Origin of the sequence: Anabaena lutea FACHB-196, assembly GCF_014698305.1 — a bacterium.
GTDB lineage: Bacteria > Cyanobacteriota > Cyanobacteriia > Cyanobacteriales > Nostocaceae > Anabaena > Anabaena lutea.
In genome coordinates, this window is the sequence record NZ_JACJST010000006.1 from 173,015 (window position 1) to 230,685 (window position 57,671).

Below are 57,671 nucleotides of genomic sequence, written 5' to 3' on the forward strand. Positions count from 1 at the left end.
TAGGGCAGATTTTTAACTGGTTAAAAATGGCTGGTTAGTTAGCGAAGCAAAGAGCGAATTAATATCGACTTAATATTAAAAATCCGACTTGAAATAAGCCGACAACAAAACCCAAAACTCCACCTAAAGTCACAATTGCTTGCAATTCATTCTTAACTATTCCCTCAATTGCGGCTTCTAAATCAGCGGGTGAAGTTGACTTGACTCGATCAACAATCACTTGGTCTATAGATAAAATGGGAATTATTTGGGCGACAATTGCTTCTAAATCTCTTTCTAAATACTTTTCCAAAATCAAAGCCAATTCTTGAGAAACAACTTCCAAGGAAGTATTGACAACCGGGGAATTACTTAATCGCTTCAGTAACACGACAGCAATATTTTCCCAATCGGCTGATTCTGTCAATTCTTGTAATAAACTGCTACCACTATTTTGCAAGTAATGACGAACACTATCCCTGGTAGTTTTTCTTAATTGACGGACTGTACCAATTGGTAAATTTTGGAAAGATAAATCTTGTAATAATTTTCTGAAGCGATCGCGCATTTGCAAATCTTGAATTAATTCTTGCAAGCGTTTATTACTAGCTTCTTTTTCATCTAAGCAAAATGTTCGTAACCTGGTGAGAGTATTGCGTAAACCAAATAGATTAGCGACTACCCAGTAAGTACCGCTGGTTTTTTCTCGAAAGCTGTCATCAATAGTTTGAATTGTCCGATCTGTTAAAAAATCAACTATTGCTTGTCGCAACACATCCGGTGGTAAAACCACTTCTAACAGCCAATCGGCTAACCTTGTGGATTGTTCTTCACTCAGTTGAAATTCCAGTAATACCTGATCAAAAATTTGGTTGATCTGGGTTTCTAAAAAATTCTCTTGTCGCGCCAAAGTTTTGAGGAGGCGCGGTAATGACTCCCCTAATAAATCTCGTAAAATTCCGGCTACAATTTTAGCACTTTTTTGGTTTTTATCACCTTGGAGTTGTTCCGTAGCCAGCCGCAATAACCAAAGAATTGCGCTTTGTACTCGTTCAGTTTGTAGCAGCCGTTTAGCCAGTTTTTGTAATTCATCTGGCGTTAACAGCGATCCCATAATGGTATCAGAAATGTTTTTTGCCAAACGCTCCTGATTGCTGGGAATCAATCCAGGAGTAAACGGTATTCTTCGTCCCAGAACATAAACTGCTCGGTAGGGGCGAAATAACATTTTGATGGCTATATCGTTAGTGAAGTAGCCAATAACTCCACCCAGAATTGGGGGTGATACATAAAGCCAAAGATGAGACCAATCCACAGGATTTTGGATTAGGGAACAGGGAAATATAGATTAGGGATTGGGGATTGGGGAGATGGAAAGATGGGGAGACGCTCTGACGCGGAGAATATTTCTAGTGAATATCTCTTTTTCTGCCTTTTACCTTCTGCCTTCAGTTACCAATCACCTAATTACTACTAATACTCCCATCATACCGTTAGATATGGGGTAGTGTGTGGCGTTAGTAAAACCGACTTGATAAGCTAACTCTATTTGCTCGCTACCAATGGGGAAGCGATCCAAGCTAGGACTGATATAAGCATATTCTTCCTTGACCCCTAAATTAGTGGCAATAGGAACGACGAGATTGTCTAAATACCATTGCTGAAAGGTGCGAAATGGTAGATCGCTCGGTCGATGAAAGTCTAAAATTGCGGCTTTGCTACCAGGTTTGAGGACGCGATATATTTCTTGGAGACTACGAGGAATATCTTTGACATTTCTCAAACCATAGCCCATTGTGACTGCATCAAATTGATTGTCGTCAAAGGGTAAATTGAGGACATCGGCTTCTAACCAAGCGATCGCTCTTTGGGAGTAACTTTTTTGGCAGCGTTCTTTGGCAGTTTCTAGCAGTTTGGGGGAGAAGTCTACGCCATAAACCTTTCCTGTCGCTCCTACTCTCCGTGCTAACCTAAAGGTTAAATCACCACTACCACAACACAAATCCAAGCCAGTATCACCGGGTTTAGCTGCGCTCCATTTAACTGTCATTTCTTTCCAGATCCGGTGTTGTCCCAGACTTAACCAATCATTGAGTTGGTCATACACTGGAGCAATCCGGTCAAAAATGTCACGAATTTCATTACTCATCTCATGTTCGCTTAATTACTTATCAAAAAAAACTCTTCACATCAGAGCCTAAGAGCGTCCTCATTTTTCCGAGTCAGCCCTAATTATAAGTTTTTAACTGAACACGATATCATTAGTCGTTAATCAATTCTGGGTTGATAGACAGCTACTAGCAAGAGCGATCGCTACTAGTTCCACTGATAAATGAATCAGTTTGAGTTCATCGGCTCTTAAAGTGCAAGGTTCTTGCCACTGTAGTGATAATACCCCCAACATTTGCTGCCTATAAATAATCGGGATGATTAAATGTGCTTTCACTCCAGCATCTTGGTAGTAACTAAGACTATTGAGACGAGGATCTTTAGATATATTTAGGGATGATTGTATTTGACGAGTAGCGATCGCTTCCCTTGTCAATGGATCTTGGGAGAGCCAATTTTCGACAATACCAGTTTCACTGTAAATACCTTGCTCTGCTGCCAGAACATTTCCTTGAATGAGTTGTATAATACAACCATCAGCTGAAAATGCCTCACTAAAAGCCTTGGCAATTGGTGCAAGAGTTTCCTCCAAGCCTGAGGCCGCTTGTGTTACCTCCACCAAAACAGTCAAAAGATCCATTTGGGAATTGGCACGGCGCAGTTCTTCTGTTCTTTGTTTAAGCAAATCGTAGGTTGCTGCTGCTCTTTGTACAACCTCCTTTAATTCTCCAGAGTCCCAAGGTTTGGTAATGTATTTAAAGACTTGTCCGCTATTAATCGCCTCTACCAAATCTTCAATGTCAGTAAATCCTGTGAGAATTATTCTGACGGTATCAGGAAATTGTGGCAAAGTCCTACTCAGAAATTCAGTTCCTTTCATTTCTGGCATTCGCTGATCAGATATAATAACAGCGACTTCCCCCTCTTCTTCCAACAATTGCAAAGCGCTCATGCCACTATCAGCTTTGAGGACATTAAAATCTCGGCGAAAAGTGCGATAAAGCAGATCCAGATTATCTGGTTCATCATCAACCACCAAAATTTTTAGCTTTTTTGGACGTTCACGGGTACTCAATGGAGGGGGAGCTTGATCAACTTCGAGATCTAGATTATTCATAAATTAATTTAATATCTTCACGTTTTTGTTATATTCCATACTAAGCTGAGTTGAGAAGACTCTATTAGTTATGAGTATTGAGAAATCAGTATTTTTCTGCGGACTAATTAGAATACATAGAACAGCAGCAAAGATGCTGGCAAGCTTAATATTTATTCATAGGAAAATCTCCCGATTATGACTGAACTATCACCCAACGCCCCCAATCCTGAGAATGCTACGAACGATACAGCACAAGAATTACTAGTTAAGCTGAGACAAAAGCAAGGTAACTGGGTGGAATGGGGAGTAGCCATTGCCTACCTACAAAAATCCGGTTACAATCCCCAAGACATCTTTGAAGCCACTGGATTTGAGCCAATCCAACAAAATCAGTTAATTGTTGGCTCTCAAGTATATAGTTCTTTAGAAAAGTTTGGCGCATCAGAGGCAACAAGAGCATATTACGGTATGAGGGCTAGTGATATTTTGTATGAACTACGCCTACTTGCACAAGAAGACAGGGCTGCTGCTGCTGATTTGATTTTTCTCCATAAACTCGATGTAGACGAAGTGAGAGATATTGCCAAAGCCATTAAAGATTTCTCCCGTTTTGCTACCCCACCAGTGGATTTTACAGCCCATCCAGGGGATGCGGTAGCTTATCAAGTTTGGAAATTGGCTAGGCAAAATTCAGACTTACAACAGCGATCGCGTTTAATTGCTAAAGGGTTACGTTTTGCTCACTCACCAACAGCCAGAAAACAAATAGAACAATTACTAATTGATTTTACCAATATTGCCAGCAAACCAGCACCAATTTTACCATTTTTCCGATTAGAGTCGGACGAAGATTTACCCCGGCTTGTACCTGTGGTGGGTGAGTTGCCATTAACACCAAAAGATGTGAAAGCTGTACCCATAATCACAGAAATTGGTTCATTTCGCATTGTCAAATTTACCGGAGAACAAGCTTGGGTATCCTTACCAGGTTGGCAAGTGTTACGCTCTGCTGAAGACCCAGTAGTAATTATTGCCAGTAGTGATATCTTCCCCAACCCCACCCACGCTAAAATAGAACCAGTGCTAGTTGTCATAGATCGCGCCCAAAGAGAATGGGATGCGTCTAGTTACTTTGCGGTTGATAATGCTGGTGAAATTGATTTTCAGTGGTTTGAAACTGCACCAGAACATCTGCTATTAGGGAAAATAATTGTGATTTTACGTCCTAAGAGAGTTCTCGATGAAGAATTTAACAAGGATGCTTGGCAGATTGACGAATAAGGGTAATTGTTCAGGAGTACCGAGTACTGAGTACTGAGTAACCCCATAACTAAAGTTAGGGGATTGAAACAAGGAAGCATTATTTCTCGTGCAATAATCTCGTACCCTGCTCTAAGCAAGCTACGCGCAGCGTGTCGTAGGCATAATAAATATTTTTCCTTCTTCAATGAATGAATTCAGGGACTTTAGACCTATTTGTGCTGAGTTCTAAGTAGGGATTTCATATCATGTCCGGTTGAATACTTATCATTTGGACTGACGCGGGGACGCGGAGACAGAGAGACGCGGAGAATTTTTTTTGATAAGTGATTAGGCGGACATGATATCACTCATTACTCGTTACTCGGTACGGGCTAAACGCCCCAAAGAAAGCTAACAGCACTATTTCGGTAATTGGTAAGAAGAGTTTTCCCATTGCTAAATTACGAATTACCACAGCGATAAAGCTGATAGGGAAATTGGCCGATACGATAGTGCTGGGTAAGTTCTATATTACAAGTAACTTGCCCAGCAAGCGTCAACTTTGATGGGTAATCTTGTTTTCTCATCCCTGAGCCTACAAACCATAAATTCAATTCAGATACCTCACCTATAGAAAGTTGAGCCAGCTTGTTACTAAAGTCAGAAAAATCAGGAGATTTATGTACAAAAGCCAAATTATCCAGATGTAATTTGCTTTTCACTTCATGACTTCTCTGTTGTTCCAATGCCAAAGCAAAACTTAATCCTGCTGCTACATCTTGATAATTTTCATATCCTACCACTAACATCAATGGTATAGCCGGATCTAGATTCATATTTTGAGCGATTTGTTCAGGTTGAAAAGGTTTTTGGAATGCTAAATTAGAAACAACAAAAATACAACTGACGATACCAACCAGTAAAAAAATAAATTTTTTATTTTTCATTTTCACCAAGCTGGCGGCTAAGAGAGAGCAAAAACTAGGATAATAGACAAAGCTATAGCGGGGAATAACAGTAATATCTTTACCTAATAAATAAGCAATCAGGAAAAATTGTAATAATACAAAAAAAGTAAAACTTAAAAGTGTAAATGTAGATAAATGAGTTGTACTATTAGACCATAGTAATTTTAAATTAGGAAAGATTTGGAACCCAACCCAAATTGTAAACATCACCATTAAAAAACCACAAATAACTGCAATTAGTAAAGGTTGGTTTTCCACTGGGAGAGTAATTATCATTAATACCCAATGCATGAGAGTTTGATAGATGGGTTCAATGTGATGAGGAGATGGTAGCCAATTAGTTTCTGATTTGTGAAAATGGCTATATATTACTAGTAACCAGGGAATGAAGCCAATAATAACACCGCCTGTAGAGAGAATGAAAGATAGGCAGATTTGAGGTAAATTAAAGATTTTGGATCTTCCCTGATAAATCAGCAGTAATAGGGTGGCAATTTGGGAGATGAAAGCAAGAACAAAAAAGTAGTGAACATAAAGACCAATAATATTATTAATTACCCATAATAGCCAAACCCAAAATCGTACTTTTTTCCTCTGAAAGATATCTTGTTGAATTTGGATGAGAAAGAATAATGATAAAATAATAAAAAGCATAGGTAAAGTGTAGTGCCTTGCTTCTTGAGAGAGGTAAACAGCAAAGGGAGATAACGCCATGAGCAATGCTGCCATAACTCCAGATGTGGGGGAAAAAGCAACACTATTAAGACCATAAATGGCGATGATTGCAGCTACACCAAATAAAGCTGGTAGCGATCGCAATTTTGCCACCCATTCTATACCCAAAGGGCTCATCCACTCTAACCAACGGTACATTAGGCAAAAAAACAGCGGTGGATGGGTAGAATAATTAGCTAGATTTTCTGCAATTTGAGCGCAACTAACCCCAGGCTGAAAAGTAAAAATTTCCTGAACCTGGTTGAGAGAAAAGACTACATCCAAAGGCAAATCACGGTAATTTTTACCTAAACTGAAAATAGCAGTAATGATTTCATCCATCCACAGAGGTTTTGAGTCTAAATGCCAAAATCGCAAGACAGTGCCAATGGCGATGGCTACGCTCAAAGCAGGTAGCGCTCCTGCTAAACTTAGATAATGTAGAAAAGGTCTGCGATTTATCATTACTGGCTTGAAGAGTTGTAACTAAAAATGCACATAAATAATAAATCAATATTGTTCATATCTGCGCTGTAATAATCAAAATCAGAATCTCAATTTTATATGTCAGAAGATAATTTTACAGTTACAGTTCCTCAAGAACCTCAAATTGAAGGGATGTTTCCACCATCACCTGTTGCTAAATTGCAAGATAATATTGTCGCAATTCGCACCAGTCTGCGAACTGGACAAAAGCAGATGGCTGACTGGGAATCTGGATCATTGGCTGTATCTGCTGTTCCTGGTGCTGGTAAATCTACAGGGATGGCTGCGGCTGCGGCAATTGCCATTGCGCGTCAGTATCAGCGTTCTCGTTCCACAAACAGCAATTACCGTCGTCAATTGGTAGTCGTTACCTTTACCCGTTCCGCTGCTGCTAATCTTAAGTTAAAAATCCGCAAATACTTACGAGATGATTTATCTTTACCGCAAACAGGCTTTGCTGTTCATACCTTACATGGTTTAGCTTTAGATATTGCTATTCGTTATCCTGACTTATCAGGTTTGCAGTTAGAAAATGTCACCTTAATTACACCTAACCAAACTCACCGCTTTATTCGCACCGCTGTAGAACAATGGATTGCTAACCATCCTGAAAGTTATGGGCGTTTACTCAGAGGTAAGCAATTTGATGGAGAAGAAACAGAAAAATTACGTCGTCAGTCAGTACTGAGAACAGAAGTATTACCAGATTTAGCTTATACCGTTATTCATGAAGCTAAAAGTTCAGGAATATTACCAGAAAAGCTGCATAAGTGGAGTCAAAAAACCACAGATACATATGGAATTTTGCAAGTAGCAGCAGGTTTATATAAAGAATATGAAAAATTGATGCGTAGCGGAAAAATGTCGGAGATATCGTCAGAGTTTATTGATTACGATGATATGATTTTAGCCGCCTTGCGAGTTCTCGAAAATGATAGCGCCCGACGCATTGAACAGAATAAAGTTTTCGCTGTATTTGAAGACGAAGCCCAAGACTCTAGCCCATTGCAAACTCAGTTGTTAGAAATATTAGCGAGTGAAGCAGATAGGGAGAATTTAAATAAATCAGCACTGAACTTAATCAGAGTTGGTGATCCTAATCAGGCGATTAACTCAACTTTTACACCTGCTGATCCCATTTATTTTCGAGAATTTTGCGAAGATTGCCAAAAGAAAGAACGACTAGCAACAATGGATCAAGCCGGTCGAAGTACGCAAATTATTATTGATGCAGCTAACTTTGCTTTGGAATGGGTAAATCATCAAGGTTTAGCAACAACTAAAAATGGACAAACACCATTTCTCTACCAGAAAATTCAACCAGTTAATCAAACAAATGGAAATCCTGAACCAGTAGGAAGGGGATTAGAAATTTATACCCCCCGTGATATTCATCAAACAGTTGAATTACTTTCCCAAAGAGTAATTGAGTTATTTACAGAAAAATCTGATTGCTGTGCGGCGGTGTTAGTGCGAGAAAATCGCCAAGGAAGATGGTTAGCGGCGGCTTTAGAACCGATATGCAAAGAGCATAAAATTAAACTTTATGATGTGGGAGAAAGGGAACGGCGTTCTCATGTACCCCAAGAAATTTTATCATTATTGCAATTTTGCGATCGCCCTCACTCCCCCGGAAAACTAAAAGCCGCCCTGGATGTACTCGTTCAACGTCAATTAATTCCTACCCAAGACATCAACACTCTCGCTAGTCTCCCAGAAGAATTTTTATATCCAAGTCCCTTAGCCGCACCCCAAACAGATATAGTCCAAAAAGCGGCTCATCTTTGTCGCAGTTTACTCCGCGCCCGTTTAGAACTTCCGTTGTATCAGATAATTTCCTTTTTAGCCTTAACCTTAAATTATGACCAAGCTGAATTAGCAACCGCTGACAAACTTGCAGAACGGGTAAACCAGCAACTATTTGGTAACACCTCAATGGCAGCAATGTTATCAGCTTTAAGTGAAATTGTCAGTTCCGAAAGATTTGAACCAGTAGACACAGAAAATGTGGAAGAACAATATACCCAAAAAGGTCAACTGACGATTATCACCATGCACAAAGCCAAAGGGCTAGATTGGGATTATGTATTTTTGCCTTTTCTGCACGAAAATCTCATTCCTGGTAAATTTTGGGTTCCTCCCCAAAGCCAATTTTTAGGTGATTTTACTTTATCAGAAGTCGCACGCGCTCAAATTCGTGCCGCACTCCATGAAAAAACAGAAGGTATACCCGATGTTAGCCAAGCTTGGGAACAAGCCAAGGACTTAAAAACCGCAGAAGAATACCGTTTACTCTATGTTGCCATGACCAGAGCCAAGCAGTTGTTATGGATGTCTGCGGCTCAACAAGCGCCATTTACTTGGAGTAAACCCCATAATTTACAAGCTTCAGCCCCTTGTCCTGTATTTGCAGCATTAAAGCGCCAGTTTCCCAAAAATGTAGTTAATTGGAAAAATCCCTAATTATTAAAAATAATAGAAACTTTGGATTGTAGATTGGGAATATTAAAACTGAGGGTGTTGGATCTACTGGAAAAAATACAACTTTTCCCAGATAGATATCACACATCCTGCTGATTTTTTATAAAATTCACAATCTTCACATAAAAGTTATGCAGCATTATCAAAAACTTTATCTATATTCATCCTTAGATCGGTTTAGATTGGTAAAAAAAAGCTATACTGCCAAAATTATGTTGGTGGCATTTTTAGGTACGCACATCCCACTTTTGGCATTACTCTTTAGTTTCGTCATCTCCAATTCCTTTTCTATAGAGATGGTGGTGCGAGTTCTGTTAATTGCTCTGTTTGCAACTTTAGTAGGTACAGGAGTTACCCTCTATATCCTCAACTACTTGCTTGCTCCAGTTATTTTGACATCTAAAGCTTTACAAGACTATATGAGTCATCAAGTTTTACCCAAATTGCCAACAAAATTCGCCGACGAAGCTGGAACTTTGATGGCAGATACTGCACACACTCTTCACAAGTTAGATGAATTAATTCACTACATTACTAACTACAACAGCATCACTGGACTACCTAACCGGGATTTGTTTAGCGATCGCGTCTACCACACCATATTACAATCCCATAGTCATGAGTGGATCATAGCTTTACTTTTATTTAGTATTGATGATTTTGCCAGCATAAATCATGGTTTAGGGAATGAAAAATCAAATGTGTTGTTAAGAGAAGTTGCCCAACGTTTAAATACCTGCATAGGGAAAACAGATATTCTTGGACATATCAACAGAGATGAATTTGTGATTGCTAGGACAGAAATACCTTCTTTTGAGAATTTGATCAAATTATCCCAATTGCTACAGACTAGCATTGCCAAACCTTTCTTAATAGAAGGAAGCCAGATTCATATCACAGTCAGTTTTGGAATTACAATCAATAGCATAGATGAGCCTGAAAGTGTAGAAAAACTGTTGCAAGAAGCTAACATAGCACTTTACCAAGCTACCCAACAAGGACGTAGCCAATACCAATTTTATTCATCAGAGATTAATGATCAATTACATGAGCGGCTGGTATTAGAAAATGAATTGCATGGAGCCTTAGAACGCGGAGAAATAAGGGTTTATTACCAACCCATGATTGATTTGAACAGCGGACAAATAACCGGAATGGAGGCGTTAGTTCGCTGGCAACATAGCACCAAAGGTTTGATTTCTCCAGTCAAGTTTATTCCCATTGCGGAAGCAAATGGTTTAATCATCCCCATTGGTGAATGGGTATTGCGAAGTGCCTGCACTCAAATCAGAAATTGGCAACTTGCTGGACTTCCGCCAATTCGCATATCAGTAAATCTCTCGGCTCGGCAATTTGAAGAACCAAATCTAGTGAATGTTGTCAGTCAAATTCTTGAAGAGACGGAACTAGACGCGTCTTATTTAGAATTGGAAGTAACAGAAAGCTTCTTAATTGCTGATATTCAGAACTCTATAACTACCCTCAAGCAATTACGAGAACTTGGTATATTGCTGGCTTTAGATGACTTTGGCACTGGGTATTCTTCCCTCAATTACTTAAAACGTTTACCTGTCCATATTCTGAAGATTGATAAATCATTTGTACAAGATGTAACATCTAATCCTGATAGTGCAGCGGTGACAAATGCCATCATTGCTTTAGCTAAAAGCCTGCGATTAAACATCACAGCCGAAGGGATAGAAACGGAAGAACAGCTTAACTACTTACAGAAACGGGGATGCGATGAAGGTCAGGGTTACTACATTAGTCGTCCTGCACCGGCTGAGACAATTGTGCAAATGCTCAAGAGTATTTCTCAAAATTAGAACTTACCAAATGAAGTGCGGAAAATGGGTATAGGGCTGGATGTAGAAACCAGCCCTACTGCTACGCCAACGCAGAAGCAAGCTACAACGAAGTTATTAGTTCATCCAAGATTAGTCAATGAGTTGTGGACTAGGAATTTGTGTATCGATATCTACTTGAGATAAGGTGGGTATCAACCAGTTGCCTTCACCTGCTTTGAAGATTTTGGCAGGTTCAACATTCAATTCAATCGCATCGGTGGCAGGATTGATTTTAGCGACTGACTGTGTACCATCAACAAACTTAAGAGCGAGAGCTTCAGTTAGTTGTTGTGGTTCAGTATTGGGACTGAGAACTACCTGAGTACCTGCGGGTAAGTAGATACCATCGCAATCCCAATCATCATCTGTGATTTGTCCTGCCGCTAAGAAGTAAAGTTGAGTGGGATATTTTTTCCCTTTATTGGCATAGACAGCCAATGTCTTTCCTGTTTGATTACGGCACTGCGATCGCTTGTTGGCAGTTTCAATGATATTCTTCTGAGACTGTAATTGTGTCAGCCGTTGCTGAAATTGTTCAGGTGTATAGCCAGCTTGTTCAGGGGTATCCTTAACTTGGAGTAATTCATTGATTGCTTGAGTAACCTCAGCATAGTCAGCCCCTTTGGTAAAATCCTTGGCTGCCCAAGAAGGTTGAGCAATCACCAGGTTGACGATAAATACAAGAGCAACAAGAACTATTTTGAAAAACTGCATATTTTTTTTCAGCATTACAAACTTTGAGTTTTGAACTTGGAATTTTGAACCATTTTGATTAGTCCCGTTAAACACAGGCAGCTAGTCGCTAAAGCAATGGGAGTCAGGGAGGCGCTGTCTAGTATAATAAACACACCTAATCCTATTAAGACAAAGGGAACAAGATTGTTGCCGTAGCGAGTTAGCAAATCAGCGATGGCACTTTGGCAGGTAATTTTGTATGTTACATAGCACCAAACCCCAACTAATAATAAGAAGACTGCAACGATTACCAGCAAACTAGAAAGGGCAGTATGAGCAAACAATGGCATATAAATACCCACATTATCGCTGCCATTGGCGATGGTAATAGCCGCCACACTATAGGCTTGGGGAGATACAAAACTAGCAAAAGCAGAAGAATGATTCGACTCGAATTCCGATTCCGTCTCGGATGATGAATCACTTTCTGGATTCAGTAGTCGATTTAGTCCGATAGTGACAGGTACTAAACCCAGAAGTCCAACCCAATGGGATGGTAATACTAAACCTCCCAAAAAACCAACCATGCTGGCAATGATTAGAGTACAGAAGCCCAGATATTGACCGATCACAATGTGCCGACGACGGAAAGTTGCATTCACCTGAGAGAATAACAGTGTGAGGATGACCAAATCATCAAGGTTTGTAGCGATAAAAGCTGTAATTCCCGTGGGAATGGCAGTCAACAATTCTTCCATTTCTATTTCTCCTCAATCTTCTTGCTGGACTTGTTTCAGCTAGTATTAGGTTATGTCTGCAAATGCTTATAAAACTGCAATACATAAAGTGTAAAAATTATAAATTCAACCTATGAACTAGCGGGAATTAAAGTAAATATTCTTTTTTATCAAAATGCTGAAATGACAGTTTAAATTGCGAGTGTAGAGATTCTAATCTAGAAATGCATCGATTCCAGTAATATTCAAACTGTCATGGTCTGGGGTGATGAGAAAGCATTTACAACTTACTTTTAGCGATGAGTCAATTTATCAACAATTTTGTGATTGTCTCCAATTGTTTGGTCAACGCTAAAAAGTTTATTACTAGAAGTTTCTTTGAGGTACTTGCTATTAGTTTGCACATGGAGTCCGGGTAATATAGCTACTTTCAGTTCTTTATTTTCTTTAGTAGCAGGAACTAAAATTACTCTCAATTCATTAAGAACTTGTTGTTGCTCTTTGACAATTTGAGTTAATTCGTTTAGCTGTCTAGTGTGTAATTCATCCAATTTTTCATGGAGAAGTTCAATATTTTGTCCTGCTCTCAGATTCACTTGGTGGTCAATATCAGCATTTATGCGATCTGTATCAGACTGACGATTCTGACTCATTAAGACGATGGGAGCGGTGTAGGCTGAAGCAAATGAAAAGACTAGATTAAGCATCATGAACGGTGACTCATCCCAGTGGGGAACCCCAGGCATTAAGTTGATTCCCACCCACCCTGCTAACACAGTGCTTTGACAAATGAGAAACTTCCAAGAACCTACTTGTTCTGCGAATTTATCGGCAAGGCGTTGTCCGGGAGTTAATTCTTCTGTAGCGTTGTTTTGGACTACTTTTGTGTTAGCGAGTTTCATTTTGCACCTGTTTGTATTATTTCAGTCTCTGTTTGACCTCATGACATTCAATGTACGCTGATCAAACGATAGAAGCAAATACTCTTTCTTTTTAAAACGATAAATAAAAGTGATGCTATAAGCTTTGATATCAAACAAACTGATGAAAAATCCCCCGTTTTTAGCGGAGGATTTGTTATAGAAAGTTAGCTTTGTCCCTTTTCTAGTCTCCAGTAGTAGTAATTATCTGGGTTGTTGTCAGGAACAATAAACCCAGTAGCTCCTCCACCCTGAGAGGATGATGCCGGAGGACGAGGAGGACGTGTTTGTTGTCCTCCAACTAAAAACTCTTGCGCCTCTGTGGATAGCTCTTCAAGTAAATCAAACATGAACATTTGATTTGACATAATTATTTACCTCACTGACTCCACGGATTTAATTAAGAAGTTGTCCCTATTAACTAACGGTAAGTATCTTTTATCAGTAATTCATGTGCCAGATGGAATAATCTTTATTCCACCTTTTGATTGGCCAATAAGTCGTTTGGCGTAAATATTTGTTGTGGGGATAAGATAGGGAGAAAGAGAGTTTTAGATGATCGGCTCAATATCTATAAAATCTGTTCAAAGGCTTTGGAAATACCTGTTTGAAATTTCTGCCGATGTTTCAGTTTAAAAACTGACTAATTTTACTTGGTAACCAGTAATTAGCAATTGTCAGACTTGAACCTAATTTTAATTCACCCCTTTGCAGATTGTTCAATTCTCGTAATCCCCTTTCTGTTAAGGTGACTTGCTAGGGTTTACTCCATAAACTACAGTATCTTAGTTGAAAATACCGTAATTTTAACATTACAGAGCAATTACGAATAATATGTATCATCTAGCTTTAATTTTTTACTGGTTTAGGAATTTTATATCTTTTTTAATACTTATTTTATGCCTGACATCATGTCCGCCTAATCACTTAACAAAAAAATTCTCGGCGTAATATCATGTCCGGTTGTTCGCGCGGCGCAACCCACCCTACAATTTGGGGATTATTTGCAAGTCCCTAAGTCTCATTAAGGCAATTTAGCTTTAAACAGCCGCATCCCATTCGCCGTTACCAACAAGGAACTACCGGTATCAGCTAAAACTGCAACTGCTAAACCGACAAACCCGAATGTAGTTAAAAGTAAAAATAGTGCTTTTGTTACCAACGAAAAAACAATATTTTGTTGAATTATCTTGACGGTACGGCGGCTCAAATCAACAGCTGTAGCGAGTTTTCTTAAATCACCACTAACTAGTACAACATCAGCTGTTTCCAACGCCATATCTATTCCACCTACCGCAAAGCTGATATCCGCAGCCGCCAATGCAGGAGTATCATTTATACCATCACCTACCATGCCAACAATGCCAGAACGGCGCAGTTGTTGAATTATTTGCAGTTTATCTTCTGGTAATAGTTCTGCTTTATACTCTTTAATATCAAGCTGTTGGGCAATTTGCTGGGCAACCTGAGTGCGATCGCCTGTTAACATGACTAGATGTTGCAATCCTTGCTTTTTCAACAGTCGCATAGCTTCTGTAGCCTCCAAGCGCAAGCCATCAGCCAGAGAAATTACTCCTAATAAACCCTGGTTATTACCGACTAAAACTGGAGTTTGTCCCCAATTTTCCATCTCCCCCAAAAGAGATTTCGCAGCTAATGATAAGGTGATACCTTTATCCACAAATAACCGCCGATTTCCCACAAAATACTGCTTTTCGCCAAAATTCGCGGCAATGCCTTTACCAGGATAAGCTGTAAAATTCTGGGGATTCTCTAACTCTATTCCTTGCTCTCTGGCTTTTGCAACTATCGCCCTAGCTAAAGGATGTTCAGATTGTTGTTCCAAAGCAGCGGCGATGAATAATATCTGCGTTGCACTCGCTTCCCCCAAATCCTTAACCTCAAGTACTACGGGTTCTCCTTGGGTCAGCGTTCCCGTTTTATCAAAAGCAAGACTGGTGAGTTTTCCAGCAGTTTCTAAGCTATTACCACCCTTGAATAGTATACCTTGATGGGTGGCTGCACCAATAGCACTGACAATGGAAACAGGGGTAGAAATCACCAATGCACAGGGACAAGCAATTACTAATAACACTAGCGCTCGATAAAGCCAAACATTAAAAGCTTGAGCAAATACCAAGGGCGGAATTAAGGCCAGAGCGATCGCACTCACAATTACAATGGGTGTGTAAACTTCGGCAAACTTATCTACCCATTGCTGAGAAGGTGCGCGGCTTGATTGAGCAACTTCGACTAAGTGAACAATTTTCGCCACTGTTGTGTCAGCAGCAGTATGTGTGACTTTTACTTCTAAAAAGCCAGTTTGATTTAATGTTCCCGCAAAAACGCGATCGCCTATTTCTTTATCTTCAGGAATAGATTCTCCTGTAATTGGCGATTGGTCAATCGCTGAATTTCCCGATACTATCACTCCATCTAAAGCAACTCGCTGTCCTGGACGAATTGTGAGAATTTCCCCAACTTGAATTTCTTCAACGCGCACACTTACTTCCTGAGAACCCCGCTTCAGGGTTGCAGTCGGTGGAGTCAAATTCATCAAGTTACTAATAGCATTGCGGGTACGACTGAAGGTAAAAATTTGCAGCGTTGTTCCCAAGGAAAATAGAAAAATCACCAACGCCGCCTCAAACCAATCTCCTAAAATCACCGCGCCAATTACCGAAATCGCCATCAGCAAGTTCATATCGGCACGACGCAGGCGTAACTCCATCAAACCTGCTCGTGCAATAGGAAATCCAGCTACGATAATGCCAATGCCATAAAAAGCCCGTACAATCCAAATGGGTAGCGCCAAATACTGAGTTATCAAACCCAGAACTAAACCCACTCCTGCTAAAATTACACTCGACCCCCGGCGGTTGTTAATCCAGAACTTCCAATTTGTCAGGTCTGTATTCTGAGTTTGCTGGCGAACTGGATGATAATGTTGGTGTTCGTGAGAATGGGAAGGACTGTGATTTGTGGAAGCCTCATCACTCTCCTCAACTGTATAACCCAAAGCTTTGATCCGGTTATAAATTGCCGTTTCATTAACTTGCTGAGGGTCATAAGATATTTCCGCTCTTTGGGTGGCAAAGCTGACAGATACCTCCAAAACGCCCGCTATCTGCTGCAAACCAACCTCAACAGTTTTAGCACAACTACCACAATCCATGCCGCCAATTATAGTTTGTAAGCTTTGATTAGAAGCCATATCGACGTGATGATCGTGGTCGTGAGAGCATGAATGGCTGTGATGGGTAACTGCTTCATGACTCTGCTCAACTGTATAACCTAAAGCTTTGATCCGGTCAAAAATTGTTTTCTCACTGACTATCTGTAGGTCGTAGGATATTTTGACTTTTTCTGTCGCAAAGCTAACCGATACTTCTGCCACACCAGGTAACTGCTGCAAGCTGACTTCAATTGTTTTAGCGCAGCTTCCGCAGTCCATGCCACCAACCTGCAAAGCTTGAGTTCTAATGGAGGGAGTTTTAGTCATAGCAGCTTTAAAAAAAAGGCTACAAAGTTAACTGTCAATAATTATATTACGATAATTGAACAACTGTTCAACTGTTTAATAAGTACATTTTTAGTTAATATAAATATTGATATTGATTACCATTGCTGCTAAACAAAAAAGTGATGAATAAGCGAAGTTCAAAGTCAGAAAACGAGTTACTACAAAGTGGTGATGTCACGCCCACTTGTGACAATCATTTAATACATCTAGATAATGTCCGCTTAACTCAGTCACAAATTCTACCTACAGATAAAGCGCAGCAGATGGCAGAAATCTTTGGTGTATTAGCAGATCCGAACCGTCTGCGTCTACTATCTGCTTTAGCAAACCAAGAACTATGTGTTTGCGATTTAGCAGCGTTGATGAAAATGAGCGAATCAGCGGTTTGTCATCAACTAAGATTATTAAAAGCCAAACGTTTAGTCAGCTATCGTCGAGAAGGGCGAAATGTTTATTACAGTTTGGCTGACAGTCACATCATTAATTTATACAGTTCTTTAGCAGAACACCTGGATGAAGTTTAGATTTTAGATTTTAGATTTTAGATTTTAAATTTTGAATTTTGAATTTTTAATTGCTTAACACAATTCAATGTGAATTGCACCATCTAAGGTGAAAGAATCATGTCTCCCTTTTTTCTTAAATTTGGGAAAGCCAAAACTTTTATTGAAGAAGGATTTAAAGGCATCTGACAGATATCTTAATGCGTATTGAGGGGCGCACTTTGATACTTGATAATACCAAGGATGGGTAGATTTAATGGCTGCTACTAACCATTTGTGTAAATCTATGGCTGTGGGAAATTTGATTTTATCTTGAGGATTAAGTTTGTTATGTATGAGAACCTGTTGACATAATGCTAAACCTTGATTCCAAGCGTGTCTGGCTACTCCTGCGTGTTGTGCCAGTAGTAGACGTTGTTGCTTGCTTACCTTCAGTTCGGTCTTGAATCCTAGTAGCATGATTGTATTTTACAGCCAAATCCGCACTGAGCCACAAGACAAGAGCAGATGACTTTAACTGGGAGAATAAGTGAATAATTGGTAGTAATTGTTAGCTTTTGGGCTACTGTTAATTAACCCTTGGCGTTTCCTTAGGGAACACCAAAAAATAAATTATCCAATTTCACAGAATCAAAACGACTTTTTTGAGCCTTCTCCTTGACCTAAAAGCAATGGGGTATTTTTTTATTTGTAAGTCTCTTAGGCTATAGGTAATTGATATTTTCAATTACCTATTACCTATTACCGAGAATTACTCTGCTTGTTCAGTGATAATTGCACTTGCTTGAGTACTGGCAATTTTTTCAGCTTGCAATATGGGAGTATTAGCAACTGAATTATTCGCTAAAGTAAACAACGGATTTGACAAAATACCCGCCACGGTAGTAGCGATTAAAGTTGTGATCAAACCCACTTGTAAAGGTCTAAATCCAGGTAAATTCCAACTGATTTGGGGATAATTTTTGACCACGTCGGACATTTCTTGGGGTTCTTTGACTACCATCATCTTAACTACACGAATGTAGTAGTAGATGGAAACAACGCTGGTCACTAAGCCCAGCAAGACTAACCAGTAAAGACCAGCTTGCCAACCTGCCCAGAATAGGTAAATCTTCCCAAAAAACCCTGCTAGTGGGGGAATACCACCCAAGGATAAGAGAGAGATGCTTAATGCTAGAGTGAGAAGTGGATCTTTTTGATACAAACCTGAGTATTCGGCTATTTGGTCAGTTCCTGTCCGCAGAGAGAACAGAATCACGCAAGTAAAGCCGCACAGGTTCATGAATAGGTAGACCAGTAGGTAAAATATCATACTGGAATATCCGGCATCAGTCCCAGCAATTAAGCCAATCATCACAAAACCTGCTTGGGCAATGGATGAATAAGCTAACATCCGTTTCATGCTGGTTTGGGCTAGAGCAACGACGTTACCCAAAACCATACTCAGCACTGCAAGGGCGGTGAAAACAAACCTCCATTCGTCAGCGACGAGGGGGAAAACTACCGTCAATAAGCGGATAGCGAGAGCAAAACCTGCTGCTTTGGAACCAACGGATAAAAAAGCGATGACTGGGGTGGGAGCGCCTTCATAAACGTCTGGTGTCCACTGGTGGAAGGGTGCAGCGGAGATTTTGAAACCAATCCCGGCAATGACGAAAACGAGGGCAATTACTAAACCTAAAGATTGACTGACGTTAGCGGCAGCAATACCATGAGCGATCGCACTCAGTTCTGTTTGTCCACCGGATAAACCATACAGCAATGATACACCGTACAGAAATACTGCTGTACTGGAAGCTCCAATTAACAGATATTTCAGCGCCGCTTCATTAGAGCGAGGGTCACGCTTGGTATAACCTGTCAACAAATAAGAGGAAATACTCAAGGTTTCTAGGGAGATGAAAATCATCACCAACTCACTAGCACCTGATAAAAACATTCCTCCCAAAGTCGCAGTCATCAAAATGGCGATGAATTCGGCTAATGCAGTCCCACTCTGCTCAATGTAGCCAATTGACATCAATATTGTCACAGCGGCAGACAGAGCAATGATACCGCGAAAGATAATACTGAGGTCGTCTCCATTAAAGCTGCCGGTAAAGCCGATAGGATTGGTAGCATCCCATTGGAAGTATAGGGCGACAATTGCAGTCAGTAAACCTGCGATCGCTAGATATCCAATCCAGCGTGAAGATGTACGCCCCAAAATCAAATCCACAATCAAAACCCCCAAGAGGGTGATAATTACAATCCCCTCTGGTAAAATCGTTCCCGCATTTAACTGGGATGCAATATTAGCAAAATCCATGAGTTGTATAGGTTCTGGAGATTAGATATTAAGGCTAACTCTGTTCATTCTATCTATAGTTCTTGACCAAAATTGCATTTATCCGTATGTTTTAAACTCCCAGATGCTGGTTAGAGAGTGAACATTAATAATTTTACTTATAAACATAGGGGGCAGAGAGACGCAAAGACGCGGAGAGGGGGTGACGCAAAGAGGTGGTGACGCGGGGAAAATTAAGAATTCCCTGTTGTAACATCTGATCGTTCTACCTCGACGGTTGAGTGCATTTACAACCATTTCTTGAAATCGTTCTTTGTGAGAGAGCATCAAGAATGGGAGAGCGTAATTTCCCAATTGGTAAACCAATATCGAGGTCAAACAAAGAATTACCCAATACTTCATCGGTTCGCAACCCCCACATATCTTCGAGAAAATGATTCCAATCTCAATTCTAGAGGGCGGTAAGATATTTCCAAATCTTGAAAGGGGCAATTTAAATCGTATGTGCAGTGAAATTTCCGCAGCTTGTGGTGAATTTTAAAATACCGCCTTTGAACTGAGCTATGTTATCACCCAGCTGAAAGAAGCATTTCTCTGAGAAGTTGGATATCTTGTGGTACGCTATCTGCTTTAGAAGTATTGAGGGACAGAAGATGACTAAGCTGCGGGTGGGCTTGCTGTTTGGTGGACGTTCTGGAGAACATGAAGTTTCAATAATTTCAGCAAGAGCGATCGCTAAAGCCTTAAGTGCAGAAGAAAATAGCAATAAGTACGAAATTCTGCCTTTCTACATCCAAAAAGATGGCTTTTGGCAAGCTGGGGAAACTGCACAACAGGTTTTAGAATCAGGTGTGGCTATGGAAAATCCCGCCGTTACACCTAATTTATGGCAATTTCCACCCCTAACCGCAGAAATTGAGCTTTGGTTTCCGATTCTCCACGGACCAAACGGAGAAGATGGTACAATTCAAGGCTTACTCACTTTAATGCAAAAGCCTTTTGTGGGTTCTGGGGTGTTAGGTTCAGCTACAGGAATGGATAAAATCGGCATGAAAACCGCTTTTGCCCAAGCGGGACTACCACAAGTAAAATATAAAGCCATAACTAGGGAGCAAGTTTGGTCAAATTCTTGTGTGTTTCCCAAATTATGTGATGAAATTGAAGCAACATTAGGCTATCCCTGTTTTGTCAAACCTGCTAACCTAGGATCATCGGTGGGAATTACCAAAGTGCGATCGCGCCGAGAATTAGAAGCAGCCTTAGATAATGCCGCCACTTATGACAGAAGGATTATAGTAGAAGCAGGAGTTGTGGCCAGAGAAGTAGAATGCGCCGTCTTAGGGAACGATAACCCCAAAGCTTCTGTAATTGGCGAAATTACTTTTGATAGCGATTTTTACGATTACGAAACTAAATATACCGAAGGTAAAGCCGATCTATTCATTCCCGCAAATCTCCCAGAAGCAATTGTCCAGAAAATCCAGGAAATGGCATTACAAGCCTTTGCAGCCGTTGACGCTGCTGGTTTGGCGAGGGTTGACTTTTTCTATGTCGAAGCTACCGGGGAAATTTTGATTAACGAAATTAATACTTTACCAGGTTTCACCGCAACAAGTATGTATCCTCAACTTTGGGCAAATACTGGTGTTCCCTTTCCCCAACTCGTAGATCAATTGATTCAACTAGCGATGGAAAGACATTCTGCTGCCAAAATATAGCAATTGCCAATTTTCTGTGAAGCTGCATAGAATCATGAAATTCATTGATTTATCTGCATTTATCTGCGTATTTTTGGAGAAGCCACCCTACGGGTGTTATATCTGCGGTCAATTATTATTGATCTCAGAATTCTATGCAGCTTCATCTTAATTGGGTACAGCAACTACCAAGGTTGTTAGGAAATAAACTGACGATAAAACTTAGACACCAACAGACTTTTAACTCTTTGAAGAAGACACTCTTACGCTCTTATACCCCATGTCTAAAGCCAGGGGATTCCAGCAAGGAATGTCTTTTTTCTTCTCCACGACTGTAGTCGGGGGCTTGAAACCATTTGCGTCGAACGTCGGACACAGGAGACTCTCCGCGTCACCGCGTCTCCCACTCTCCGCGTCCTCTTCTGTCACCTTCTATACAGCCTCGGTTAAAATTAACTCTGGCTCTTCTTCTGGCAAGCCGTAGATAGATCTGTACAGTTTATCGTATTGCTTGGCAGAACGATACCAACTGAAGTCCTGGTTCATACCGCGTTTTTGTAATTCTTGCCATTGCGGTTTGAACCGGAAACCTTCCCAAGCGCGAATCATGCAGGTAAAAAGGTCTAAGGGTTCATAACGGTCAAAGCAATAACCAGTACCTGCCTCATTTACTGGGTCGTAATGTGATACAGTGTCCACTAATCCACCTGTACGACGGACAATTGGTACAGAACCATAACGCAAAGCCATCATTTGACTGATACCGCAAGGTTCAAAACGGCTAGGCATTAAGAAGGCATCAGTACCAGCGTAAATACGACGAGAAAGGGCATCGTTATACAGCAGATAAGTTGCCATGCGTCCAGGGTAGCGGGATGCGAGTTGCCACATTTGGGTTTCATAATAGCGATCGCCTGTTCCCAACAAGACAAATTGAGCATCTGTATAAGCCATAAAGCGGTCTAAAATTTGTAAAACCAAATCCAGACCTTTTTGTTCTACCAACCTACTTACCATGCCAATCAAAAAGGCACCAGAATTAACTTCTAAGCCCATTTCTTCTTGCAAAGCAATTTTGTTAGCTTTGCGTTTGTCTAGGGTCTCGGTGGTGAAAGTTTGGGTGATGTATTTATCATTGCCGGGGTTATAAACTTCAGTATCTATACCGTTGATAATCCCTGATAACTTACCGCTGATAAAAGACAACAAACCTTCGATTTGTTCTCCGTAAGCAGGGGTTTTAATTTGCTCTGCATAAGTCGGAGAAACTGTATTCACCTTGTTGGCAAACTGAACTGCGGCCGCCATTGTATTGTGTCCTTGCATATACCAGGGACACCAAGTAATTTTCTCCAAATACCAACGCCAAGGCCCTTGATATGCCAAGTTATGAATGGTAAAGACGGTGGTGATATCTGGAGATTGGTTCAACCATACTGGCAACATTCCTGTGTGCCAATCGTGACAATGGACAATTTCCGGTTTCCAGTAATTCCAGCAAAATTCCGCTGCACCATTAGAAAATAAGGTAAATCTCCAATCTTCATCTTCTCCACCATAAATCCGGCGGGGTAGAAAGACTGGATGTCCAAATAAATACAAGGGAACATCAGTACCAGGTAGAACAGTTTCGTAAACGGCAAACTCCTGGAACATTGCATATCCGCGCCATATCGGTTCTTTAGGAACCTCCATTTTGTCTGGGAGAAAGCCATAGTAAGGCAAAAATACCCGTACATCATGTCCCATTTCTCTTAAGACTTTGGGTAATGCACCTACAACATCACCCATTCCGCCAACTTTGGCAATGGGAGCAGCTTCCGCTGCAACAAATAAAATTTTCATGGTAATTGGTAATTCGATTTTGGATTTTGGATTTTGGATTTTGGATTTTGGATTGATTAACTCAAATCGCAAATCGCAAATCGCAAATTTTTGTTTTGCCTGTTACCTATTGTGTGTAACCTATCACCTTATGAGCCGCGTTGGATATCGGTAAAGATTTCCTCCAAAATTTCTGTAGCGCCTTGTTGGCGTAGAATACTGGCTAGTTCTGCTCCTAATTTTTCGGCATCGGCAGCTGCACCTGTAACAGTATCTTTAACGAGTCGTTGACCATCAACGCTGGCAACTAGACCTTTTAGTGTTAATTCATCACCCTTGATTTCTGTATTTACACCAATGGGAACTTGGCAACCGCCTTCTAAAACTCGTAAAAATGATCTTTCAGCTAAACAGCGATCGCGTGTTTGTGGGTGTTCAATGGCTTTCAGTAAAGAAATTACTTCAGTGTCATCAGCACGACATTCAATCCCTAAAGCACCTTGTCCGACTGCATGGAGAGAGATTTCTGGGGGGAGAATTTGGTGAATGCGATCGCTCATTTCCAATCTTTCTAAACCAGCTACCGCTAAAATTAAAGCATCATATTCACCTTTATCCAGTTTTTCCATGCGTGTAATTAAGTTGCCCCGAACATCTTTAAATGTAAAATGAGGGAACTTATGGCGTAACTGTGCCAGTCTTCGTAGGGAAGAAGTACCAATCACCGCACCTGCTGGTAAAGTCTCGATTATTTGCTGACCTTTATACTTTTCATGCAGCACCACCGCGTCTGCGGGGTTTTCCCGTTCTGTAATAGCTGCTAGTGTTAATCCTTCTGGTAAGTTCGTGGGTAGATCCTTGAGAGAATGTACAGCAAAATCAATCTCTTTATTGATCATTCCCAGTTCCAATTCCTTGGTAAATAGTCCTTTATCGCCAATTTTGGCCAATGCTACATCCAAGATTTTGTCCCCTTGGGTAGACATGGTATGGACTTCAAAAGTAATGTCGGGAAAGCTTTTCTGGAGTTGCTCCTGTACCCAGTATGTTTGAACTAGAGCAAGTTGGCTTTTACGTGAACCAATACGAATAGTGCGTGCAGGACTAGAAACTGAAGTCATAAAACTATATGTCAAACCAGGCAATAAATTAGCATTTATCTAGACTACCGCAGGGAGTGACTTACTTGATTGAACTAACGTCTTTACATTTGTTTACATTTTTGCTAAGACAACAACAGCCTCAAGGCTGGTAAAACTTTAAGTATATTTTGAAATATCAGATTTTCAATCATTTACTTGTATGCTTATATGCAGAATTTTTCAGCTACTATAATAACGATTGATATTAGCACCATGTCGATCATGGTTAGTGTGGCATCTATTTTGCAATCAATCACACTGGTATTTTTATTTTTCTTAGCTAATGAATACCGGGGAATTAGTATTTATACTATGGGTGCAGGATTGTCTGCTCTGGGATTTCTCATTTTCCCTATTCGCTTCTTAGTGTCAGATAAATTATTACCATTAAATCTACGGTTTTTGGGTAACTTATTTATTACCTGCGCTCAATTGCATTTGATACTTATGCAGATGCTGCTTCAATAATATTAATCGAGTGACATCATCAATTTCAGATAAATTGAAAACTTATTAAATTTAAAATTCAATTTGGATTTTACAAACATCATTATATTTTCTTTGTTATAATTAATTTAGCAATAATTCAGGTTTTAAACCCGTCATGGTATTACTTCAAGAATTATCTGAACTATTACAAGCTGAAGATCCAGAAGAACGGCAAACTATAGGACTCCTATTTGAATTTTGAACAAAACTCCGTATACCTTGATTCCTTCTTCTCTGTTAAGAGTTCCCTGTTCCCTACCTCTACAAGTAAATTCAGAAACTAAACCGGATTCCTATATCACTGGCGTTAAGTGGGAAAATTATGAAGCTTTACTCAATGATTTAGGTGACAGTCTGCAATATAGAGTTACATATTTAGATGGAGTCATAGAAAGCGCAATATGTAATAGCCGATGATCCTTTAGATGCGGCCATAGCCTTTCGGAAGAAAATTAGAGAAATGGCAGATTAGATATATCATCACTATGTTTTTTAACTCATTTTCAGCGATACTAAGATAGTACAATTTTTCTAGTATTTTCCCATGTTTCAAATATTTCACACCCTGCGTATCTGGGCAATTTGTAGCTTATTATGTTTGAGTCTTAGCTGGTCACTTCCTGCTCAAGCTGATACCAAAATTGATCCCCAATTAGAACAGCAAGTACTAAAAATTATCCGCCAACACCCAGAAATAATTATCGAATCTGTGCAAGCATATCAACAAGAACAGCAGCAGCAAGTACAGCAAGCAAGACAGGCTTTTTTACAGGATTTCCAAACTAATACTCCAGCCGTAATAGGTGATTCTCCCACCACAGGTTCGACACAATCAAAAACTATCCTAATCGAGTTTTCTGACTTTGAATGTCCCTATTGTGCCGAAGCAAATAAAACTTTGAAAGACTTGTTAGCAAAGTATCCAAATAAATTTACTTTAGTTTATAAACATTTGCCACTAGCTCAAATTCATGACCAAGCTTTACCAGCAGCAAAAGCAGCTTGGGCAGCATTACAACAAGGTAAATTTTGGCAATATCAAGATGCTTTATTTACTAACCAAAAGCAGCTAGGTGAAACTTTATATTTAGATATTGCTAACAATCTAAAATTGGATTTAGCAAAATTTAAAGCTGATCTAAATGTGGCTGAGGAAGCAATTAAAAAAGACCTGCAAATGGCTTATAAATTGGGACTTGCTGGCACACCTTCCTTCATACTCAATAGTAATAATTTGGCAAGACCAATTCAACTATCGGAAATCGAGAAGATATTGACAACTGAGAAGTAATCCCAATTGAATCTGAGGTTGCACAAAATCAGATAATCCATGAATTCATCTGGTATTTATTTGCGTACTCTCGTAGAAAACACTCTACAGATATCTATATCTATAGATAGTTGTCGTCCTGGAAATCTGATTTTATGCAACTTCATCAGAAAAAAGGTATAACACTTTATCCTTTATATATAATAGTCACAATGCCCTTACTTTAGAAAAGTGGGGCTTTTCAGAACTTGGTGCAGGTGTTGGTTAATCTCTTAACATAGAAATTGATCGAAATTAAATTGTGAGGTTATTAAATGCGGAAGTTGGGATTTTGGATATTTTTGCCGATTACTCTAGGAGCTAGTTTTTATCATCAACTACTGCAATCTAGACAATCAACAGCACAATTAACTCCAGATATAGTTGAGCATAATAATTCAACTTTGTTAGCACAGAAAAGTTACTTGTCACCGTTAGAACAACAAGTGATTGATGAAACTAACAAAGTCAGAACTAATCCTCAGTCATACTTACCCATCTTAGAAAACTATAAAAAACGCTTTGAGGGTAATAAAGTCAAAATTTCTAACAATACCTATTTAATTACCCAAGAAGGAGTAAAACCAGTTAACGAAGCGATCGCATTTCTCAAATCAGTCCGTCCTGTCGGTGCATTAAAAGCCTCTAAGGGAATGTCTTTAGGTGCTAAAGATCACGTCAAAGATCAAGGGGCAAAAGGTTATACAGGACATAATGGTAGTGATGGTAGTACTTCTGCCAGTCGCATTAATCGTTATGGTAAATGGCAAACCACCGCTGGGGAAAACATTAGCTATGGTATCAACAATGGACAAGATATCGTCATGCAATTAATTATTGATGATGGTGTACCCGGACGTGGTCATCGAAAAAACATTTTTAACCCGGCTTTTAAGGTGACAGGTGTCGCTTACGGTTCCCATAAATCCTATAGAAATATGTGTGTAATTACTTATGCAGGCGGCTACATCGAAAAATAAACAGGAGTAATGGCAAGTAATGAGCGGCTATAATTCTGAATCTGTAGTACCTCTTAACGTTTACATCCAAGGTCAAGGATTTCCGATTCTGGGTTTACATGGTCATCCGGGAACTGGTCGCAATCTTTCTCTGTTTACAAATCATTTATCAAAACGCTTTCAAACATTTGCCCCAGATTTGCGAGGATACGGCAAAAGTCGCTGTCATAGCAAATTTGAAATGCAAGACCATTTAGATGACTTAGAAGCTCTCCTAGACCGCTTTCAAATTGAAAAATGTTTAGTATTGGGATGGTCGCTAGGTGGTATTTTGGCGATGGAATTGGCACTCCGCCTACCACAGCGTGTAACCGGGCTAATTTTAGTAGCAACTTCAGCTAGACCTTGGGGCAATCATCCCCCTATTTATTGGCAGGATAATGTCTATACCGCTATTGCGGGGCTATTAAACTATATCAAACCTGGTTGGCAGTGGAATATTGAAACTTTTGGCAAGCGATCGCTCTTTCGTTATCTAATCCAACAACACACAACCGCCGCTTACGGTTACATTGCCAAAGAAGCCATACACGCCTATTTACAAACCTCTCCTCATGCCACCCGCGCCCTCTATAGCGCCATTAAAGCTGGCTATAACCGACTTCCAGACCTACTACAGATCGAATGCCCTAGTTTAGTACTTGCTGGTTCCCAAGATCGCCACATCACAGCTGATTCCAGCTTAGAAACTGCACGACATCTCAAAAACTCTCAGTGGCAATGTTACCCAAACACAGCCCATCTTTTCCCCTGGGAAATTCCCCAACAGTTGCTATCTGATATTGACAATTGGCTAGAAGCACACCCGCAGGTAATTAAATAATTCGTAATTCGTAATTCGTAATTCGTAATAGTGCCTACGGTCCCGCTAGGGATACGTAATTAAGTTTTGTAATGGGGATTTAACCCCAACACAAAGCTTACCGGCTATAGAACCGGGGGACTTAAACCCACGGTATTTGGTTAAAGTTTAGACTTTGAATTTTGATTTGGATTTTGAATTGTTATTGTCATCATTCCCAGAACCAGTCTGAGAAAGATGACCGCCTAATGATTACTTTTAAACTTGACCGCTAAAGGCAGGCTTTACTTTACGGTCAATCCTTTCCCCCAAGTCTTCAGCAATAGTCAAAACATAAGGTTTGCACCGCTTGACATTGACCATAATGCCTTGCGCTTCTTCAATTTCCAAATCTTCTACGTAGCCTTTACTGGCGGTTATTGCCTCTACTGAGCTGAGAAATGGACCGAAATAGTATGTGCAACGAGGATTCTGGGTAACAATCTCTACCCACCAAGCTAATCCTAAACCGTTGGCTATACTAATCAGCCCTTCTTTAAGGTTATGCCAAATTGTTTTCATGGTTTTCACCAGTTTATAAACGTATTACAGGGTGTTCAACAATATGTTGGATTTATTCTCTGTTACATTTCTTTATACTCTTTTCGGCCTATTTTTTCAAAGAAATTGTACGTAGTTTATCAAGATAGTGAGTATTTAACGAACGTTGCCGATAAATTTCATAAAGCGCCATACCCGCTGCCACTGATGCATTCAGGCTGGGAGTCTTACCCTGTAAAGGTATTGATACTAAAACATCGCAACCACGTTGTGTCAACATACTAAGACCTTCGCCTTCAGCACCAATTACCAAAACACTAGGGCCACTGAAAGTTACTGTATGCAAAGGTTCGCTACCTGCCGCCGCAGTTCCATAAATCCAGAAGCCAGCTTCTTTGAGTTGTTCTAAAGCACGGCTGAGGTTGACGACTCTAGATACAGAAAAGTTTTCTAAAGCACCTGCTGCCACTTTAACCACCGTAGAAGTGATCCCGGAAGCCCTTCTTTGGGGAATAACTAATCCTTGAGCGCCTATGGCTTCGGCTGTGCGAATAATTGCACCCAAGTTATGGGGGTCAGTGATCCCATCAGCGACAACAATTACAGGATCTGAGACAGATTTTGTCTGTTCAATTAAATCTTCTATTTCTACGTAGGCATAAGGAGCAATTTGGGCTGCTATTCCTTGGTGATTAGCCCCTTCAGTGATTTGGTCTAACCGCTTGGGATCAACTTCATCAATAACTGAGCCATTTTCTTTAGCTTGGAGGATCAAATGATGAAAACGATGGTCATAGCGAAGGCGAGTAGTAATCCAGATGCGGTTGAGATTACGTTGACTTTCCAACGCACTTAATACTGGATGACGACCGTAGATGAGATCATGATCTTTATCTTGATCTTCTGCGGGTTTGATGACTGGGGAGGGCAGGGAAATGTGATGAGGTATACGTGGTTTACTAGAGATGGGTTTGCTTTCTCCCTGGGCTTGATGGCGAATCGGGTTAGCAATCACGCGTTTACCCTTAATTTTCACGGGTTGTCCACGTTTGGGTTCACTAGCACTATTGATTTTTCTTGGTTGATTTGTCATGGAAGTATTTGATGTGAACAAAAGGGTGAGCATCACGATGATCTCAATTTAATGAACCATTACGACAGATTTTCCTATCAGCAGATGTAGCTTCTGACTATCTCTCTAGATGGAGTTTTTGTAATAGTTCCGTTAAACGTGGATGATCTGTGAGGTATAGATAGCCAACTAAAGTTTCTAGACTAGTTGCTTGTTGATAAATTTCAGGATTAAGTCGCTTAGGACGGCTTGTAACAGCGTTGCGACCTCTACGGACAATTTCTAACTCGTTACTCCTCAAGTGAGGAATCAGCGATCGCAAATGTAGCGCTTGTGTTTCCGCTCTGACCTGCGCCACTACCGAACGATGGTAAATTTCTGACCGCTGTTGTGGCCACAGGTAATATATTCTAACATAAAGTTCGTAAATTGCATCGCCCAAATAAGCCAAAGCCGAAGGAGAAATCTGTTTAATTTGTGCCGGGGATATTTGCTGGGCTAATTCTGCTGTCTTTACTAACAATTCTGTTATGTCTGATGAATCTTCTATGGTAGATTCACCTTCTTCTTGATTTAATCGCTGTTCCTCCTGTGAATTCACAAGTTAATCATTCCTTGACTGACTTTGGGTAGATTATTTTCGCCCACATTTTTCTGTGATAATTATCAGTTGCTGATGTACTGAGAATATATAGCACTAGTAATAATTACTAAATATTTGTTTATTTTTGGCGATTGGAAGTTGATATCTAGAGATATCTGGACACAAAAACCTTTCAACGTACTTCGCGGGGTTTACGCGTAACTCGTCATTATTCAAACTGAGTATGCCAATTCTATAATTTTCCTGGGATAATTAGTATAAATCGTAATTGAACTTTCAAACATATAACTTTTAGCAGATGGAATTCCTATTTAATTTTTGTTGCATAGCGCTTCATTGCCACGCCAGCAGTCAGTAATCCAACCGGATTCCCCTAATACACAACGACGTGAGTCAACTAAACCGGTTCAAGGAGACAGGAGTTGAAAGGCAGGAGGCAGGAGGCTTTCTTAGAGGGGGATTCAAACCCACCTCTAATTGTTCGCCCTTGGCGTTCCCGAAGGGTAGACTGCCAAATCACAAGATTGTGGCGGAGGGACTTAAACCCAAATGGTCGAGGCAAAAAGGTATTGTTCTTAGGGAAAAATTTTCCTTTCTGCCTCCTGCTCTCTGCCTTCTGCCTCGCCCGAAGGGCTGTTAAAAATTAAGCTATCCGATGTTGAATCTGTATAGCCAAATTGATTCTCTTTAGTCAAGCAATCAAGATGACTTGATGTTTTCTAGAGCCGCATCAACCGTGGGTTGAAGAGCGAGAAACTTCTCTAAGCGAACAAGCTTGACTGTTTGAGTGACACGAGCATTGGTGACAATTTGCAAAGTGCCTGTGGCGGTCTGAGCTTGCTTGGCTAACTGTACCAGCGCACCTAAACCAGAGCTATCAACAAAGTCAATTTGTGAGAGATCCAGAATGATGTGCTTTGGACCTTCGTCAATTTTACTGCCCAGTACCTTGCGAAAGGTCGGCTCAGAAAAAGCGTCTAACAAACCTGTGAGGCGGAATAGCTGACAGTTATCCCGGATTTCGCGAGTGCCTCTCAGGCTCACGGTTAGATTTAGTGGTTCAGCAATAATTCCCTCCTCGTCCTTTTGACTGAAAGTAAACGCTCAAGTATAGATGGTTTTGGCGTAAATTGTCTAGTTTGGGGATTGGGGATTAGATTTTGGATTTTGGATTTTGGATTTTGGATGTTAATTAACTCCAATCTCAAATCTAAACTCTAAAATTTATCTCCTCAGTGACCCATCGAGACATTTTTTTATTTTTACTTAACCTAAGCGATCGCTGCTTGGCGTGCTGTTTGCATTTCTAGCACAAATTGCTCAAATAAGTAATCAGCATCGTGAGGTCCCGGACTAGCCTCTGGGTGATATTGTACCGAAAATACAGGTAGAGACTTGTGACGTACCCCAGCAACGGTGCGATCGTTTAAGTTCAGGTGACTAACCTCTACAACTGCTGACGGTAAGGAATCCGGATCAATAGCAAAACTGTGGTTTTGGCTAGTAATTTCTACTCGTTGTTGTAAACCCGCTGGCTGATTCAAACCACGATGCCCAAATTTAAGTTTAAAGGTTTCTGCCCCTAGAGCATGACCCAAAATTTGGTGTCCCATACAAATACCAAACATGGGTTTTTCGCTTGCCAGCAGCGCTTTAGCAGTGCTAATACCTTCTGTGACTGCGGCTGGATCGCCAGGACCGTTGGAGAGAAAAATACCATCTGGATTGTACTTAAGGATTTCTTCAGAAGATGTATCGGCAGGAACAACTATCACCCGACATCCATAACTGGCTAAACGGCGCAAGATATTACGTTTTACACCAAAATCTAAGGCCACAACGGTGAAAGTTTCCCCAATTTTAGCCGCAGACTCTGAGTTGAATTCCCAAGCGGCATTTGTGGTTTCTGACCATTCATAAACCTTGGGTGTAGTGACTTCCCGCACCAAATTTAATCCTGCCATGTTGGGAGCGGCTTGCACCAGTTCCAACAATTCTGATTCATCTAAAATGGATGTAGAAATGCCACCATTCATAGCGCCAAACATCCGAATTTTGCGAGTCAGGGCGCGGGTATCGATGCCGTAAATAGCGGGGACTTGGTGTTTTTTGAGGTAGTCTGGTAGGGATTGTGTGGAGCGCCAATTACTTGGTTTATGACAGATATTGCGAGCGATCGCACCCTGCACTTGAGGTTTAGCTGATTCCTCATCTTCAAGGTTGACCCCAGTGTTGCCTAATTCAGGATAGGTAAAAATAACAATTTGACCTGTGTAACTCGGATCAGTTAACACTTCTTGATATCCGGTCATGCCGGTGTTAAACACCACTTCACCGATAGCGGTTCCCGTAGCACCGAAAGACCAACCGTGATAAGCAGTGCCATCTGCTAAGACAAGTAGAGCAGGTATTGCATCAGACATAGGTAATAAGTGATTAGTAATTGGAGCCAGAAGAGGGTTTTCTCTCTTCTATAATTTAAATTTAGTTCTTTATAAGACTACAAAATTATATTTTCTCATGGTTTATTCTGGTGGATACTCTACATCTACAATATTCATTTCTAGAATTGCAAGTTGCTCTTTCAACTCTTGATCACTAGGTCTTTTAGGGTATTCTTCGTGCGTATAAACCCATATAGGATAGACAGAGCAAGAAGCTTGATGAACAACATACATAAATCTGCCTTTACGAGAAGCACCTTGAAGTTCCGGCATCAAAAACCGAATTTTTCTAAATTCAAAATCTGGTTTGTAAGCACCTTTAGGAAAGTTCTCGCTATCTGAATCATCAAAAAGGGGATCTTGGGCAAGGGTATCTATATAGGTCTTTATCAAAACCTCAAATGAATCTCTAGCTCTTTTGTTTTTTGTAGTGAGTTTTAACAAGCCTAACAAGACTAAGCTTAAACTTCGGCAATGGCCTCATCTATTATGTTTCGCAACCAGGCACTACTATCCTCCGGCTTTACTTCTGGAATACGTTCGTAATTTAAACGCAATTCCTCTAAAGTATCAGATAAAACAGCCTGATATTCGGGATCATTCTGCTCAATACAATCAAGAATTGTATCAACTAAGAAATCAATAGCATCAATACAAGCATCATAAGATTCTCTTTGGGAAGTAAGATTCAAAAAAAGCAAATAAATTTTTGCTTTGAGGATATCCAAAAACCCTGTAGCTCCCTGCGTTGGTTCAATGAAAGAGTAGGCAAAATCTCTTAATGCATCACGTTGTTCGGAAGAAAAATTGTTCCACTCAGTCTTGATCTCTCTAGATGCTTTTTTTAAACGTGAAGCAAGCTCATCAAATTTGGCAGCAGAACTCACCTTATTACCCCGAACTTGATAAATTTGCTCAAAATCAATTAAAACTGCACTAGACACAGGTAATACCTCTACTTGTATATACAGCAGAATTCAGGAGTCAGGAGACGCTTCGCAGACCTCCGGTTCAGGAGTCAGGAGTAAAACTGGCTTGGTGTCTAGGTTTCAATTTTGATTCTGTACCTCATTGATCTGCAATCTGCTGTAAATGACAACCTTAAATACCTTTCTAGAGAATATGACTCTCCACGGGTAATATCTGGTAATGCCAGACATAACTAGAAATAAATATTTATATATTCATCAGAAAGTAAGAAACTTCCTGTAATTAGTATACAATCCTTTACAAAAAAATAATATATGTGTATACAAAAATACAAAAAATTCTTATTGAAAATCTTGGTTTGAAAATGATTAAACTTAAACCATATTTAATTCGGTGGGGGCGCTACACTTGGATAGAGCCAGGGCGGTTAAACCTAAAAGTCATTATGCTTCAGCCTTTCTTATCCCGCACAGCCCTAATTATCCTCTCCAGTAGTCTAGCGGTTTTCACTGTTGCCTGTGGTGAAGACAAACAGACAACGACGACTGGTAGTCAACAGCAATCTGTGCCTCTTGGTAATCTGGCAGCAATACAGCCGCCTGCAAAAAAGCCAGCATCACTACAAGCTAACCCAAAACCACAGCCATTAGAACGGTCGCTAATTGACCCAAATGTTTTGGAATCGGCGCTGGATAAAGCTACCAGTGGTTTGACTATCAGTCAATCTGCTCAATCACCGGATGATTGGAATTTAGTAGCCAGTCAGTTTCATGATGCGATCGCACTCATGAGACAGGTACGCCGAGACAGTCCTAATTTTCCCTTTGCTCAAAGAAAAATCGCCGAATACAAGCGTCAAATTCAGTTAGCACAACAGAACGCTAACCCCAGGCGTTTCGCATCTTCAGTTACTCAACCCCAAAGGGTGGTTGTTGTTGTTCCCCAAATAAAACCGAAAACACCAAGTAACTCAAGTCTTTCTTCTACTAGAAAAAAACCACAATTACCACCACCACAGCCTGTTTTCCCCTCATCAGAAATCTCCGCCCAGAATCATGAGGTATTCGTAGCACCAATTAAGCGGCGAATTGGTGGCACACCGATTGTGGAAGTTACTTTTAATGGTAGACAGCGATTTGAGATGATTGTGGATACAGGGGCTAGTGGCACTGTGATCACTCAAGAGATAGCGAATGCTTTGGGTGTAGTTCCCGTGGGGACAGCTAAAGCCAACACTGTTAGTTCCAAAGCTGTGGAATTCTCGGTTGGCTATCTGGATTCGATGGAAGTAGGCGGGGTAATGGTAAATAAAGTCCCAGTTGCGATCGCTGGTACAGAATTAGAAACTGGATTGTTAGGACATGATTTTTTTGGCAACTACGACGTTACTATCAAACGCAATGTTGTCGAATTTCGACCCCAAACCCACTCAGAAATTAATCGCCCAGGAATTCAATTAACTGTTCCAACTTTGTCCAGGGGCTACCGCTTTGTAGAATTTCCCTAGCCAATGTTACACCTTGAGCATGGTTCAGCAGGGGAACTATACCCGCCACTTGCAATGCCAATGACGCATTCAGCGCTACTGCATCCTGTTGCGCCTGAGTCCCTTTTCCTTGCAGCACGTCCTTGAGAATTTGGGCATTTTCTTGGACATCCCCACCTTTTAAGGCTGTAATGGGTGCAGGTGTGATTCCCACCTCTTGAGGATTTACAGTTGTTAGCTGCACTTCACCATCAGCTAATACGGCTAAGTCTGTGATATCACCTAACCCCGCTTCGTCTAATTTTTCTCGCCCATGCAGTACAATTGCCTTTTGCGTTCCTAACTGGTTTAAGGTTTGTGCGATCGTTTCTATCAATTTGGGATCAAATACTCCAATTACTTGCCCCGTTGGACGCAAGGGATTTACCAAGGGACCAAGTAAATTAAACACTGTCCGTACTTTTAGATTTCTCCGTAATGGTGCAACTGCCTTCAGCGCTGGATGCCAACCAGGGGCAAACAAAAAGGTAATTCCGATTTCTTGGACTGCTGCTTGCACTTTCTCGCTAGAAGCACTTAAGTTTACTCCCAAAGCTTCTAAAACATCAGCACTTCCAGTTAAACTAGAGGCGGAACGACTACCATGTTTAGCAACAGGTACACCAGCCGCAGCCGCAACAAAAGCAACTGCGGTGGAAATATTAAACGTTGATGCCCCATCCCCACCTGTCCCACAAGTATCAATCAACCGTAGGGGCGGGGTATCCCCGCCCATTGGGGTATCCCCGCCCATTGGGGTATCCCCGCCCATTGGAGTATCCCCGCCCTTGTTTATCGGTACAGAAGATAGGGATTTCAATACTTCAGCCATTCCTGTCAACTCTTCCACAGTTACACCTTTAAAGTGCAGCGCTGTTAAAATTGCTCCCGATAACTCTGGGGGAATTGCTTCATTTATCCATCCTTGCATCAATACTGCGGCTTGAGTACGGGATAATGATTGGCGATCTAATAATTGTTGCAGCAGAATCGGCCAATTAATAGGAATTGGGGGAGTAGTCATAGCTTCTGGTTTCACTTGATCGGACTGGGAATTATCCTACCGAAAAAATGGCAAAGTATCAAAATTTAGCCCTAGACATCAAGACTTAACTGCAAAGCTAAATTAGGCAGATTCTTATTTTTTACTGTTTTCTCTACAATTGGTTTCACTTTATAGTTGCTAATGAATAACTCTTGACCTTTTTCAGCTTTTTTTTGCTTATAGTTATTCATTCCATACTGCAATTGCCACTCAAAAATATTTACACCTTGAAAATTTTCGCGGATTTGTGGTGAGTCGTCATAGGTAATTAAATAACGGTGATCACATAGTTTTAAATCTTCAGCAAATTTTTGATCATCAAATCCAGTATGTAAATCACCATCTTTACCATATAATCTTGATTTTTTAGCAATTAAATAGGGCGGATCTAAAAAAATAAATACATTTTCCCCTGCGGCATTTATCACTTGACTGTAATCTAAATTAGTAATTATGACATCTTCTGTTAATATAGTTTCCAATTTTTCTAACCGATCTATAGATGAATCAGTAAATCTTTTATGAAAAGATTCCAGAGAAAAACCACCTGATTCTATAGTTCCCGAAAAGGTAATTCTGTTAAGAACGAAAAAACGCACTGCTCTGTCTAAATCTGATAAACTGCTGACATCAACAGTTGTTAATTCTGAAAATAGCAATCTACCATCTTGATAAGTTTTTTTAACATAGCGAATTTCCGAAACTAACTTAGATAAATCAGATTGAGCAAAATGCCAAAATAAAAACAACTCACGATTTAAATCATTAATCCAAATCTTTAAATCAGGGAATTTTTGTTTTAAATAAATAAATACGGAACCACCACCCACAAAAGGTTCTCTAAACTCTGAAAAGCTTTCTGGTAAATATTCTGATATTTGCTTGATTGCTCTTGATTTACCACCAGGATAACGGAGAGGGCTTTTAATCATAACAAAATTATACTGTATAATTTCCGGACACTTGTATTTTTAATTTTTGATTATTTTCTGCTTCTAAAGACAATCTTCTGATAAGTTCTTTTTGCTTTTTAGTGAAAACTGTCATATTAGCTTGTAAAAAATAATCTAGATCTTGCACTGTCGCATCTGGGAAAATGATGTGACCAACTACATTTTTTCCAGTAAGCTTTAATTTAGTAACAAAATCAACAGGTTTACCGTCCAGTGTTAAAGAATCTAAGTTGGAAAATAAAATCAGCTTGAATAAACCATCTTGAATATCAGAAAGTTTAGGTAAAGATTCTTTTGAAGAGTTTTTGGATTCTTGAATGATATACATATCATTATCAAAAACTATTTCATCAGGAGTTAAATAGTAAATTCCTCCTAAATAATTCTCAATACTGAAAGTTGCTTTTAATCCATCTGCTAAATATTCCAGTTTGTGAGAAGTCATCGCTTCCCGCTTACTAGCGTTCTGGGAACCTTTAAGAGAAATATTTTTAAAGTGTTCAAATTCCTCTGTAATTTTCCGTAAATAATTGTCCATCCCTACTCGCGCATGAATTATGACTCCAGTTCGATTAGAAATCTCATCATAAGAATTAAGAGCTTTTTCAAAGATTTGCAAAAACTTTTTTTCAAATAAATTTTTATTCCAGTGCAAAGCACTTTGACGATAGGCTAATATTTCATGAATTTGATTGTTTACGAATTCATGGTTAAACTTTTGATTAGTAAGTTTATCCCTGGTTGCTTGTCCTTTTTTATTACTTTTTTGTGCTGTTTCATAATAGGCAAGTACAATATAAATATTCAGTAGATTCATCCAAGAAATTGTAGAGTATTGAATTATATCTCTATCTCCATCTTTACCCTCATCTTTAATTACTGGAATTATAGTTATAATTTTAGATGCATTATATGTAGCATAAATCCTTGCAAATGGATAACTTCTGGTTCTTTTCGGTGAAACCCATTTAGAATAAGCAAGTTCAGTTATAGGTGACTTTATTAATCCAGAACCACTTGCTTGATTGATATCAAAACTATCGATATTAATTTTATTTAACTTTTCACCTAAGTAAGTTGTATAAGTTACTCCTTTGATAAATCCTGTAAAATGTATAATCTCAGCCATCAATGCACCATTTTTTTTTAGTTATGAACAGCAAAAAAAAATATCTTTTGTCTCTTATTTTATTAGCCTTTTGCACCAGCATTAGTAGTTGCGCTACCAACGATACGGCTAATAATAGTCAAAGTCAAACCTCAACACCCATAACAACACCAAACAATGCAGTGTCCCCAATTCCCCAACTCACTCCAAGCACTTCTCCACCTAGCAAAGTTGTTCCATATTCAACTACAGAATCTCCTAGCGAAGAGCTACCCTCTCCAAATTCTAAAGCTGTCTCTGGCAAAACTACTAATGTTACCCTATACACAAGTGATGAACAATGTCAAGAATTAATTCCTAAAACAGCTTCAGTGTCAGCGAATGAATCCATGACAGAAGCCATAGGTAAAATCATAGAGCAACGGGACACAACGGACTTTAGCTTATCTGGGTATCGAGTAAATGTAAAAAATGGTGTTGCTACAGTTGATTTACGAATCTCTCCTGATTCAAAGCGGCAAATAGCTTCTCTTTCTAGTTGTGAACAGTTTGCGCTGTTTGGTAGTCTCCGCAAAACCTTAACCAGTAATTCCCAATGGAAAATTAAAGATGTGCGTTTCACAGAGCGAGATAAGGAAATTGTTCTTTAATCAGGGAACAAGGGGAAAAACGGTTTTATTGGCATTCCAGAATATATAGCAATCCAATTTCACAGAATTAAAACAACTTTTCCCTGCTCCCTGCTCTGAAAACAATGGGATATGGGGAAGTCGCTGAGTTGGACAGATTAGCTGAAAGGGTTTAGAATCTAAATTATTAGAGTAATTTTACCTATTGCCCAATGTACCTAAGCATAGTAAAGATTTTCTAGTGATTATGCCCAGATAGAGAATTACACTATTAAGATAAAAAAGTCTTTAGTCAAGGAGGGCAAACACATGGATGTTAAGCTGATTTTAGTAGGATTAACCGTTATATTTACTATTTCGTGCTTATTTTTCGGCACGAAGAACGGATTTTATGATTCAGATAACTATCATGGCAATGGTTCTGCACATTGATAGAATTAATTAATCTTTTGTTGGGTTAAGGCTCTTCCTATGGGCATCAACAAAAATGCCGTTATTCAGATAGGGTGTTATATCAATTCACTTAATTAAAGCTACAAATGATCACCGTGTCACCGCGTCTGTTCATTTTTATCAATCTTTAAGTGAAACGATATTAGTCTAGATCAAGACTTGAACGCTGTGATTAATCTATCAAAGGCGGCTTTTGCTTAGTCGTGTCTGCCTGTGGACGGGGAGAAAAACCGACAGTCCCGGAGGAAGCAGGAAGTAAATCTCAATGTCTAGATAATTCTGACGTTGTATTAGTTTTATGGAGCAGGAGAGCATGAGGGATGATCTGTCGGTATCCTCTCACCCTGATACTGGGGAAGCACCTAGTGAATTAGATTGTTTTCCCTACAGTGTCCAACATCAGGATGAAGGCTTGTGTTTATTAGTGCGGATGGGTCCACACCGCATTTTGTTAGATTGTGGTTTGGCTGATATTTCATCTCTGACGAGAGATTTGACTAAATCGACAGCGCGGGATAGTTCGGAGCTACCAGCAGATGTGGTATTGGTTAGTCATGCTCACCCAGATCATGCTAGAGGTTTGCTGGGGCTAAATCAAGCTTTTCCGCATTTACCCATTTATGCCAGTGAAGTAACTAGTAAGTTATTGCCCCTAAATTGGCCAGAACAAGAGCCTGAAGGAATTCCGGCATTTTGTCAGGCGCTGCCGTTGCGATCGCCTATAGAAATTCAAGAGAATCTGGTGGTAGAATTATTCCCCGCAGGTCATATGCCAGGGGCGGTGGCTATTCTGCTCACTTATCATACCCAGCACCGAGATTACAAATTACTTTACACAGGGGATTTTTTCCTATCCAATTCCCGGCTAGTAGATGGATTACGCTTGGAGGAATTGCGCGGATTAGATTTAGATGTGCTGCTAATTGAAGGTAGCTATGGAACATCTCGCCATCCCCACCGCCGCAATCAAGAAAATCAACTAGCTGAAAGAATTCATCGCGCCATCACCGCCAGTGCGCCAGATGCGATCGCAGATCATTATTCTGTGATTCTCCCTACACCTGCTTTAGGGTTAGGTCAAGAACTGCTGATGCTGTTACGATCTCATCACCATTTTACCGGACGAGACTTAGATATTTGGGTTGATGGTGCTGTTGCTGCTGGCTGCGATGCCTATTTAGAACTTTTATCCCATCTGCCGGCATCAGTCCAGAACTTTGCCCGTCATCAACCTTTATTTTGGGATGAACGAGTACGTCCCCGTGTGCGGCGGTTGAAGGCAGAAAATCTGGCAACTCTGGGCAATTCACCTTGTATTCTCCTCACTGACTCTACAGCGGATTTGGCTAAATACTGCCAGCCCAACACCGGCCCTTGGCTAATTCTGCTGCCAGAAAAAATTGATATAAAAGTTAATCAAGAATATTTAGCAAAGACTACTGTTGAAAGCTATCTCATGGCTCAACATAGTGATGGCCCTGGGACAACACAGCTAATTCATAATTTACGCCCCCAGCACGTTGTTTTTGTTCACGGTTCCCCTGCCTACCTAGCCGACTTGACTAGCTTAGAAGAGCTACAAAATCGTTATCATGTGCATTCTCCGGCGGCTGGTATTTTAGTAGAACTGCCCATTGGGGAAACATTTTTACAACCAGCTGCTCCAGAAACTAATTATGAAGGCGAGTTGACAGAGTTGGGAACGGTGATTACAATCACACTCCCCGATGCGATTACAGCTGATCAACGTTGGCAACAATTTGCGGATACAGGTTTAATTGAAGCCCGTTGGCAAGGGGAAGAATTAGTATTGCGGGGGTTATCCCAACGAGAACTGCTCAACCAAAATAAAGATCGCCATACATGGTCTGAACTAGAATGTTGTGGTACGTGCCGATACCAAAGAGGGCAACGGTGTTGGAATCCCGCTGCCCCGTTGTATAACTTCAAAGTTACCCTTGAAGGTTACTGTCCAGCCTTTGAGAGGCTATCTCATCATGAGTCTTGAATCAGGATTTGCGACTCAAAACTCAGTATTCAGGTCTAAATTAGTCTGGATTTGAGTCTGTGTATGGGTTGCGGATACGCTCCGCCTCAGGACAATCTTCAGTCATGAGAGGTTCCACATTACCCCGTGGTACGGAAGCTAATTTTTGCGTTACAGCGCCAATGCTTTCTAGGCGAACCATCTCTTCCCAAGAACAAACTTCGTCTTCTTCGTCTGTTTCATAGCGTAGAGTCACTAAATCACCCTCTATATCTATGATGCGGGCCCGCTCTATCCAGCGTTGCTGATCCCGCAAAAAAACACATACCTCCCGCCCGTCGCAACACAGTTGATAAATCTTGCGGTGTAGCATGTACTGCTTCTGCCTTTTTAAACAACGTAGTTAAACCTGTCAAAATTTGGGTTTTACCCCTCTAAAATACACCCTTAAGAGATCAATTCCACAGTTCAGAACTAGTACAATGTGGCAAAAATCAATCTACCATTCAAAATCGATTAAAAGCTTACTTGATAAGATTTTGGAATTTTGAATTTTGTAGACACCCGTAGACGCAAAGCGGCTTGGCAGGTATTTTGAATTCAGCGTAGGCATAGCCTCTCCCACAGAAGCGGTACTAGTGAGTCTATTGACCCAATCTAACAATAACTCGGTTGTAGTAGTTAGATATAGGGAAAGCTTGGGTCATAAACATATGGTTACTGCATCAGTTGAATTCAGTCTCTTTCGGGTCAATGCTAGAGAATGTCTACTTCATAGAAGTCAAACAATTCTGGAGTTGTCCTAACCAGGTTAATATGTGGTGGTGATTCCTTACTACCGTTATGTAATAAATAGTACTGCAAAACAAGCGATGATTGCGGTTGTTTGAGTTGCCTACTTGTAGTCATTGGCATTTCTAGGAAGTCTGGGGACTCGGCTATACTTTTAACCCTTAATGTATTTGATCTTAACTCATTCTCTGGCTTACCTTCATTGTTTTCAACAACAATACCTGAAGAGTTTTGAGTTTTGAGTTGTAACCTATGATAATACAATTGTGTTTTTTGAATAAGGAGCGTTAAAGAAATGTGACTGAATCACTACTCCAGGGTAACAGAAATAGTTAACCAGCAAACAGTTTCACTGATCACACGCTGTCTTCACCCGCCCTCCGTGCATTTCTTTCAGCATTTCCATCACGATTGAATAGAAACTTATGCCGTTGTGTACTAGCGAATCGGAAACATCCTGGTTTTAAGATAAAGATTTATTGCAAGTGTATTTATGCCATTTACCTAGCTTATGGCAGCAGATAGCGGTATTGTAGTAGTTTGAATTAATGTGATCCTGCGATGATTCCCCAAAAAGCAGGCAATAAATTTCTATATTCGAGCAATTTCGGCTGTATGTTAAGTTTTGTGGAGCAATGGTTAGTGAGATTGGTAGAGGCTAGGGAATTTCATTAGGTTTTTGGAAGAAGCTTCTCTTTTAATTTTACCTGTGCGAATTGCTTCGTATAGAGATGCAAGCTCTTCTAAATCTTCTGCCTGATAGCACTTAGTCGCTAATACCTGGCGCAGTAAACCCTCAGATTCAACACTAAGATATCCAGTTTGGAAAGCAGATGCAATGAGTGTACGAATCATGATAAATAGGGCATAATAAAAAGTTTATTAGTTCTAGTGTGAAGCATTTGCTGCCAAAATACATTGATATAGAACAGTAAATTCCAGTGATTGTCATTACATTTTTATTGTGATTTGAATCACGAAAATAATATAAGAATACTATGATTGGCAAGGGTCTCACTGAATTACTGAGAAGTAAATAGTACAAAAAAAGCGGTTATTTAATTGATGAGGTTAACAACATATTCGTATTTAAATATACTGTTAGCCTGAAGCTATAAGTAATAAAAATTACTGGACAGCACAAATTGCCAAAATATTTAATCAGGGTAAAAACTGGCGAAAATCCTCATCGGTTTGACTTAATTGCACCCAATCTAAGTTGAGAGTTTGGAATTTTTGTACCAAGCGATCGCACGCTGGGCGTTCAGTGGCATAATGTCCAGCATCTATAAGAATGAGTTCCCTGTCTCTACTTTCTTGGAATTGATGGAACTTACAATCAGAGGTAAGATAAGCTTGAGCTTTGGTTTTGACGACTTCGGAAATAAAACCTGCACCCGAACCACCCAAAACAGCAACTCGTGAAATCTTTTGCTGCAAATCAGCCGTAGGGGAAAAAATCAACTTTGGGGGATGAAGTCGAGTTTGAATGGTGGTCAGTAATTCCTGTAAAGTCAGAGATGGTTCCAGCATTCCTACACGTCCATAACCTAAACCTGATTGGGTAGGTACTATGGGAGATACTGCTTGCAAATGTAGCATTTGTGCTAAAACATCCGCTGTGCCATCCTTTACCTGATCAAAATTTGTATGCGCGCTATATATACCAATTTTCTGAGTAAAAGAGAACCGCACCATTTCTGTGAGTGCTTCCCCAGTGCATAAAGATTTGAGGGGATGAAAAATCAGAGGATGATGGGCAAAAATCAGATTAGCATTGAGAGATATCGCTTCTTGCATTACCGCTAAAGTTGGAGTTAAACACACCAACACCCTTGCTTCTTCCTGCAATACACCTGGTTCAATCTGCCAACCACAATTATCCCAGCTTTCACACCAAGCGGGATTTGCCCATTCTTCAAACCAGTGAATTAAATCAGCAATTTTCATAGATGTTTTAGGCACAATTATCCGTAATTATATCAAGCGCTTTGTTGTCAATTGTTAAGAGACATCGTATTTTATCTAAAGCTAAGATGAACTTTTTACACCAGGAGTGAGGAGTCTGGTTAAAGATTTATAGTTAGGGCTGACGGGTCGAGTTTTTTTGACAAGTTATTAAGCGAACATGAAATCAGACCGGCTTGATATCTGCTGTACTGATAGCCTATCCAGAAATGTGAACTACCAACTCTCTTGTCTGACTGCGCTGACGATGTTCCCAAAGATAGATTCCTTGCCATGTTCCCAACACCAAATAACCATTATTAATAGGGATGTGTTCGGAAGTATGAGTTAATACTGTGCGGATATGGCCTGGCATATCATCTGCACCTTCGGCATCATGGATATAATGGTTGCCTTCTGGGACTAATTTAGCCATGAAATTTGCCAAATCTATTAATACATCAGGATCTGCGTTTTCTTGAATGACTAAACTGGCTGAAGTGTGACGCAAAAATAAAGTACAAAGTCCAGTTTTCACACCTGATTCGGCAACTATGGCTGCAATTTTGGCGGTAATGTTTTGAAATGATTTGCCTGTAGTAGAAACTTTCAATAATTTTTGGTAGTGTGTCATACCAATTTTAGATTTCAGATTTTAGATTTTGGATTTTGGATTTTAGATTTTGGAAATATTACAGCAGATTGCAGATCAATGAGGTACAGAATCAAAATTGAAACCTAGACACCAAGCCAGTTTTATTCCTGACTCCTGAACCGGAGGTCTGCGAAGCGTCTCCTGACTCCTGATAGCGTAGCGTGGCGTAAGCCATATTCTGCTGTATTATCTACATTGATTGAAAATAATTTATCACAGATTTAGCTATAGTTTCATTTCCATCTTTGGCTAAGGGTTGATTTTGTTTTGATGGTTGGGGTGAGTCATGAAGAAAATCCCAATTTCCTTGAAAGAAATCTTTTGGGTTGATGATTTGATGTTGGTTGTAATTTTTTATTCCTTCTAAGAGTAAAACAGCTTCGGCAAAGTCATCACGAGGTATAGTAATGATAGGTAATTCTAAACGCGTAGCTTCTGCAAAAGTACTATAACCTGGTTTAGAAATTACTCGTCCACAAATTTGCATAAAATCAACTGGACGATATTGACGATTTGTCACTTTCACTAAGTTGGGTAAATCAGGTGCTGAAGAATCAAAAGTGATAAATTGCCAATCGGAAAACTTATCAATATTATTATAAGGAATTTCCTGTAAACCTAAACCACCAAAGGTAAGTAAAATAGTTTTTTCTTGCGGTGCTGTTATTCCCCAATTAGCGCGTAATTCCTCAGCAGTGTAACTGGGAGAACTCCCGGTTAAACCCACATCTGTGATATTAGTAAAAGCTGGCATGGGTTCGTGAAAGGGAAAACGAAACAAGCGATCGCTTTTTGCATACCAATCATTAATCCAATCAGCAATTTCTATAAATTCCCCACCCCAATCTCGATAAATAAAGTCCCAACCAAAGTTACTCATCATCCAGCAGGGAATATTTGCTGCTTTTGCAAATCCAGCAGCGAGAAAGGGAATATCTGCCAATATAAGATTAACACGATTTTGACGAATAAAATTAACTTCAGATGCAATTAAAGAATTTTGATTTTTTCTAATTTCTTTTAACTTGGCTAAGGTTTCTGATTTATCCATCGTTAAACTATCAGTTTGGATGACTCCTAAATCAAATGCCCTTTGACGTAGGATAAAATCACCTTTTATATAAGATTCTAACAACCAGCGGGGAGCAGTAGTGACTAAAATTAATAATATTTCTGGACACAGCTTTTGAATTGTTGCAGCTATTGATGCGGTGCGGGTAGCATGACCAAAGCCGTGATTGGTGATTGTTATATATAGGATAGGGCGTTCCATTTTAGGTTTTAGGTTTTGGGGTTTTTACCGCAGATAAAAAAGACGCGGAGATAGGGAGACGCGGTGACGCGGAGAAACTTTTTAAGTTGGAATTTGGAATTGTTTAATTGCTGCTATTAATTGATCAATTTCTGATTCTAAAGTTAGATAGTGAACGCTGACGCGGATACAATTTGGATTAGCAATTGTTCGAGTTAAGATTTTTTGCGCTTCTAAAAATTGTACTAACTTCAAACTAGGCTGATTATTGGCAAGTTGAAAAGATACTAAACCGCTTTCGGGTGGGGAATTCTTTAAACATTTTACTTCTGGTAAATTTGTCAATTTTTCCCAAAGATATTCACTATTATGGCAAATTTGCTCATACCGTTCTGCGGCTGTTCCCCATTTTTGATGGATAGCGATCGCTTCCCTTAATCCCACATACAATGGAGTTGCTAGGGTAGACACTTCATATCTTCGCCCATCTGGTTGCCAATTAACTGGTTGCGCTTGATTATTGGTAATTACTCCGTCTAAACCGATAAAAGTCGGTTGCAAGCTTTCCCGCGCTTCTGGACGCACATACAAACCACCTACACCAGCAGGGCCGCATAACCACTTGTGACCGGTGAAAGCATAGAAATCTACACCCAAATCCGTTAAATTTAAAGGTAGAACACCCACAGATTGTGCAGCATCTACCAACAGCAAAGAATTGTTATTTCTGCATATTTCTACAATTTTGTCAAGAGGCAAAACTTGACCCGTATTCCACAAGACATGACTTAAAACCACAAGCCTGGTATTGGGGCGTAAATTTTCGGCAATAATAGAGAGAGGATCACCCTCATTTAAAGTAGCCTTCAGGGGACAAATAGAAACTTCTACAGCGAATCTGCGGCTAATTTCCTGAGCAGTAGCAATTACTCCGGGGTGTTCACAATCAGAGAGTAATAGATGATCACCAGCTTGCCAATTGATACCCCACATCCCAATATTACAGCCAATTGTGACATTACCCGTGAGAGTAATCGTGTCAAATGGTACATTTAACACAGAAGCGATCGCTTGCCTAGTAGCTTGCATTTGGGGTGAAATCCAGCCATAAGCCTCAGTTCCAAAAGGCCCGATATCCTGAATATGAGCTTGAGTTTGGGAGATAGCATCCATAGCCCCTTGAGGCATTGGTCCTTGTCCACCATAATTAAAATAAACCTTATTCCCTAAAGCCGGAAATTGTGAGCGATGGTGATGCAACATAGTTAATTTTAGATTTTGGATTTTAGATTTTAGATTTTAGATTTTAAATCCGCCATTTAGCAGGAAACCCCATATTAATACTATTCCCCCTCTACCTCCTACTCACTTCCCAGTCAAAAATTACCTTCTTCCTTCTTCCTTCTTCCTTCGCTTGCTTTCCTTCGGAACGCTACCGCGAACGCGCCTTCGCGGTTCATTTAATCTATATTCTTCACAGAAGAGAGTAAAATCAAGTCCCGCTAATTGCTTATCAAAAAAAACTCCCCGCGTCCCCATGTCTCCCCGTCCCCGCGTCAGCCCTAATGATAAGTATTCAACCGAACACGATATAACTTCGGCCGTCTATCCTAAAAACCCCTAATTATTGTTAGCTTAAAAGGATGTTAATCAATGCTGAAAACCTACTCCAATATCAACGCTGTAAACGGCGGCCTTTTTTAGATACTCATGGTGACTATAACCAGCGAATAGTTACCCATGAATTGCTGGTGAAAGTACAACAAGACAAAATCGCTCATCAGCAGAGTGTAATGGAAAACTTGGTGTATCACCAACCTGAATATCCCCGAAAAAACTGGCAAGCCGGCGCAGCAGCAACCATAGAATTAATGCAGCAAGGGGTTGATTTCATTCATCGCGGAGTGTTGTTAGCCAATTATGTAGACAAATATACCTTACTGAGTCGTCCAGATTTACTTGTCAAACAACCAGGAAAATCCTGGCTGGGAGATTGGGTTTATGTTCCCTTGGATATTCAACTAGGTAAACGTCCTAAACAAGAATATCAAGTTGTTGCGGCTTTTCACGCCGAAATTTTGGCGGCATTACAGGAAAATCAACAGCAAGAAGCTTGGCTGATTTTGCGGAATAAAGACTCAACCTATGTGGTAGATGTGGATAAATGGATACCACAAATGCTGGAGATTTTGGCGGAGTATGTTCAAATGATTGAGTCACCAGAACCGCCAGAAGTATTTATTGCTCGGCAAAAATGCAATCTCTGCCACTGGTATAATCATTGTTATGCGATCGCACAATCTCAAGAACATCTTTCCCTATTGCCTGGTGTCACACCGATTCGCTACACTCAACTGCAAGCTTTATCGACTACGACGCTGGAAGCACTGGCGAATACGAATTCTAGCACCTTAGAAAACTTGATCGGGTTTGATGCTGATGTTGCATCTAAATTAATAGTTCAAGCGCAAGCGACTTTCACCAAGCAACCTCTCATCCTACCATACCCGTTACCCAGAGAAGACCTCACACTTACAGCCCCAATCGAGCTATATTTTGATATTGAAGCCCAACCAGATTTAAACTTAAATTACCTTTTAGGGGTTTTGGTAGTGGATAGACAAGCTAACAGCGAACAGTTTTATTCATTTTTAGCAGAAACACCAGCCCAAGAAGAATTAATTTGGCAGCAATTTCTAGATTTGGTCTGGCAATATCCCGAAGCACCAATATACCATTTTTGCGCCTATGAATTTGATACTGTTAAAAGGTTAGCAAGACTTTACCGCACACCAAACTCTTCAGTGCAGCCCATACTCAATCGCTTTGTCGATATTTATGAACAATTAATCCAAAGCGTCGCTTTACCAATCGAAAGTTATGCTTTAAAAGCGATCGCACGTTGGTTAGGATTTGAGTGGCGTGATAAAGAAGCTAGTGGTGCTAAATGTATCTACTGGTATGATCAATGGTTAGAGACAAGCGATCGCACTTTACTAGAACTCATCCAACGTTACAACGAAGACGACTGTCGCGCCACCCGCAAAGTTAAAGATTGGCTAGTCAATTTTTTCCAAAACGAATATGTCAAACTGTTAACAAGCCAGGAGGAATCACCAACTTAATTACGTATCCCTAACAAGAACCGTAGGCTCAATTACGAATTACGTTGGCGGTAGCCTGCCGTAGGCATTATTACGAATTATTTTAATTCATGCAACTTCTCAAAAAACTCTGGAAACCGCCACTAATTATTTACTTTCTTATTCCCATCCTAATTATTACACTGTTTTTCAGTAATTTCGCCTCTGCATCAGTCACCGTAACTGGTATAGAATTTATTGGCGAAGCCACCTTACCTACTGGATTATCTTTCCAAAAAACCGAAGTTGGCGGATTATCAGGAATTACCTACGATGATCAAACCGACCTTTATTATGCCATCTCCGACGACCGAGGCGGAAAAGCCCCTGCGCGTTTTTATACTCTCAAAATAGACCTCAGCCAAGGTAAATTAACAAAAAATGGCGTAGAACCTGTAGCAGTAACTACGCTTTTAAATGCCAATAATACACCTTTTCTCCCTGGCATTACGGACACAGAAGGTATCGCTTTAACAAAAAAGTCAACTGTTTTCATTTCCTCTGAAGGAGATGTTCAGCAGTTAATAAATCCTTTTATACAAGAGTTTTCCTTATCTTCTGGCCAAGTAATAACGACCTTACCCATACCAGATAAATTTCTACCAGATTCCACAGGACAGAAGGGTGTCCGCAATAACCTAGCTTTTGAAAGTCTCACCATCACACCCGACGAAAATTCCCTATTTACAGCCAGCGAAAACGCACTGATTCAAGACGGTGCAGCCGCTAAACCTGACGCTGGTACACCTTGCCGAATTTTGCAATATAATCTCTTAACCAACCAGCCAGAAAAAGAATTCCTCTACCAAACAGAACCCGTCACATCTTCATTTAATCTTACAGGTAAGTTTGCTAGTGGATTACCTGATTTACTTGCCCTCGATAATCAAGGACACTTACTGAGTATAGAAAGGTCTTTCACTGGCTTGGGATTTGCCATTTTCCTGTTTCAGGTTTCCTTAGAAAATGCTGACGACATTCACAACATCGATAGCATAGAATTAATTGATACCAAAAAAAATAATTCCGTACAGAAAACACTGCTCTTAGATTTGCGAACTCTAGATGTAGCTTTAGACAATATTGAAGGTTTAACCCTTGGACCAAAACTACCAAATGGAGAACCTTCATTAATTCTCGTCAGCGATAACAATTTCAACGGACTGCAAACCAGCCAAATACTAGCCTTTAAACTCAAAATTGCATCCCCATTGACCAAGTTCTGGAACCTGCTGCGAGTCCCTAGCACTTAATAACTGCCAATACTATAAAATTACGGTTAACTCAAGCATATTTATTGCAATTAAATATAAAAATTACGTATTATTACTGCTAACAGACTCTAAGAAAATATGTTACATAAGGTTAAGTAGCTTTCACACACTTAACAAAATTAAAAAGTAATTCGGTACGGGCTAAACACCGAGCTACCACTAACGGTACTGTTTCTTGAAAGTGGATGCATTCTAACAGGATTAACAGACTGGCATTATTTAGATTTGTATAGATAAAGAAAAATAATAGCTGTAAAACTTTAGTTAAAGTATCCTGTTAGTAAATATCCATATTTATTGATTTTGTGGTGCAGCATAACATCCAGGATATGAATGAATACAAACATGAATCAGACATCTACATTGGAAAATTATTAAACAACCGTTATTCAATTAAAAGCTTACTTGGTAAAGGGGGAATGGGTAGAGTTTATCTAGCTGAAGATGTTAACAAAAGCTGTATGTTAGTTGCAGTTAAAATACTTTCTTTAAATATAGCCAATCAGCAAACCGCTCAACGTTTTGGCAGAGAAATTTTTATTGGCGCTCAATTGGGTAGAAAAAGTCCACATATTACAAGGGTATTAACTTACGGTATTACTAATGAAAGAGTACCTTTTTACGTTATGGAATATTTATGTGGAAAAACTATAAAACAAATTCTTAAAGTCGAAAGTTTAACCATTAATAAATTTATAGAACTTACACAACAAATTTGTTTAGGGTTACATTGCGCTCACCAAGGTGTAACATTAGATGGCAAAATTTATCCTGTTATTCATAGAGACATTAAACCAGAAAATATATTTATCAACCATCATGGCAAAAAATCAGAAATAGTTAAAATCCTTGATTTTGGCATTGCCAAATTTTTAACAGAGAGTAGTGGCATGACAATGACTGAATCTTTTATAGGTAGTCTGCCTTACTCTTCTCCAGAACATATGCAAGGAGAAAAAATATTAGATGTGCGTTCTGATATTTATAGCTTGGGAGTATTGATGTTTGAAATGCTGACAGGGAAACATCCATTTCATACAACAAATCACTCTTTTAGTATTTGGTGTAAACTTCATTGTGTGCAAACTCCACCTACATTTGAAGAAGTCAATCCCCAAGTTAAAATTCCTGATGAACTACAGCAATTGGTAAGACGTTGTTTAGCAAAAAATGTAAATGGTAGACCTAAAAATGTCCGTGAAATTTTAGACAATTTAGCCAAAATAAAAACGCAAATTAATGATAATGGTTTCAGCAGTGACCCTGTCAAAATAGTACCTTTAACATCAGTTTCTGAAAAAGAATGTTGGCAGAAACATTGGCCTAAAAATAAACCAGTTGCCTTAATTTGTTTCCCGCAGCTTTTACAGACAGCAAAAGGCAATATAGCCACTTTTTGGGCGATGTTACCTCAAGCAGAAATCATGAAATTTCAAGGAAAAATATGTACCACTGAATTTATCAGTAAAATGGATAACTACCCAATGGTGTTATGGGTAACAATGCTATATGATGACCAGTCTGCACTCATAAGATGGCTATCTTATTACTTGGATTTGAAAGAAATTAGAGAAGAAAAAATATTACATACATTAGCAGAAACAGGCTATTATCATCTGCTATTTTTTGCCTGCGAAGAACCTCATAAATGCGCCTATGTCACAACTTTTATTCTCACGGCTCAACAGCGGCAAACTCTGGCAGATAACATAAATTTAAGTCAAAAATTTGACCAAAAAATTATTTCTTCCAGTCAAGGAAAAAGCCTTCTTAAAAAAGAATATGAAAAACTCAGATTAGAAGTTAACAAAAAACTGAATACACTGGATAAAAAACCAACAATTATTTTAAAATCTTGGCTAGTAAAATTATTTGATTTATTTAAATCTTAATCAAAATCTAGCAAGCTCAATTAATAAAAAATTAACCATTCCCATTTAGAGGTTATTAAAGTGAACAAAAGCCCATTCGCGTCTCCAGAAAATCAGGAGTTGCTTGCCAACCGTTACCAATTGAAGAAATTAATTGGTAAAGGTGGCATGGGTGAAGTTTTTTTAGCACATGATGTTTTGCTAGGAGGCACACCTGTTGCCATAAAATTTCTATCCCAGACAGTTACTAATCCCCAAGTCCAAGAAAGCTTTAACCGTGAAGCCCTCCTGAGTGCGGCTTTAAGCCAAAAAAGCATACATATTGTCCGGGCTTATGATTATGGTGTGAGTAAAAGTGGCAAGGCATTTTATGTCATGGAATATTTATCTGGCAAGAGGTTGAAAGATTTAATTCCCGTACCTCTGCCAATATTTTTTACTCTCGCACGCCAGATTTGCCTTGGTTTACAATGCGCTCATAAAGGCATTAATATAGATGGAAAAATCAATCCACTAGTTCACAGGGATATTAAACCAGCTAACATAATAGTGATTCCTGATCCCATTTTGGGGCAGTTAGTAAAAATTTTAGACTTTGGCATTGCGAAATTTTTAAATTCTGCAAATGTCATTCATACAAAAGGTTTTCACGGAACCTTACCATACTGCTCCCCAGAACAATTAGAAGGGGATGAAGTAGATAGTCGCTCTGATATTTATAGCCTGGGTGTCATGATGTTTGAGATGCTGACTGGGCAAAAACCTTGGCAGCCAGAAACTCAATATTTTGGGGCTTGGTATAAAGCACATAAATTTGAAAAACCAAAATCTATCGATGAGGTGAATCCTTATCTACAAGTACCTCAGCAGTTAAATGACTTAATTATGACTTGTTTGGAAAAAAATCTAGAAAATCGCCCGCAAAATATGGCGGAAATTCTCCAAATATTGTCAAAAGTAGAACAGTCTGCTCACCAGAAAAAGTCCGCTAGTGTAGATAACAAATCCACCTCTCCAGGTTCCTTGAGTTCAGAATTACCAATAACAATTTCACAAACCTGTCGGGAACTTGTGTGGCCTGAAGATAAACCCATTCAGGAAATTGTTTTTCCACAATTAATAGATACTAAAACAGGCTCTGTGGCTGCTCTGTGGCTGATGTTGCCTCAACAAGAAATCACAAATCGCGCCCACGCCACCCTTCACAACCAGTTTATCTTTATTACCTCTCCTCACCCGATGTTACTGTGGGTGACAGTACTTTACAATCGCCAACTCAGCCCCAAGTGGCTACCTTGCTACCTAGATATGCAAAATCCTCAAAATCTCAAGCTGGTATCAGCATTGACGGAGTATACGTCTTATCCTTTGATTTTCTTTACCCTAGAAACACCCCATAGGAGTGCCAACATTCTCAGCAGTAGCATAGCGCCCACACAGCAACAAAAGTTGCAACATTGGGTGAAACAAAGTCAGCAACTACCATCTTCTTCTCCCCCGCAAGTCAGCAAAAAGTTGTTAAAGCAGCAGTATAAAAAGATGCAACCTCAGATATTGCAAAACCTGGTATCTCAAGGACAGATTGTGGTCTAGAGCCACTTTCTGTGTTAAACAGACGCAGAGCTAGAAAAAACATCAATATTTTTTCTCCCAGCTACTTGACAAGTAGGGAAAAAAAAGCAATACTAATAAAGTTGCTAAACACAAGGGACTGTAGTTCAATTGGTTAGAGCACCGCCCTGTCACGGCGGAAGTTGCGGGTTCGAGCCCCGTCAGTCCCGTTCTCAAGTGCTGAGTCATGAGTACTAAGTGCTGAATTTAGATGATTTTGAGTTAATCAAAAAGATTTTAATGGATGAATGGTTTTAAACCAGGACTCGGTATTCAGAACTCAGCACCTGTTTTGCTTTGTGAAAGAGAGAATTAACTGTGACCGTTAGAGTCCGTATTGCTCCAAGTCCAACTGGAAATTTACATATTGGTACAGCCAGAACTGCTGTATTCAATTATTTGTTTGCCCGTCACCACGGCGGCAAGTTTATTCTGCGAATTGAAGATACAGATTTAGAGCGATCGCGCCCTGAATACACTGATAATATTCTGTCAGGTCTGCGCTGGCTGGGATTGAACTGGGATGAAGGGCCATTTTTCCAATCTCAACGCCTAGATCTTTACCAAGCCGCAGTCCAAAAACTTCTAGATCAAGGATTAGCCTATCGCTGCTACACCACATCTGAAGAACTAGAGGCGTTGCGAGAAGCGCAAAAAGCTAGAAACGAAGCTCCCCGCTATGACAACCGTCACCGTAACCTCACCCCAGAACAACGCGCCGCCTTTGAAGCGGAAGGACGTTCTTCGGTGATTCGTTTCCAAATTGACGACGGACGAGAAATTGTCTGGAATGATTTAGTACGGGGACACATGAGTTGGCGCGGAAGTGACTTGGGTGGTGATATGGTCATCGCTCGCGCCTCTGCCGAAGGTGTTGGTCAACCACTGTATAACTTTGTGGTTGTGGTGGATGACATTGATATGCAAATTACCCATGTGATTCGTGGTGAAGATCATATAGCTAACACCGCTAAACAGATTTTGTTGTATGAAGCTTTAGGCGCTCAAATTCCCGAATTTGCCCATACACCGCTGATTTTGAATCAAGAAGGGCGCAAACTTTCCAAACGGGATGGAGTGACTTCTATTTCCGATTTTCAGCAAATGGGTTTTACTGCTGAAGGTTTGGTTAATTATATGACCTTGTTGGGCTGGTCGGCTCCAGATTCAACTCAAGAAATTTTCACTTTGGAAGCAGCAGCCAAAGAATTTACCTTTGAGCGCGTCAATAAAGCCGGTGCTAAATTTGACTGGGACAAACTGGATTGGTTGAATAGCCAATACCTCCATAGTATGCCAGTCGATAAACTCACAGATTTGCTCATACCTTTTTGGGAAACTGCTGGATATACATTTTCTGGTGGTAGAGAGCGTCCTTGGTTAGAGCAACTAGCAGGTTTAATTGGTGCTAGTTTGACTCGGTTGGTAGATGCTGTAGCCATGAGCAAAATGTTTTTTATAGAGGCAGTAGAATTTAGCTCAGAAGGCTCTGCTCAACTTCAGCAAGAAGGAGTGAAAGCTACACTGCAAGGTATTCTCACAGCTTTAGAAAATCAGTCTCAACTGTCAGCAGATACCGCTCAAGAGATAATTAAGCAAGTGGTGAAAGAGCAAAAAGTCAAAAAAGGCTTAGTTATGCGATCGCTCCGAGCCGCTCTAACAGGAGATGTACATGGACCCGACCTCATCCAATCATGGCTGTTACTGAATCAAATTGGTTTAGATAAACAACGTTTAAATCAAGCAATAATTTAGGTGACAGGTGATAGGGGGCAGAGGGCAGGGGGCAGAGGGCAGGGGGCAGGGTGCAGGAGGTAATTAATTATTTCTCCCCATCTCCCCATCTCCCCATCTCCCCATCTCCCCATCTCCCCATCTCCTCATCCCCGCGTCCCCGTGTCACCCCATCTCCGCGTCACCCCATGCCAGAGGATGGGGAACTTGCTGTGTAAGATTCATGTCTTTAAAAATACTTAAAAATGAATGTAATACAATGCCCACAAAAGCTCTCAATATAGTAATAAGATTATCGTTAATGATAGTTACTCTCTGTAGTATCTCTGTAATAAATAGTACTAGTGATGCTCAAGAAGCCCCACCAATTTTTGGAGATATCACTATTAATCGCCAATTTTCCCCAGATCCTTTGAAAGTTAGGGGAATGAGTGGTGGCTCAGTTAAAGCAACTGAAGTGGGTAGGAAAGAAACCCCTACCGGACCATGTGCAGGATTTGTAGATAAAGCCCCAGACCATACTCTCAAGTTAACAAGTAAATTTGACTACCTAAAGCTGCAAGTAGAAAGTCCGAGGGACACCACAATAATTATTAAGGGGCCAGGTGGTACTTGGTGCAATGATGACTTTGACGGTAAAAATCCTGGCATTGTTGGTGAATGGCTCAAGGGAACCTACAAAATTTGGGTCGGTTCCTACGAAAAAGGCAAATATCTACCATACACTTTAAAAATTACAGAAGTTAAGTAGGTCAAGGGTTGTGCAAGTTTTGAGGACACGGAAGGGATAGTAAAAGAATTCACAGTGTCTTGATGATCATGCATTTGTATTAAAATGAGAATTAAGTTAACTTTAATTAAGATTTTTGATCAGCGTTATGGATTTGCCGTAGAGCCTTAAGAGCTTGATGGCAATACCTGAAGGGTGATCAGACATCGAATTAAACAAAATGGATTTATAAACATCCGTTACAAAGATAAGTCGTACTGGCATCTAGAGGTAAATTAAAGATGAAATTCTCTTGGAGAGTCGTAGCACTCTGGTCATTGCTGGCTTTGGTAATTGGCTTTTTCTTCTGGCAAGGAGCCTTTGCAAACGCTCCTGTTGATGCGAGCAAGAATGCAGCTAATACTCGCATGACCTATGGTCGCTTTTTGGAATACTTAGACGCTGATCGCGTTACCAATGTCGATCTTTATGATGGTGGTAGAACAGCGATTATCGAAGCTAATGACCAAGATATCGAAAACCGCATTCAACGCTGGCGGGTAGATTTACCTACTAATGCTCCTGAGCTAATTAATAAACTCAAAGAACATAAAGTCAGTTTTGACGCTCATCCCATGCGGAATGATGGCGCAATCTGGGGCTTGTTGGGTAATCTTGTCTTCCCAGTTTTGTTGATTACTGGTTTGTTCTTTTTGTTCCGTCGCTCCAACAATCTTCCTGGTGGCCCTGGACAAGCAATGAATTTCGGCAAATCCCGCGCTCGGTTCCAAATGGAAGCGAAAACAGGGGTAAAATTTGACGATGTAGCTGGGATTGAAGAAGCCAAAGAAGAACTCCAAGAAGTTGTGACTTTCCTCAAACAACCAGAGAAATTTACTGCTGTAGGCGCTCGGATTCCCAAGGGTGTATTGTTAATTGGACCTCCTGGTACTGGTAAAACTCTACTCGCAAAAGCGATCGCAGGGGAAGCTGGTGTTCCCTTCTTCTCAATCTCTGGTTCAGAGTTTGTAGAAATGTTCGTTGGTGTGGGTGCTTCCCGTGTCCGCGACTTGTTCAAGAAAGCCAAAGATAACGCTCCTTGTATCATCTTTATTGATGAAATTGACGCAGTAGGTCGTCAACGGGGTGCAGGTATCGGTGGTGGTAATGATGAAAGAGAACAAACCTTAAACCAACTGCTGACCGAAATGGATGGTTTTGAAGGTAACACAGGCATCATTATTATTGCTGCTACCAACCGTCCTGATGTATTGGATTCTGCATTATTACGTCCCGGTCGTTTCGACAGACAAGTAACTGTTGATGCTCCCGATATTAAAGGACGTTTAGAAGTTCTACAAGTTCATGCGCGCAATAAGAAATTAGATCCTAGCGTTTCCTTGGAAGCGATCGCCCGTCGTACTCCTGGATTCACCGGCGCAGATTTAGCTAACCTCCTCAACGAAGCTGCTATTCTCACCGCTAGAAGACGCAAAGAAGGCATTACCCTCCTAGAAATTGATGATGCTGTGGACAGGGTA

The 57,671-nt window shown here is 40.1% G+C and carries 52 protein-coding genes, 1 tRNA gene and 1 pseudogene (2 of these 54 running past the window's edge); 23 read left to right on the forward strand and 31 right to left on the reverse strand.

From position 1 onward, the window contains the following. Positions 1 to 38, forward strand: the 3' end of a protein-coding gene (locus H6G59_RS08960) for a Uma2 family endonuclease (protein WP_190713531.1). The gene continues 526 nt to the left of window position 1, outside the view; the window shows 38 of its 564 coding nt (coding positions 527-564); its start codon lies beyond the left edge, outside the window; its stop codon occupies positions 36 to 38. 20 nt (positions 39 to 58) lie between these two features. Here H6G59_RS08960 and H6G59_RS08965 read toward each other — a convergent pair whose 3' ends face one another. The 3 genes from H6G59_RS08965 to H6G59_RS08975 all read right to left on the reverse strand — a co-directional run bounded on the left by H6G59_RS08965 (position 59) and on the right by H6G59_RS08975 (position 3,205). Beyond that, positions 59 to 1,294: a DUF445 family protein gene (locus tag H6G59_RS08965; protein WP_190713533.1), complete on the reverse strand. Its 1,236-nt coding sequence runs from the start codon at positions 1,292 to 1,294 to the stop codon at positions 59 to 61. A 144-nt stretch (positions 1,295 to 1,438) separates the two neighbouring features. After that, positions 1,439 to 2,128 carry a bifunctional demethylmenaquinone methyltransferase/2-methoxy-6-polyprenyl-1,4-benzoquinol methylase UbiE gene (gene ubiE, locus H6G59_RS08970; protein ID WP_190713535.1) on the reverse strand — a complete coding sequence of 230 codons (690 nt, stop codon included), beginning with the start codon at positions 2,126 to 2,128 and terminating at the stop codon, positions 1,439 to 1,441. A gap of 123 nt (positions 2,129 to 2,251) precedes the next feature. Next, on the reverse strand, positions 2,252 to 3,205 hold the full coding sequence (locus H6G59_RS08975; protein ID WP_190713537.1) for a response regulator: 954 nt from the start codon (positions 3,203 to 3,205) through the stop codon (positions 2,252 to 2,254). Between the two features lie 177 nt (positions 3,206 to 3,382). On the opposite strand from H6G59_RS08975, the gene H6G59_RS08980 reads away from it, so the two are divergent. After that, the gene (locus tag H6G59_RS08980) at positions 3,383 to 4,468 is read left to right on the forward strand and encodes a RuBisCO accumulation factor 1 (RefSeq protein ID WP_190713539.1); all 1,086 of its coding nucleotides are present in this window, start codon (positions 3,383 to 3,385) and stop codon (positions 4,466 to 4,468) included. A 422-nt stretch (positions 4,469 to 4,890) separates the two neighbouring features. Here H6G59_RS08980 and H6G59_RS08985 read toward each other — a convergent pair whose 3' ends face one another. After that, positions 4,891 to 6,576, reverse strand: coding sequence for a glycosyltransferase family 39 protein (locus H6G59_RS08985; protein WP_190713542.1), 1,686 nt, complete (start codon positions 6,574 to 6,576; stop codon positions 4,891 to 4,893). Between the two features lie 99 nt (positions 6,577 to 6,675). Here H6G59_RS08985 and H6G59_RS08990 point away from each other — a divergent pair, with 99 nt between their 5' ends. Further along, positions 6,676 to 9,060, forward strand: a complete 2,385-nt coding sequence (locus H6G59_RS08990; protein ID WP_190713544.1) for an ATP-dependent helicase — start codon at positions 6,676 to 6,678, stop codon at positions 9,058 to 9,060. Between the two features lie 149 nt (positions 9,061 to 9,209). Next, entirely contained in the window at positions 9,210 to 10,904 is a 1,695-nt protein-coding gene (locus H6G59_RS08995; RefSeq protein WP_190713546.1) for a putative bifunctional diguanylate cyclase/phosphodiesterase, read from the forward strand. A 111-nt stretch (positions 10,905 to 11,015) separates the two neighbouring features. Here H6G59_RS08995 and H6G59_RS09000 read toward each other — a convergent pair whose 3' ends face one another. The 6 genes and pseudogenes from H6G59_RS09000 to H6G59_RS09020 all read right to left on the reverse strand — a co-directional run bounded on the left by H6G59_RS09000 (position 11,016) and on the right by H6G59_RS09020 (position 16,759). After that, positions 11,016 to 11,654, reverse strand: a complete 639-nt coding sequence (locus H6G59_RS09000) for a hypothetical protein (RefSeq protein WP_422602121.1) — start codon at positions 11,652 to 11,654, stop codon at positions 11,016 to 11,018. Beyond that, positions 11,654 to 12,358 carry a cadmium resistance transporter gene (locus tag H6G59_RS09005; RefSeq protein WP_190713547.1) on the reverse strand — a complete coding sequence of 235 codons (705 nt, stop codon included), beginning with the start codon at positions 12,356 to 12,358 and terminating at the stop codon, positions 11,654 to 11,656. Before H6G59_RS09005 ends, H6G59_RS09000 begins: the two co-directional genes overlap by 1 nt. A gap of 272 nt (positions 12,359 to 12,630) precedes the next feature. Then, positions 12,631 to 13,239 (reverse strand): DUF1003 domain-containing protein, encoded by a 609-nt coding sequence (locus H6G59_RS09010; RefSeq protein WP_190713548.1) that lies wholly within the window; start codon positions 13,237 to 13,239, stop codon positions 12,631 to 12,633. Positions 13,240 to 13,424: 185 nt separating this feature from the next. Next, positions 13,425 to 13,625: a hypothetical protein gene (locus tag H6G59_RS09015; RefSeq protein WP_190713560.1), complete on the reverse strand. Its 201-nt coding sequence runs from the start codon at positions 13,623 to 13,625 to the stop codon at positions 13,425 to 13,427. 268 nt (positions 13,626 to 13,893) lie between these two features. Next, positions 13,894 to 14,013, reverse strand: a pseudogene (locus H6G59_RS27300) (LysR family transcriptional regulator); the annotation flags it as partial. Positions 14,014 to 14,281: 268 nt separating this feature from the next. Continuing rightward, entirely contained in the window at positions 14,282 to 16,759 is a 2,478-nt protein-coding gene (locus H6G59_RS09020) for a heavy metal translocating P-type ATPase (RefSeq protein ID WP_190713562.1), read from the reverse strand. Positions 16,760 to 16,902: 143 nt separating this feature from the next. Between H6G59_RS09020 and H6G59_RS09025 the strand changes: the two genes are divergently transcribed. Continuing rightward, positions 16,903 to 17,304 (forward strand): ArsR/SmtB family transcription factor, encoded by a 402-nt coding sequence (locus H6G59_RS09025; RefSeq protein WP_190713564.1) that lies wholly within the window; start codon positions 16,903 to 16,905, stop codon positions 17,302 to 17,304. 54 nt (positions 17,305 to 17,358) lie between these two features. Here H6G59_RS09025 and H6G59_RS09030 read toward each other — a convergent pair whose 3' ends face one another. Both H6G59_RS09030 and H6G59_RS09035 read right to left on the reverse strand, forming a co-directional pair. Further along, positions 17,359 to 17,742: a helix-turn-helix domain-containing protein gene (locus H6G59_RS09030; RefSeq protein WP_199331995.1), complete on the reverse strand. Its 384-nt coding sequence runs from the start codon at positions 17,740 to 17,742 to the stop codon at positions 17,359 to 17,361. Between the two features lie 292 nt (positions 17,743 to 18,034). Then, positions 18,035 to 19,591 carry an NAD(P)H-quinone oxidoreductase subunit N gene (locus H6G59_RS09035; protein WP_190713566.1) on the reverse strand — a complete coding sequence of 519 codons (1,557 nt, stop codon included), beginning with the start codon at positions 19,589 to 19,591 and terminating at the stop codon, positions 18,035 to 18,037. Positions 19,592 to 20,223: 632 nt separating this feature from the next. Between H6G59_RS09035 and H6G59_RS09040 the strand changes: the two genes are divergently transcribed. After that, complete coding sequence (locus H6G59_RS09040) at positions 20,224 to 21,288, forward strand: D-alanine--D-alanine ligase family protein (protein WP_190713568.1); 1,065 nt, start codon at positions 20,224 to 20,226, stop codon at positions 21,286 to 21,288. 411 nt (positions 21,289 to 21,699) lie between these two features. Here H6G59_RS09040 and glgA read toward each other — a convergent pair whose 3' ends face one another. Together glgA and hemC are read right to left on the reverse strand one after the other, a co-directional pair. Further along, the gene (gene glgA / locus H6G59_RS09045; protein WP_190713570.1) at positions 21,700 to 23,112 is read right to left on the reverse strand and encodes a glycogen synthase GlgA; all 1,413 of its coding nucleotides are present in this window, start codon (positions 23,110 to 23,112) and stop codon (positions 21,700 to 21,702) included. A 128-nt stretch (positions 23,113 to 23,240) separates the two neighbouring features. After that, a complete protein-coding gene (hemC, locus tag H6G59_RS09050; RefSeq protein ID WP_190713572.1) occupies positions 23,241 to 24,212 on the reverse strand; it encodes a hydroxymethylbilane synthase in 972 nt (323 codons plus the stop codon). A gap of 234 nt (positions 24,213 to 24,446) precedes the next feature. Here hemC and H6G59_RS09055 point away from each other — a divergent pair, with 234 nt between their 5' ends. From H6G59_RS09055 to H6G59_RS09075, 5 genes are all read left to right on the forward strand, one after another. Beyond that, positions 24,447 to 24,701: a hypothetical protein gene (locus H6G59_RS09055; protein WP_190713574.1), complete on the forward strand. Its 255-nt coding sequence runs from the start codon at positions 24,447 to 24,449 to the stop codon at positions 24,699 to 24,701. 219 nt (positions 24,702 to 24,920) lie between these two features. After that, the gene (locus H6G59_RS09060; RefSeq protein ID WP_190713699.1) at positions 24,921 to 25,139 is read left to right on the forward strand and encodes a hypothetical protein; all 219 of its coding nucleotides are present in this window, start codon (positions 24,921 to 24,923) and stop codon (positions 25,137 to 25,139) included. 127 nt (positions 25,140 to 25,266) lie between these two features. After that, positions 25,267 to 26,013 carry a DsbA family protein gene (locus H6G59_RS09065; protein WP_190713575.1) on the forward strand — a complete coding sequence of 249 codons (747 nt, stop codon included), beginning with the start codon at positions 25,267 to 25,269 and terminating at the stop codon, positions 26,011 to 26,013. 293 nt (positions 26,014 to 26,306) lie between these two features. Beyond that, complete coding sequence (locus tag H6G59_RS09070) at positions 26,307 to 27,011, forward strand: CAP domain-containing protein (RefSeq protein WP_190713577.1); 705 nt, start codon at positions 26,307 to 26,309, stop codon at positions 27,009 to 27,011. 19 nt (positions 27,012 to 27,030) lie between these two features. Continuing rightward, positions 27,031 to 27,873 (forward strand): alpha/beta fold hydrolase, encoded by an 843-nt coding sequence (locus H6G59_RS09075; RefSeq protein ID WP_190713579.1) that lies wholly within the window; start codon positions 27,031 to 27,033, stop codon positions 27,871 to 27,873. Positions 27,874 to 28,110: 237 nt separating this feature from the next. On the opposite strand, the gene H6G59_RS09080 is transcribed toward H6G59_RS09075, so the two are convergent. The 7 genes from H6G59_RS09080 to H6G59_RS09110 all read right to left on the reverse strand — a co-directional run bounded on the left by H6G59_RS09080 (position 28,111) and on the right by H6G59_RS09110 (position 33,456). Continuing rightward, positions 28,111 to 28,413, reverse strand: coding sequence for a DUF1816 domain-containing protein (locus H6G59_RS09080; protein ID WP_190713684.1), 303 nt, complete (start codon positions 28,411 to 28,413; stop codon positions 28,111 to 28,113). A gap of 88 nt (positions 28,414 to 28,501) precedes the next feature. Beyond that, positions 28,502 to 29,485 carry a 23S rRNA (guanosine(2251)-2'-O)-methyltransferase RlmB gene (rlmB, locus tag H6G59_RS09085; protein ID WP_190713581.1) on the reverse strand — a complete coding sequence of 328 codons (984 nt, stop codon included), beginning with the start codon at positions 29,483 to 29,485 and terminating at the stop codon, positions 28,502 to 28,504. 97 nt (positions 29,486 to 29,582) lie between these two features. Next, on the reverse strand, positions 29,583 to 30,065 hold the full coding sequence (locus H6G59_RS09090) for a ribonuclease III domain-containing protein (RefSeq protein WP_190713584.1): 483 nt from the start codon (positions 30,063 to 30,065) through the stop codon (positions 29,583 to 29,585). A 702-nt stretch (positions 30,066 to 30,767) separates the two neighbouring features. Further along, on the reverse strand, positions 30,768 to 31,139 hold the full coding sequence (locus tag H6G59_RS09095; RefSeq protein ID WP_190713686.1) for an anti-sigma factor antagonist: 372 nt from the start codon (positions 31,137 to 31,139) through the stop codon (positions 30,768 to 30,770). Between the two features lie 200 nt (positions 31,140 to 31,339). Beyond that, positions 31,340 to 32,491 carry a glutamine-hydrolyzing carbamoyl-phosphate synthase small subunit gene (gene carA / locus H6G59_RS09100; RefSeq protein ID WP_190713591.1) on the reverse strand — a complete coding sequence of 384 codons (1,152 nt, stop codon included), beginning with the start codon at positions 32,489 to 32,491 and terminating at the stop codon, positions 31,340 to 31,342. A gap of 102 nt (positions 32,492 to 32,593) precedes the next feature. After that, positions 32,594 to 32,965 carry a hypothetical protein gene (locus H6G59_RS09105; RefSeq protein WP_242038831.1) on the reverse strand — a complete coding sequence of 124 codons (372 nt, stop codon included), beginning with the start codon at positions 32,963 to 32,965 and terminating at the stop codon, positions 32,594 to 32,596. Between the two features lie 8 nt (positions 32,966 to 32,973). Then, the gene (locus H6G59_RS09110; protein WP_190713593.1) at positions 32,974 to 33,456 is read right to left on the reverse strand and encodes a hypothetical protein; all 483 of its coding nucleotides are present in this window, start codon (positions 33,454 to 33,456) and stop codon (positions 32,974 to 32,976) included. Between the two features lie 431 nt (positions 33,457 to 33,887). On the opposite strand from H6G59_RS09110, the gene H6G59_RS09115 reads away from it, so the two are divergent. Continuing rightward, entirely contained in the window at positions 33,888 to 34,949 is a 1,062-nt protein-coding gene (locus H6G59_RS09115) for a retropepsin-like aspartic protease family protein (protein WP_190713688.1), read from the forward strand. Here H6G59_RS09115 and trpD read toward each other — a convergent pair. From trpD to H6G59_RS09130, 3 genes are all read right to left on the reverse strand, one after another. Beyond that, positions 34,879 to 35,991 carry an anthranilate phosphoribosyltransferase gene (gene trpD / locus H6G59_RS09120; protein WP_190713595.1) on the reverse strand — a complete coding sequence of 371 codons (1,113 nt, stop codon included), beginning with the start codon at positions 35,989 to 35,991 and terminating at the stop codon, positions 34,879 to 34,881. The two genes, H6G59_RS09115 and trpD, sit on opposite strands and share 71 nt — an antisense overlap. A 71-nt stretch (positions 35,992 to 36,062) precedes the next feature. Next, positions 36,063 to 36,944 carry a DNA adenine methylase gene (locus H6G59_RS09125; protein WP_190713597.1) on the reverse strand — a complete coding sequence of 294 codons (882 nt, stop codon included), beginning with the start codon at positions 36,942 to 36,944 and terminating at the stop codon, positions 36,063 to 36,065. A 7-nt stretch (positions 36,945 to 36,951) separates the two neighbouring features. Then, the gene (locus tag H6G59_RS09130) at positions 36,952 to 38,094 is read right to left on the reverse strand and encodes a hypothetical protein (RefSeq protein ID WP_190713599.1); all 1,143 of its coding nucleotides are present in this window, start codon (positions 38,092 to 38,094) and stop codon (positions 36,952 to 36,954) included. 23 nt (positions 38,095 to 38,117) lie between these two features. Here H6G59_RS09130 and H6G59_RS09135 point away from each other — a divergent pair, with 23 nt between their 5' ends. Beyond that, positions 38,118 to 38,723 carry a sporulation/spore germination protein gene (locus H6G59_RS09135; RefSeq protein ID WP_190713601.1) on the forward strand — a complete coding sequence of 202 codons (606 nt, stop codon included), beginning with the start codon at positions 38,118 to 38,120 and terminating at the stop codon, positions 38,721 to 38,723. Positions 38,724 to 39,468: 745 nt separating this feature from the next. After that, positions 39,469 to 41,163, forward strand: coding sequence for an MBL fold metallo-hydrolase (locus H6G59_RS09140; protein WP_190713603.1), 1,695 nt, complete (start codon positions 39,469 to 39,471; stop codon positions 41,161 to 41,163). A gap of 40 nt (positions 41,164 to 41,203) precedes the next feature. On the opposite strand, the gene H6G59_RS09145 is transcribed toward H6G59_RS09140, so the two are convergent. The 7 genes from H6G59_RS09145 to H6G59_RS09175 all read right to left on the reverse strand — a co-directional run bounded on the left by H6G59_RS09145 (position 41,204) and on the right by H6G59_RS09175 (position 47,051). Next, positions 41,204 to 41,515, reverse strand: a complete 312-nt coding sequence (locus tag H6G59_RS09145; RefSeq protein ID WP_016951371.1) for a DUF6679 family protein — start codon at positions 41,513 to 41,515, stop codon at positions 41,204 to 41,206. A 383-nt stretch (positions 41,516 to 41,898) separates the two neighbouring features. Further along, positions 41,899 to 42,198: a hypothetical protein gene (locus H6G59_RS09150; protein ID WP_127054834.1), complete on the reverse strand. Its 300-nt coding sequence runs from the start codon at positions 42,196 to 42,198 to the stop codon at positions 41,899 to 41,901. Positions 42,199 to 42,573: 375 nt separating this feature from the next. Next, positions 42,574 to 42,789: a hypothetical protein gene (locus tag H6G59_RS09155; RefSeq protein WP_190713605.1), complete on the reverse strand. Its 216-nt coding sequence runs from the start codon at positions 42,787 to 42,789 to the stop codon at positions 42,574 to 42,576. A 306-nt stretch (positions 42,790 to 43,095) separates the two neighbouring features. Continuing rightward, positions 43,096 to 43,884 carry a Nif3-like dinuclear metal center hexameric protein gene (locus H6G59_RS09160; protein ID WP_190713697.1) on the reverse strand — a complete coding sequence of 263 codons (789 nt, stop codon included), beginning with the start codon at positions 43,882 to 43,884 and terminating at the stop codon, positions 43,096 to 43,098. 217 nt (positions 43,885 to 44,101) lie between these two features. Continuing rightward, positions 44,102 to 44,515: a secondary thiamine-phosphate synthase enzyme YjbQ gene (locus tag H6G59_RS09165; protein ID WP_190713608.1), complete on the reverse strand. Its 414-nt coding sequence runs from the start codon at positions 44,513 to 44,515 to the stop codon at positions 44,102 to 44,104. Between the two features lie 211 nt (positions 44,516 to 44,726). Further along, positions 44,727 to 45,809, reverse strand: a complete 1,083-nt coding sequence (locus tag H6G59_RS09170) for a glycosyl transferase (protein WP_190713610.1) — start codon at positions 45,807 to 45,809, stop codon at positions 44,727 to 44,729. Between the two features lie 81 nt (positions 45,810 to 45,890). Next, entirely contained in the window at positions 45,891 to 47,051 is a 1,161-nt protein-coding gene (locus H6G59_RS09175; protein ID WP_190713612.1) for an aminotransferase class V-fold PLP-dependent enzyme, read from the reverse strand. 380 nt (positions 47,052 to 47,431) lie between these two features. Here H6G59_RS09175 and H6G59_RS09180 point away from each other — a divergent pair, with 380 nt between their 5' ends. The 9 genes from H6G59_RS09180 to ftsH2 form a co-directional block, all read left to right on the forward strand. Further along, positions 47,432 to 48,913 (forward strand): TM0106 family RecB-like putative nuclease, encoded by a 1,482-nt coding sequence (locus tag H6G59_RS09180; protein WP_190713614.1) that lies wholly within the window; start codon positions 47,432 to 47,434, stop codon positions 48,911 to 48,913. Between the two features lie 89 nt (positions 48,914 to 49,002). Beyond that, on the forward strand, positions 49,003 to 50,184 hold the full coding sequence (locus H6G59_RS09185) for an esterase-like activity of phytase family protein (RefSeq protein WP_190713616.1): 1,182 nt from the start codon (positions 49,003 to 49,005) through the stop codon (positions 50,182 to 50,184). Between the two features lie 350 nt (positions 50,185 to 50,534). Then, positions 50,535 to 52,097 carry a serine/threonine protein kinase gene (locus H6G59_RS09190; RefSeq protein WP_190713618.1) on the forward strand — a complete coding sequence of 521 codons (1,563 nt, stop codon included), beginning with the start codon at positions 50,535 to 50,537 and terminating at the stop codon, positions 52,095 to 52,097. Positions 52,098 to 52,157: 60 nt separating this feature from the next. Beyond that, entirely contained in the window at positions 52,158 to 53,669 is a 1,512-nt protein-coding gene (locus H6G59_RS09195; protein WP_190713621.1) for a protein kinase domain-containing protein, read from the forward strand. A gap of 114 nt (positions 53,670 to 53,783) precedes the next feature. Beyond that, positions 53,784 to 53,857, forward strand: a tRNA-Asp gene (locus tag H6G59_RS09200). 148 nt (positions 53,858 to 54,005) lie between these two features. Further along, on the forward strand, positions 54,006 to 55,442 hold the full coding sequence (gene gltX / locus H6G59_RS09205; protein ID WP_190713622.1) for a glutamate--tRNA ligase: 1,437 nt from the start codon (positions 54,006 to 54,008) through the stop codon (positions 55,440 to 55,442). A gap of 50 nt (positions 55,443 to 55,492) precedes the next feature. Then, positions 55,493 to 55,639, forward strand: coding sequence for a hypothetical protein (locus H6G59_RS09210; protein ID WP_190713624.1), 147 nt, complete (start codon positions 55,493 to 55,495; stop codon positions 55,637 to 55,639). 41 nt (positions 55,640 to 55,680) lie between these two features. Next, positions 55,681 to 56,172, forward strand: a complete 492-nt coding sequence (locus H6G59_RS09215) for a hypothetical protein (protein ID WP_190713627.1) — start codon at positions 55,681 to 55,683, stop codon at positions 56,170 to 56,172. A 260-nt stretch (positions 56,173 to 56,432) separates the two neighbouring features. Beyond that, on the forward strand, positions 56,433 to 57,671 hold the 5' portion of the coding sequence (gene ftsH2 / locus H6G59_RS09220) for an ATP-dependent zinc metalloprotease FtsH2 (RefSeq protein WP_190713629.1). 648 nt of this gene lie beyond the right edge of the window; only the first 1,239 of its 1,887 coding nucleotides appear in the window; the start codon lies at positions 56,433 to 56,435; its stop codon lies off the right edge, out of view.

Bases quoted from the DNA above. Each gene is read 5' to 3' on its own strand.
- glgA (WP_190713570.1), bottom strand. From the start codon at position 23,112: ATGAAAATTTTATTTGTTGCAGCGGAAGCTGCTCCCATTGCCAAAGTT.
- H6G59_RS09000 (WP_422602121.1), bottom strand. From the start codon at position 11,654: ATGCTGAAAAAAAATATGCAGTTTTTCAAAATAGTTCTTGTTGCTCTT.
- rlmB (WP_190713581.1), bottom strand. From the start codon at position 29,485: ATGACAAATCAACCAAGAAAAATCAATAGTGCTAGTGAACCCAAACGT.
- H6G59_RS09115 (WP_190713688.1), top strand. From the start codon at position 33,888: ATGCTTCAGCCTTTCTTATCCCGCACAGCCCTAATTATCCTCTCCAGT.
- trpD (WP_190713595.1), bottom strand. From the start codon at position 35,991: ATGACTACTCCCCCAATTCCTATTAATTGGCCGATTCTGCTGCAACAA.
- H6G59_RS09015 (WP_190713560.1), bottom strand. From the start codon at position 13,625: ATGTCAAATCAAATGTTCATGTTTGATTTACTTGAAGAGCTATCCACA.
- H6G59_RS09155 (WP_190713605.1), bottom strand. From the start codon at position 42,789: ATGATTCGTACACTCATTGCATCTGCTTTCCAAACTGGATATCTTAGT.
- H6G59_RS09175 (WP_190713612.1), bottom strand. From the start codon at position 47,051: ATGTTGCATCACCATCGCTCACAATTTCCGGCTTTAGGGAATAAGGTT.
- H6G59_RS09055 (WP_190713574.1), top strand. From the start codon at position 24,447: ATGTCGATCATGGTTAGTGTGGCATCTATTTTGCAATCAATCACACTG.
- H6G59_RS09165 (WP_190713608.1), bottom strand. From the start codon at position 44,515: ATGACACACTACCAAAAATTATTGAAAGTTTCTACTACAGGCAAATCA.
- H6G59_RS09065 (WP_190713575.1), top strand. From the start codon at position 25,267: ATGTTTCAAATATTTCACACCCTGCGTATCTGGGCAATTTGTAGCTTA.
- H6G59_RS08995 (WP_190713546.1), top strand. From the start codon at position 9,210: ATGCAGCATTATCAAAAACTTTATCTATATTCATCCTTAGATCGGTTT.
- carA (WP_190713591.1), bottom strand. From the start codon at position 32,491: ATGTCTGATGCAATACCTGCTCTACTTGTCTTAGCAGATGGCACTGCT.
- H6G59_RS09005 (WP_190713547.1), bottom strand. From the start codon at position 12,358: ATGGAAGAATTGTTGACTGCCATTCCCACGGGAATTACAGCTTTTATC.
- H6G59_RS09125 (WP_190713597.1), bottom strand. From the start codon at position 36,944: ATGATTAAAAGCCCTCTCCGTTATCCTGGTGGTAAATCAAGAGCAATC.
- H6G59_RS09185 (WP_190713616.1), top strand. From the start codon at position 49,003: ATGCAACTTCTCAAAAAACTCTGGAAACCGCCACTAATTATTTACTTT.
- H6G59_RS09140 (WP_190713603.1), top strand. From the start codon at position 39,469: ATGAGGGATGATCTGTCGGTATCCTCTCACCCTGATACTGGGGAAGCA.
- H6G59_RS08990 (WP_190713544.1), top strand. From the start codon at position 6,676: ATGTCAGAAGATAATTTTACAGTTACAGTTCCTCAAGAACCTCAAATT.
- H6G59_RS09135 (WP_190713601.1), top strand. From the start codon at position 38,118: ATGAACAGCAAAAAAAAATATCTTTTGTCTCTTATTTTATTAGCCTTT.
- H6G59_RS09130 (WP_190713599.1), bottom strand. From the start codon at position 38,094: ATGGCTGAGATTATACATTTTACAGGATTTATCAAAGGAGTAACTTAT.
- H6G59_RS09215 (WP_190713627.1), top strand. From the start codon at position 55,681: ATGCCCACAAAAGCTCTCAATATAGTAATAAGATTATCGTTAATGATA.
- H6G59_RS09075 (WP_190713579.1), top strand. From the start codon at position 27,031: ATGAGCGGCTATAATTCTGAATCTGTAGTACCTCTTAACGTTTACATC.
- H6G59_RS08975 (WP_190713537.1), bottom strand. From the start codon at position 3,205: ATGAATAATCTAGATCTCGAAGTTGATCAAGCTCCCCCTCCATTGAGT.
- ubiE (WP_190713535.1), bottom strand. From the start codon at position 2,128: ATGAGTAATGAAATTCGTGACATTTTTGACCGGATTGCTCCAGTGTAT.
- H6G59_RS09030 (WP_199331995.1), bottom strand. From the start codon at position 17,742: ATGCTACTAGGATTCAAGACCGAACTGAAGGTAAGCAAGCAACAACGT.
- H6G59_RS09080 (WP_190713684.1), bottom strand. From the start codon at position 28,413: ATGAAAACAATTTGGCATAACCTTAAAGAAGGGCTGATTAGTATAGCC.
- hemC (WP_190713572.1), bottom strand. From the start codon at position 24,212: ATGACTTCAGTTTCTAGTCCTGCACGCACTATTCGTATTGGTTCACGT.
- H6G59_RS09010 (WP_190713548.1), bottom strand. From the start codon at position 13,239: ATGAAACTCGCTAACACAAAAGTAGTCCAAAACAACGCTACAGAAGAA.
- H6G59_RS09070 (WP_190713577.1), top strand. From the start codon at position 26,307: ATGCGGAAGTTGGGATTTTGGATATTTTTGCCGATTACTCTAGGAGCT.
- H6G59_RS09020 (WP_190713562.1), bottom strand. From the start codon at position 16,759: ATGACTAAAACTCCCTCCATTAGAACTCAAGCTTTGCAGGTTGGTGGC.
- H6G59_RS09025 (WP_190713564.1), top strand. From the start codon at position 16,903: ATGAATAAGCGAAGTTCAAAGTCAGAAAACGAGTTACTACAAAGTGGT.
- H6G59_RS09145 (WP_016951371.1), bottom strand. From the start codon at position 41,515: ATGCTACACCGCAAGATTTATCAACTGTGTTGCGACGGGCGGGAGGTA.
- H6G59_RS09190 (WP_190713618.1), top strand. From the start codon at position 50,535: ATGAATGAATACAAACATGAATCAGACATCTACATTGGAAAATTATTA.
- H6G59_RS09170 (WP_190713610.1), bottom strand. From the start codon at position 45,809: ATGGAACGCCCTATCCTATATATAACAATCACCAATCACGGCTTTGGT.
- H6G59_RS08985 (WP_190713542.1), bottom strand. From the start codon at position 6,576: ATGATAAATCGCAGACCTTTTCTACATTATCTAAGTTTAGCAGGAGCG.
- H6G59_RS09160 (WP_190713697.1), bottom strand. From the start codon at position 43,884: ATGAAAATTGCTGATTTAATTCACTGGTTTGAAGAATGGGCAAATCCC.
- H6G59_RS08980 (WP_190713539.1), top strand. From the start codon at position 3,383: ATGACTGAACTATCACCCAACGCCCCCAATCCTGAGAATGCTACGAAC.
- H6G59_RS09035 (WP_190713566.1), bottom strand. From the start codon at position 19,591: ATGGATTTTGCTAATATTGCATCCCAGTTAAATGCGGGAACGATTTTA.
- H6G59_RS09040 (WP_190713568.1), top strand. From the start codon at position 20,224: ATGACTAAGCTGCGGGTGGGCTTGCTGTTTGGTGGACGTTCTGGAGAA.
- H6G59_RS09180 (WP_190713614.1), top strand. From the start codon at position 47,432: ATGTTAATCAATGCTGAAAACCTACTCCAATATCAACGCTGTAAACGG.